Raw genomic sequence first — 57,671 nt, 5'->3', positions numbered from 1 at the left:
GCTGGCCTCGGCCGCACCGCGCTGAGCCGACCGCGGCATCCCCAGAACGTAAGGGAGACGATCGATGAGCCACACCCTGCACCCGACGCGCCGGCCTCGCCTGCAGCGCAGCGAGCTCGCCGTGCCCGGCTCGAACATGCACTTCATCGACAAGGCCGTGCACAGCGGCGCCGACTACATCTTCCTCGACCTCGAGGACGCCGTCGCGCCGCCGGAGAAGGAGCAGGCCCGCAAGAACGTCATCGTCGCGCTCAACGAGATCGACTGGGCCGCCGCGGGTAAGACGGTGTCGGTGCGGATCAACGGCCTCGACACGCAGTACATGTACCGCGACGTCGTCGACGTGATGGAGCAGGCCGGCGACCGGCTGCACACCATCCTGGTGCCCAAGGTCGGTGTGCCCGCCGACCTGTACCTCGTCGAGGCGCTGATCACCCAGATCGAGACCGCCCGCGGCTACTCGACCCGGGTCGGTACCGAGGCCTTGATCGAGACGGCACTGGGGATGGCCAACGTCGAGGCGATCGCCGCGAGTGGCGGCCGGCTGGAGGCGCTGCACTTCGGCGTGGCCGACTACGCCGCCAGCATCCGGGCCCGCACGGTCAGCATCGGCGGCCTCAACCCGCACTACCCCGGCGACCAGTGGCATTTCGCGCTGTCCCGGATGACCGTGGCCTGCCGGGCCTACGGGCTGCGCCCGATCGACGGTCCCTTCGGTGACTTCTCCGACCCCGATGGCTACCTCGACGGCGCCCGGCGGGCCGCGGCGCTCGGCTGCGCGGGCAAGTGGGCGATCCACCCGAGCCAGGTCGAGCTCGCCAACCGGGTGTTCACCCCGCCCGCCGAGGAGGTGGCCAGGGCGCGCCGCATCGTCGAGGCGTTGCGGGAGGCCGAGGCACAGGGCAAGGGCGCGGCCTCGGTCGACGGCAAGATGATCGATGCGGCGTCGGAACGCATGGCGCGCAACGTGATCGCGATGGACGAGGCGATCACCGCGGGTTCCGCGCGCGGCTGAGGGAAACCCATGGACATCCACGAGTACCAGGCCAAGGAGCTCCTGGCGCGGTTCGGGGTGCCCGTGCCGCGCGGCGGTCTCGCCTACAGCCCCGAACAGGCCGCCTACCGCTGCACCGAGCTGGGTGGGACGTCCTGGGTGGTCAAGGCGCAGGTCCACTCCGGCGGACGCGGCGAGGCGGGCGGGGTGAGCGTGTGCCACGGCGACCGCGACGTGCAGGAGGCCGCCAACCACCTGTTCGGCAGGCGGCTGGTGACCCGGCAGTCCGCGCCCCGCGGCAAGCCCGTGTACCGCGTGTACGTGGAGGAGACGATCGCCATCGCGCGCGAGCTCTACGTCGGAATCGTCCTCGACCGGGCGACCGAGAAGATCATCATCATCACCGCATCCGAGGGCGGGATGGAGATCGAGGAGCTCGCGGCGAGCGCCCCGGAGGCGGTGGCGCGCACCGTGATCGAGCCCGCCGTGGGTTTCCTGGCCTTCCAGGCCCGCGAGATCGCCTTCTCACTCGGCCTGCCCGCCGAGCTGATCGCCCCGGCGGCCCGGCTCTTCCACGCGGCCTACCGGGCCTTCCGCGACCTCGATGCGACGATGCTCGAGATCAACCCGCTCGCGCTGACCAAGGACGGCGAGCTGGTGGCGTTGGACGCCAAGATGTCCTTCGACGACAACGCGTTGTTCCGCCACCAGGAGATCTCCGAGCTGCGCGACCGCAGCCAGGAGGATCCCCGGGAGAGCCACGCGGCCGACCGCGGGCTGGCCTATGTCGGGCTCGACGGCGACATCGGATGCATGATCAACGGGGCCGGGCTGGCCATGGCCACCATGGACATGATCAAACTCTCCGGCGGCGAGCCCGCCAACTTCCTCGACATCGGCGGTGGCGCCTCGCCGGAGCGGGTGCTCAAGGCGTTCCGCGCGGTGCTGAACGACGATCAGGTGAAGGTGATGCTGGTGAACATCTTCGCCGGCATCAACCGCTGCGACTGGGTCGCCGAGGGCATCGTCGCGGCATACGCCGAACTCGACGTCTCGATCCCGGTCGTCGTGCGGCTCGCCGGAACGAATGTCGAGGAGGGCCGGCGCATCCTGCGCGAGTCCGGCCTGCCGATCATCACCGCGGACACCCTGGCCGACGCCGCCGTGAAATCGGTCGGCGCGCTCGGCATGACCCTTTCCGCCTGACCAGACGAAGGACGCAGCATGGCGATCCTGATCAACGAGACGACGCGGGTGATCGTGCAGGGCATCACCGGGCGGATCGGTCAGTTCCACACCACGGAGATGATCGACTACGGGACGCGGGTGGTCGGTGGCGTCACCCCGGGCAAGGGCGGCGAGACCCGGCTGGGACTGCCGGTGTTCGACACCGTCAAGGACGCGATGAGCGCCACCGGCGCGCAGGCGTCGATCGTGTTCGTGCCACCGCCGTTCGCGGCCGACTCCATCATGGAGGCCGCCGACGCCGGCATCCGCTACTGCGTCTGCATCACCGACGGCATCCCCAGCCAGGACATGATGCGCGTGAAACGCTATATGCGCCGGTACAAGGCGGCGGAGCGGATGGTCCTCACCGGCCCCAACTGCGCCGGCACCATCTCCCCCGGCAGGTCCCTGCTCGGGATCATGCCGGGCCATATCTACCTCCCCGGCCGGGTCGGGATCATCGGACGCTCCGGGACGCTGGGCTACGAGGCCGCGGCACAGCTGAGCGCGCTCGGGATCGGGGTGTCCACATCAGTGGGAATCGGCGGCGACCCGGTGAACGGCTCGTCGTTCCGCGACCATCTCGCCCGCTTCGAGGACGACCCGGACACCGACATCGTGGTCATGATCGGCGAGATCGGCGGCCCGCAGGAGGCCGAGGCGGCCACGTTCGTCCGCCAGCAGATGACCAAGCCGGTGGTCGGCTACATCGCGGGCCTCTCGGCGCCGAAGGGGCGCACGATGGGCCACGCGGGCGCCATCGTCTCGGCCTCGGGCGAGTCGGCCCAGGAGAAGGTCGAGATCCTCGCCGCGGCGGGCATCACGATCGCCCCGAACCCGTCGAGCATCGGACAGACCGTGGCCGACGTGCTGGCCCGGCGTGGCCTGCCGGCCACCGCATGAGTGAGGAGGAAACGGTGGACGAGCCCGTCATCGTCGTCACCCGCCGTTGGCCGGAACCCGTCGAACGGGAGTTGCTGCGCCGCTATCCCGAGGTGCGCCTCAACGTCGAGGACGCCCCGCTGGGGTTCGACGGGCTGCGGGCGGCGCTGCTGGAGGCCGACGTGGTGCTGCCGACCGTGACCGACCGGCTGCCCGCCGAGATGTTCGACGGCGAGCTGCGCACCCGCTTCCTCGGCAACTTCGGCGTCGGCTTCAACCACATCGACACCGTCGCGGCCGCCAAGGCGGGCATCGTGGTCACCAACACCCCCGGGGTGCTGACCGCCGCGACCGCCGATGCCGCCATGACGCTGCTGCTCATGGCCGCGCGACGGGCGGGCGAGGGGGAGCGGGAGGTTCGGGCCGGCGCGTGGACCGGCTGGCGCCCGACCCATCTGCTCGGCACCGACGTCACCGGCAAGACCATCGGGATCATCGGGATGGGCCGGATCGGCACCGCGGTGGCCCGCCGGGCGCACTTCGGCTTCGACATGCCGGTCGTCTACTACGACGTCTCCGAGCACGCCGAGGGGCACGGCATCCCCGGCGCCCGGCGCGCCGCGTCCATCGAGGAGGTCCTCGAAGCGGCCGACGTGGTGTCCCTGCACATGCCCGGCAGCGACGAGAACACCCACCTGATCGACGCCGCCCGGCTGGCCCGGATGAAACCGACCGCGTTTCTGATCAACACCGCGCGCGGCGACATCGTGGACCACGCGGCGCTGGTCGAGGCGCTGCGGGCCGGCACGATCGCGGGCTGCGGTCTCGACGTCTTCGAGGGCGAGCCCACGATTCCGGACGGGCTGCTCGAACTCGACAACGTCGTGGCGCTTCCTCATCTGGGCAGCGCCACGATCGAGACCCGCACCGCCATGGGGATGCTCGTACTGGACAATCTCGAGGCGTTCCTGGCCGGCCGCGAACCGTCGTGCCGGGTGGTCTGACGCAGGTGTCGCCCGTGGAGGCGTTCTAGCTGATCAGGTGGGGGAGTGGTCGTCGCCGGGGTGTCTGGTCGGGGTCGATCCATGTCGGTGGGATGAACTCGGGCAGCCCGTCGCGCAGGCGCACCAGCCAGCCGGGGTGGTGCATCAGCCGGTGGTGGGTGCGGCAGAGCATGACCAGGTTGTCCCGTGCGGTGGGGCCGCCGTGTTCCCAGGCCTGGATGTGGTGGATCTGGCACCAGGACGGGGTGCGTCCGCAGCCGGGGAACGCGCAGCCGCCGTCGCGGGCGGCGATGGCGCGGCGCAGCCCGTCGGGGATGGTGCGGGTCGAGCGGCCCACGTCCAGCGGCTGCCCGGCCCCGTTCAGCACGATGGGGATGACGGCGGCGTCGCAGGCCAGCCGGCGCAGCTCGGGTGGGGTGAGGGTCCCGCCGAGGTCCAGCACCGCCGCGCGGGCCCGGGATTCCAGGTTCTCCAGCCGGATCAGGACGTTCAGGTGCGGACGGTGCCCGCCGCCCTCGGGCAGCACGCGGTCGGCGTGGTCGAGCACGTAGCCGCACACCTCGGCCAGCGCCGCGGCCTGGCGTTGCGCGGTGGTGCGGTCGTCCTCGGCGGTCAGCGGCGCGGATGTGGCGTCGAGGACGGTGGCGATGGCATCGAACAGCGCCGCGTCCTCGAAGCGGCCCTTGAGGGTGCCGCCGCTGCCGTCGCGGTGGCGGGTCGGGTGCAGCTCGTTGACCGGGGCGGGCGGCTCGTCGTCGGGTTCGGGACCGTCCTGATCCAGCAGCTCGACCAGCCGGGCGCCGTAGGCGTGCAGCTCGCCGGGGGTGTAGAGGGTCGCCTTGTCCGCCAGGTCGTGCTCCGCCCCGGCCCACACCGGCGGCGACAGACGACCGGCCGCCGGGCTGGCCAGGATCGTCGCGATCACCTCGACGTGGCGCAGCGTGGCGCGGCCGGCGGTGAAGACCGCGGCGGTGGCCGGCAGCCGGGCGGGCAGCTGCGCGCCGTCCAGCCCGACCCGGGGGCAGACCTGCTCGGCCGCGCGCACCCGGCGGCGGGCCTCGGCCCGCTCCCAGCCCAGCAGATCCCCCAGCGCGGCCACCGGGCAGCGGTAGCCGCGTTCGGCGAACACCCCGCGCCGGGACAGCGCCGCCACCGCGCTCACGACCAGCCGGTCCAGCCGCCGGACCAGGCCCTCGCACACCGTCAGCACCGAGACCAGCTCCTCGTCCCCGGAACCGGGGCCGGCGGCGGCGTCCAGCGCATCCAGCGCCTGCACCGCGAGGCGGTGCGCGGCGGGCAGCGGCTGCTCGGACACACCCTCAGCCTATCCGAACCGATGTTCGATCGAAGGTTGGTCACCGCAGGTCAGCGGCCATCCAGCGCCGCTCAACGACCGCTCACACTGCGCCGAGCGGCACCAGCTGAGCCTCGGGGGTCAGCGGCAGCAGCCGCACCGGATCCGCGCGGGACGGCTCGGTGCCCGGGGCGACGACGGCGAACGCGTCAGCGACAGCGGCGCCCCGCAGCATCGCCGACCCGGCGTGGCCCACGGCGCGCGCGAGGCCGTCGCGGACCGACACCGGAACCAGCCGGGTGCAGTCCGGATGGACCGCCAGGTCCGATGCCCGCGCCCATCCCAGCCGGGGCATCGACTCCCCGCGCAGGCCGGCCAGCACCGGCACGGCGAGGGTGAGGAACGCGGCGAGCGCGGCCAGCGGGTTGCCCGGTAACCCGATGACCAGACCGCCGCCGGGCAGCCGGGCGAGTGCCTGCGGATGGCCCGGCCGGCAGGCCACGCCGTCGACGACGAACTCGGCGCCCAGCGCGGACAGCGCCGCACGCAGATGGTCCGCGGGCCCGGCCGCCGACGATCCGGAGACGAGCACCACCTCGGCCTCGGCGGTGCGCAGGGCGTGGACGAGCAGCGGACGCGAGTCCCGCAACCGCACGACTCCGGTGCAGCGCCCACCGGCCGCGGCGACCAGCCCGGGCAGCATCGGCCCGATCGCGTCCCGGACCCGTTCGGCGCGGGGCGGTCCGTGGTCGGTGAGTTCGTCGCCGGTCACGATGGCCGCGACGCGCGGCGCGGGCCGGACGCACAACTCGTCGCAGCCCAGCGCCGCGGCCAACCCCAGGACGGCGGGTACGACCGCGGCGCCCGCGGGCACGACCGGCTCGCCGGGGCCACACTCCTCCCCGGCCCGGCGGATGTGCCGGCCCGCGGTCACCGTTCCGGTCAGCCGGTCCCCGGCCAGCGTCGCGTCCTCGTCGCGCAGCACCGCCGTCGTCCGCTCGGGCAACGCGGCCCCGGTCACGACGGCGTACGCCTGCCCGGCCGAGAGCGGGCCAGGAGTGGGCAGGCCCGCAGCGACCCGGCCGACGACGGTCCAGGGTGGATCGCCGCAGACTGCGTACCCATCCATCGCCGAACGATCCACCGCAGGCACCGCGACGGCCGCGACCAGCGGCATCGCAAGGACCGCGCCGAGGGCGTCGCCGAGCGGGACCGGTCGCGGCGATACCGGCGCAGCCGCCGCATGGGCCCGCTCGCGAGCGGCGTCCCAGGAGACCGGCGCCTTCGGCGCGGACTCCAGCCTGGTCAGTTCGGCATGCACAGCAGCCCAGCCGCGGCGACCGCGATCGGGTCCAGTCCCTCGGCACCGTCGGCGACGGACGTGAGCAGCGCCCGGCGCATCCGCGGTTCCCAGAACAGCCGCAGGTGCGCGGCCACCTCGGACGCGGCCTCCTCGGCAGCCCGGTGGCGGAACTGCGCCGCGATGTCGTTCACCCGTCGGACGTGCGGTGGGACGCCCTGCGATGTCGTCTCCACGATCAGCTCCCCGCGACCGAGATCGGCCGGCGCACCTCGTCGGCCGCCGAACGCTGGGGTGTTATGGACAACGACACCTGCACGGCGGTGACCTTGTACTCCGGACAACCGGTCGCCCAGTCGGTGTTCTCGGTGGTGACGACGTTCGCCCCGGTGACGGGGTGGTGGAACGTCGTGTAGCAGACCCCGACCGGCATCCGGTCGGAGACCAGTGCGCGCAGCGTGGTGTTGCCGACCCGGCTGGCGAGGTTGACCATGTCGCCGTCGCGGATGCCGCGCACCTCGGCGTCGTGCGGGTGCAGTTCCAGCAGGTCCTCGGGATGCCAGGCGACGTTGGCGGTGCGCCGGGTCTGGGCGCCGACGTTGTACTGGGACAGGATCCGGCCGGTGGTGAGCACGAGCGGGAAACGCCGGGTGGTCCGCTCGGTGGTCGGGACGTAGGGGGTCTCGATGAACCGGCCCCTGCCCCGCACGAAACCGTCGGCGTGCATGATCGGCGTGCCGTTCGGGGCGGCCTCGGTGCACGGCCACTGCACGCTGCCGACCTCGTCGAGATGCGCGAAGGACACCCCGGCGAACGTCGGCGTGGTGAGCGCGATCTCGTCCATGATCTGCGCGGCGTCGTCGTAGCGCATGGGGTACCCCATGGCCTGCGCGAGCTCGCAGACGATCTCCCATTCCTGCTTGCCGGTCGGGGACGGCCGCACCGGGCGCACCCGGTTGATCCGTCGCTCGGCATTGGTGAACGTGCCGTCCTTCTCCAGGAACGAGGTTCCGGGCAGGAACACGTGAGCGAACTTCGCGGTCTCGTTGACGAACAGGTCCTGCACCACGACCAGGTCCATCGCCGCCAGCGCCGCGTGCACGTGCTGGATGTTCGGGTCGGACTGGGCGATGTCCTCGCCCTGCACGAACAGCGCGCGAAACGATCCCTCGAGGGCGGCGTCGAACATGTTGGGCAGCCGCAGCCCCGGCTCGTCGAGCAGTTCGGTGGCCCATAGCTTCTCGTAGACCTCGCGCACGCCGTCGTCGGAGACGTGCCGGTAGCCGGGCAGCTCGTGTGGGAACGAGCCCATGTCGCAGGAGCCCTGCACATTGTTCTGGCCGCGCAACGGGTTGATCCCGACGCCCTCGCGGCCGATGTTGCCGGTGGCCATGGCGAGGTTCGCCATGCCCATGACCATGGTCGAGCCCTGGCTGTGCTCGGTGACGCCGAGCCCGTAGTAGATCGCGGCGTTGCCCGCGGTCGCGTAGAGGCGGGCCGCGGCGCGCAACTGGTCGGCGGGCACCCCGGTGATCTCCTCGACGGCCTCCGGGCTGTGCTGGGGCTGGGCGATGAAGGCCTCCCATTCGGCGAACCCCTCGCAGCGCCGCTCGATGAACTCCCGATCCACCAACCCCTCGGTGACCGCCACATGCGCCATCGCATTGACCACCGCGACGTTGGTGCCCGGCCGCAGCGACAGATGGTGGGCGGCCTCGATATGCGGCGCGCGGACAAGGTCGATCCGGCGCGGATCGACGACGATGAGCTTGGCGCCCTGGCGCAGCCGCCGCTTCATCCGGGACGCGAACACCGGGTGGCCGTCGGTGGGGTTCGCCCCGATCACCATGATCACGTCGGCCTTGGCGATGGAGCGGAAGTCCTGGGTACCGGCCGAGGTGCCGAAGGTCTGTTTGAGCCCGTACCCGGTCGGCGAGTGGCAGACCCGGGCGCAGGTGTCCACATTGTTGTTGCCGAACGCGGCCCGCACCATCTTCTGGACCACGTAGACCTCCTCGTTGGTGCAGCGCGAGGAGGTGATCGCACCGATCGAGCCGGTGCCGTACTCGATCTGGATGTCGGTCAGCCGGCGCGCGGTGAACGCGATCGCCTCGTCCCACGACACCTGGCGCCAGGCGTCGGCGATCGAGTCGCGCACCATCGGGCTGAGCATCCGGTCGGGGTGGGTCGCGTAGCCGAACGCGAACCGGCCCTTGACGCAGGAGTGGCCCTCGTTCGCGCCCCCGCCGGAGTGGGGCACCATCCGCACCAGCTCGTCACCGCGCAGCTCGGCCTTGAACGAGCAGCCGACCCCGCAGTAGGCGCACGTGGTCAGCACGGTGCGGGTGGGCATGCCCAGCTCGATGACGCTCTTTTCCTGCAGTGTCGCCGTCGGGCAGGCCTGCACGCACGCCCCGCAGGACACGCAGTCGGACTCCATGAACGGAACCCCGGCGCCCGCGGCGACCTTCGAGTCGAAGCCCCGGCCGTCGATCGTCAGCGCGAGCGTCCCCTGCACCTCGTCGCAGGCCCGCACGCAGCGCGAACAGACGATGCATTTGGCCGGGTCGAAGGCGAAGTACGGGTTGGACAGGTCGAGCGGTGCGTCCATGTGGTTCGCGCCCGCGTCGACGCCGGAGCCGTACCGCACCTCGCGCAGCCCGGTCACGCCGGCCATGTCCTGCAGCTCGCAGTCGCCGTTGGCCGAACAGGTCAGGCAGTCCAGCGGATGGTCGGAGATGTAGAGCTCCATGACGCCGCGGCGCAGCCTGGCCACCCGCTCGGTCTGGGTGCGCACGACCATCCCGGGCGCGACCGGCGTGGTGCACGAGGCCGGGGTGCCCTTCGCCCCGTCGATCTCGACGATGCAGAGCCGGCAGGAGCCGAATGCCTCGAGGCTGTCGGTGGCGCACAGCTTGGGGATGTCGATCCCGGCGTGCTTGGCCGCCCGCAGCACCGACGTCCCCGGCGGCACCGCGACGGCCAGCCCATCGATCGTCACCTCGACCGTCGCCTCGCCGGGGCGGGCCGGGGTGCCGAAGTCGGGTTCCTTGAGCAGACTCATCCGGCCGCCTCCACTCCGAAGTCCTTCGCGAAATGCCGCAGCGCGCTGCGCACCGGCATCGGGGTGAGCCCGCCCATCGCGCAGAGCGAGCCCTCGGTCATGACCTCACACAGGTCCTCGAGCAACTCGAGATTGGCGGCGCGGTCCTCACCGCGGCGGATCCGGTCGATGGTCTCCACCCCTCGGACCGCCCCGACCCGGCACGGCGTGCACTTTCCGCAGGACTCCTCGGCGCAGAACTCCATCGCGAACCGCGCCATCGCGGTCATGTCCACGGTGTCGTCGAAGACGACGACGCCGCCGTGCCCGAGCATGGCCCCGGCCTCGGCGAACGCCTCGTAGTCCATCGGCAGGTCGAACCGCTCGACCGGCAGGTACGCCCCCAGCGGACCGCCGACCTGTACCGCCCGCACCGGCCGCCCCGACGCCGTGCCGTCGCCGAAGGACTCCACCAGCTCACCGAGGGTGATCCCGAATGCCGTCTCGACGATGCCGCCCCGGCGCACGTTGCCCCCGAGCTGGAACACGCTCGTGCCGCGGGAGCGCCCCGTGCCGAGCGCGGCGTAGGCGCCCGCCCCGCCGGAGAGAATGGTCGGCACCGTGGCCAGCGACAGGACATTGTTGACGATCGTCGGTTTGCCGAAGAGCCCCGCGAGCGCCGGGATCGGCGGTTTGGGTCGCACCGTGCCCCGTTTACCCTCGAGGCTCTCCAGCATCGAGGTCTCCTCGCCGCAGATGTAGGCGCCCGCTCCGACCCGCACGTGCAGGTCGAATGCCAGCGGCGAGCCGAGGATTCGCTCACCCAGCCAGCCCCGCCGGCGGGCGGCCTCGATCGCGGCGGCCATGGTCGCGACGGCGTCGGGGTACTCCGAGCGAATGTAGACATAGCCCTCGGTGGCACCCACGGCGTGCGCGGCGATCGTCATACCCTCGATCAGGAGGAACGGGTCCCCCTCCATCAGCATCCGGTCGGCGAACGTCCCCGAGTCGCCCTCGTCGGCGTTGCAGCAGACGAACTTCTGGTCGGCCTGCGCGCCGAGCACCGTGCGCCACTTGATGCCGGTGGGAAAGCCGGCGCCGCCCCGGCCGCGCAGCCCGGACTCGACGACCTGTTCGACGACCTCGGCCGGGCTCATCGCCAGCGCGGCCCGGAGGCCGGCGGTGCCACCGTGCGCGAGGTGGTCGTCGGCCGACCGGGGATCGACGATCCCGACCCTGGCGAAGGTGAGCCGCTGCTGACGACGCATCCACGGCAGGTCCTCGACGAGACCGATACCGAGGTCGTGCGGCGCACCGTCGGGCAGGCCCGCCGCCACCAGTCCGTCGACGTCCTCGGGCGCGGCCGGGCCGTAGCCGACCCGGCCGTGGGGTGTCTCCACCTCGATCAGCGGCTCCAGCCACAGCATTCCGCGCGACCCGGTGCGCACCACCTGCACCGGCCGACCGGCCGCGGCCGTCACCACGGCGATCCGCTCGGCCACCAGGTCGGCGCCGACCGAGCGGGCCGCCGAGTCACCGGGGACGTACACCCGCGGCGGCGCGTGCCGCGCTGAGGACCCGCTCGCCCGCTCGCTCACTGGTGCACCTCCGCGAGGAGCGCGTCGAACCGTGCCGGGCTCACCCGTCCGTGCAGCCGCTCGCCGACCTGCACCGCGGGACCGAGCGCGCAGTTGCCGAGACAGAAGACCTGGTCGAGGGTCACGGCGCCGTCGGCGGTGGTCTCCCCGAAGCCGACGCCCAGCCGCTCCCGGACATGGTCGGCGAGCGCCTCGGCGCCGACCGCCTGGCAGGCCTCGGCCCGGCAGACCCGCAGGTGCACCCGACCGGGGCTGGTATGACGAAAGTCGCTGTAGAAGGTGACCACCCCGTGCACCTCTGCCACCGAAAGGTTGAGGACATCGGCGAGGACGGGGAGATCCGCCTGATCGATATGGCCAAACTCGGCCTGAACCGCGTGCAGGATGGGCAGTAGCGCACCACGCTGATCACAAAGGCCCCTCGCGACGGTGCGCACGCGCTCAGCGCGCGAAACAGCCCGCTCGCCAGCCTCGATTGTCATGGCCATAAGGGTGCCGATCCCGGCACCGGGCGGTCAAAGTGTAATTCATTATCCCCCCATTAACGCCGCTTATCACCGGGCCACTTCCCCAATTTCCGGTGGCCCGGAGTATGGTGGGAAGCCCTGGCGACGACGCGGTCCGACGCGCATTTCGCGCATCGGCGGCCGCGGTATGAGCACGAATGACTGGCCACCCGAGCGGACGCTCCCACCGCGGAGCCGCAGAACCGGCACCGTCCGCAGCGAGGCGACAGAGGAGCGAAGCGATGGGTCGCTTGACCAGCCGTCGACCGGTGCTGCGCCTCGGCCCGGAGGGTGAGCACCGCAGGTCCGACAGCCTTGCCGCCGAAGAACCTCTGGAGATCCGCGTCGGCGGGCGGCCGCTGTCGGTCACGATGCGGACACCGGGTCACGACGTCGAACTGGCGCACGGCTTTCTGCTCACCGAGGGGGTCCTCGGGGAGGCCGGGGACATCGCCGTCGCGCGGTACTGCGACTCCGTGGACGCCGACGGGCGCAACACCTACAACGTGCTCGACCTGACCCTCGCCCCCGGGGTGGAGCCGCCCGACGCCTCGCTGGAGCGCAACTTCTACACGACGTCCTCGTGCGGGGTGTGCGGGAAGGCCTCCCTGGCCGCCGTCCGGCTCAAGAGCCGGTTCTCCCCCGCGGCCGATCCGGTCGAGGTCACCCCCTCGACCCTGGCCGGCCTGCCCCCGACGCTGCGCGCGGCCCAGCGGGTGTTCGACACCACCGGCGGGCTGCATGCCGCGGGGCTGTTCACCGGCGCGGGCGAGTTGCTCGTCGCCCGTGAGGACGTGGGCCGGCACAACGCCGTGGACAAGGTGCTGGGCTGGGCGCTGTTGCACGACCGCGTGCCCGCCGGGCAGACCGTGCTCATGGTGTCCGGGCGGGCGTCGTTCGAGCTGACCCAGAAAGCGGTGATGGCCGGGGTTCCGGTGCTGGCCGCCGTGTCCGCGCCCTCGTCGCTGGCCGTGGAGCTGGCCGACGAGTCCGGCGTGACGCTGATCGGTTTTCTGCGCGGCGGCACGATGAACGTCTACACCCACGCCGCGCGGATCAACCGATCCGGCTGATCAGCTCGGCCTGTTCGGTGCGGTGGTCGAGGATCGCCGCCTTGGCGAGCAGCTCGGCGTGTTCGGCGGCGGGCTCGGAGCTCCAGGTGATGCCGCCACCGGTGCCGTAGACGGCGGCGCCGCTGGCACGGTCGGCGACGACGGTCCGGATGGCCACGTTGAACCGTGCCCGCACCGCGGCATCCGGCGGGCCGACCAGACCAATCGCTCCACAGTAGACGCCCCGGGGCTCGGGCTCCAGCTCGCTGATCAGCTGCATCGTCCGGCGCTTGGGGGCGCCGGTGATCGATCCGCAGGGAAACAGCGCCCGCAGGACGTCGACCAGACCGGTCTCGGGTCGCAACCGCGCGGTGACATCGGAGGTCAGCTGGAGCACGGTCGGGTACCGCTCGAGCCGGCACAGCGCGCGCACCGAGACACTGCCGGTCTCGGCGATGCGAGCGGCGTCGTTGCGCATCAGGTCCACGATCATGACGTTCTCGGCCCGCTCCTTCGGGCTCATCCGCAGCGCCTCGCCGAGCGCGCGGTCCTGCGCGGGCGATCGTCCACGCCGCGAGGTGCCCTTCATCGGCCGCATCAGCAGCCGGTTCCCGGCGATCTCGAAGAACAGCTCGGGGCTGGCGCTGGCGATCACCCACCGGCCGAGGTCGAGATAGACGTTGTGGGCGCCGCCCTGGGCCAACGCCAGATCGGCATAGAGCCCGGTGAGGTCGCCGTCGATCCGTGAGTGCAGGCGGACCGTCAGGTTGCACTGGTAGGTCTCGCCCGCGGCGATCTGCGCCCGGACCGCGTCCACGGCCCGGGCGTGCTCCTGCGGGGTCCATCCGGGCCGCCACGGCTGCGCTCGGTAGCGACCCGCGGCCCGCGGCTCGATGGGCGTCACCGGCTCCGGCTCGGCGCACAGGCCGAACCAGGCCAGCGGCAGCCCCTCGGGTCCCGCCCGGGCCGGCAGCGTCGGGTCCAGCGCGCTCGCCGCCTCGTAGGCGAGGTAGCCGTACGCCCACGACCCCGCCCGGGTGGCCCGATCCACCTCGGCGAGCACGTCGAGGACCTCGGTGGGACGCTCGGCGACCAGGACTCGCGACGGTCCCGCGCAGCGCAGCGCGGTGCCCGCGCGCAGGTCATCGAACCGCGCCCACGGCGCGGTTCGCACGATCTGCAGCCGACCCCCGGTCACGGCGCGCTCCGGCGGCTCAGGGCTGGCCGAGACCGTGCCGGGCCCGGGCCGCGGCCAGCGTGTTGACCAGCAGCATCGCGATCGTCATCGGCCCGACCCCGCCGGGGACCGGGGTGATCAGGCCCGCCACCTCCACGGCCTTGTCGTAGTCGACGTCGCCGCGCAGACCGTGCTCGCCGCGGTGGATGCCCACGTCGATGACCGTCGCCCCCGGACGGATGGCGTCGCCGCCGATGATCCCCGCCACCCCGGCCGCGACCACGAGGACGTCGGCGTTGCGGCAGGTCTCGGCGAGATCCCTGGTCCGGGAGTGGCAGACCGTCACGGTCGCGTTGCGCTCCAGCAGCAGCTGTGCCATCGGCTTGCCCACCAGTACCGACCGCCCGACGACGACGGCCTGCGCACCCTCCAGCGCAACCGAATGCTCATCGAGCAGCCGGATGACCCCGGACGGGGTGCACGGCCGCAGGCCGGGGCGGCCCTGGGCGAGCAGCCCGGCATTGGTCGTGGTCAGACCGTCGACGTCCTTGGTGGCGGGAATCCGGGCGACGATCTCCTCGGCGTCCAGGTGGGCCGGCGCGGGCAGCTGGACCAGGATCCCGGAGACCTCGTCGGCCTCGGCGAGCTCGTCGATCAGATCGGCGACCTGCGCCTGGCTCGCCTCGGCGGGCAGCTGCCGGTGCAGGTCACGCATGCCCGCCGCGACGCAAGCCCGGCGCTTGTTGCGCACGTAGACCTCCGAGGCGGGGTCGGCGCCGATCAGGACCGTCGCCAGCCCCGGCGTCGCCCCGACGGTCTCGGTGAGCGCGGCCACCCCGGCGGCGACCTCCTCCCGAATCCGGCGGGCCAGCGACGTCCCGTCCATCACGCGTGCAGTCATCAGCGGCCCCTAGGAGTGCTGGAGTAGTCGATCATGACGTTGCCGTCGAGACCAGTTCGCCGCCCGGCGCGGGGACTCGCGGGCCGACCCGGTCGATACCCACGACGTCGTCGAACGAACCGTCCTGCGACGGGGTCGCCGCGAGCCAGGCGGCCCGCAGCGTGTTGGCGAGCAGCCAGACATCGGTGATCGGCCCGACCCCGCCCGGCACCGGGGAGACCGCCTCGGCCCTGGCTGCGACGCTCGCGAGGTCGAGGTCGCCGACCAGCCGGACCGTGCCGTCCACCGGGTCGGTGACGGCGTTGATGCCGACGTCGATCGCGATCACACCTTCCTTGACATGCTCACCGCGGACCAGCCCGGGAACCCCGGCGGCCACGATGAGGATGTCAGCTCGCGCGGTGTAGTCGTAGAGCAGCCCCGCCCGGTGGCTGTGCTCGTCGCAGCTGAGGACGGTGGCGTTGCGCTCGAGGCCGAGCAGGAGCGCGGGGGTGCCGACGTTCGCCGACCGCCCGATCACGACGAGCGTGCTCTCGGCGTAGGTTCGCGCGGGGTCGCGGCCGGACTCGGTGAGGTAGCGGTCGAGCATGTGGAACACCGCGGCCGGGGTGGAGGGCACGAAGCGCGGCCTGCGCAGCGCGAGCAGTCCGGAGTTGACCGGATGGACGGCCTCGATGTCCTTGCCGGGGTCCAGCACCCGATACAGCGCCGCCTCGGACATGTGGGGTGGCAGTGGGCGCAGGATCAGGATGCCCGAGATCCGCGGGTCGGCCGCGAGCTTCCCGACCGCGGCCACCGCGTCCGCCTCCGCGACGTCGGCTGCCAGGTGCTCCCGCACGTAATGGCACCCCAGCCGGGTGGCCAGCCTGCGCACCCGGCGTTCGTAGGCATGGGCCGGGTAGCTGTCGCCGACGATCACGGTCGCGAGGCCCGGCCGGACACCGTCCGCCCCGAGCCGCCGCACAGCGTCGCTCACCTGCTGGTACAGGTCCTCGGCATACGATCGGCCGTCGATCACGTACGCGTTGATGGCCCTCGACCTCCTCGGGGTGGGCGTCCGGCGCGGCCGGGGTCAGAACAGGCCGACGGTCTGCCCGTGCTCGTCGATGTCGATATGGGCGGCGGCGGGGTCCGAGCCGAGTCCCGGCATGGTCCGCATGTCACCACAGATCGGGTAGATGAAGCCCGCACCGACGGAAGCCCGCACCTCGCGAACCGGCAGGGTCCAGCCGGTGGGTGCGCCCTTGAGGCTCGGGTCCGACGAGAGCGACAGGTGGGTCTTGGCCATACAGATGGGCAGGTGACCGAAGCCCGCCTTGTGATAGGTCTGCAGCGCCGCCGTCGCCTGCGGTGAGTACGACACCCCGGCCGCGCCGTACACCTTGGTGGCGATGGTCTCGATCTTTTCGGGGAGGGTGGCCTCGTCCGGGTAGAGCAGGCGGAACTGCGACGGCTCCGCGGCCGCCTCGGCGACGGCCTCGGCCAACTCGGCCGCGCCCGCGCCGCCCTCGGCGAAGTGCGTGGACACCGCACAGCGCGCGCCCATCTCCGCCGCGATCTCCTCGATCACCCGGTACTCCGAGCGGTGGTCGGTGGGGAAGGCGTTGATCGCCACCACCGGCGAGACGCCGTGCAGCCGCATGTTGTCGATCTGCTTACGGAGGTTCGCCGCACCCGTGGCGACGTCGTCGGGGTTCTCGTCGAACAGCTCGGGGGGCAGGGGGCGACCCGGCACGATGCGGTACGTGCCGGAGTGTGCCTTGAGCGCGCGGACGGTCGCGACCACCACACCGGCGTCCGGGGCCTGGCCCGAGGTGCGGCATTTGATGTTGAAGAACCGCTCCGCACCCATGTCGGCCCCGAAGCCGGCCTCGGTGACGACGAACTCACCCGCGTGCAACGCGATCAGGTCGGCCACGACCGACGAGTTCCCGGTGGCGATGTTGCCGAACGGTCCACAGTGCACCAGCGCAGGGGTGTTCTCCAGGGTCTGCAGCAGGTTCGGCTTGATCGCCTCCTTGAGCAGGACGGTCATCACACCCGCGGCCTTGAGCGCCTCGGCGGTCACCGGCTCACCCTCGCGGGTGTAGCCGACGACGATGCGACCGAGTCTGGCCCGCAGGTCGTCGAGACCGGTGGTCAGCGCCAGCGTGGCCATGACCTCCGACGCGGCGGTGATGTCGAAGCCGGTCTGCCGGGTGACCCCGTCGGCCCGGGCCCCCAGCCCGATGACGATGTTGCGCAGCGCGCGGTCGTTGACGTCCAGCACCCGGCGCCAGGTGATGTCGTCCGAGTCGAGGCCGAGCTCGTTGCCGTGGAACAGGTGGCTGTCCACCATCGCGGCGAGCTGGTTGTGGGCGGCGGTCACCGCGTGCATGTCACCGGTCAGATGCAGGTTCAGCCGCTCCATCGGCACGACCTGGCTGTAGCCGCCGCCGGCCGCGCCGCCCTTGATCCCCAGCGCGGGCCCCATCGAGGCCTGCCGGATCGCGACGACCGCGGGCCTGCCGATGCGGGTGAGGCCCTGGCCCAGCCCCACCGTCGTGGTGGTCTTGCCCTCCCCCAGCGGGGTCGGGGTGATCGCACTGACCACGACGTAGCGGGCTCGGGGCCGATCCGCAAGCTCCTCGATCGCGTCCAGGCTGATCTTCATGACGTTCCGGCCGTGGGGCTCGAGGAGGTGACTGCCCAGGCCCATGGCTCCGGCCACGTCCTCGATCGGCTTCAGCGAGGCGCTCTGAGCGATGTCGAGGTTGCTCGGTATTGCCATTCTGCAGACTCCTCAACTGTGGGACCACGATTCTTCGGGTCGCGTCGGGCCACCCGGAATGGCTGTCGTCCCCAATGAAGCACCCGGGTCCTGTTTTCTGAGAATTTTCCGGAAGTGGGCAGCGTGACGCGCACGAAGAATGACATCCCATCGGACGGTCAGCTAGCCCGGAAGTGGTAATGCCGTCATTCGTGACCGTTATCACCCCCGCAATGGTCGCCGTGACGCTATCCTCCGTCGTGCGACTTCGCGTGACTTGCGCACCCCTTACCGGTGAGGCAAGGTGATGGTGTTGTTGAGCCAGGGCCGGAGGTGAGGGTGACGCGCGGCGACCGACGCCTCACCGCCGACGGCGCACCGATGACCCCGCCGATCGAGCTCGCCACGGTACGGGACGTGCGGGTGGGCAGACCCCGCGACCTGACGGACGAGCAGGGCCGGACCTGGCACAGCGCTTTCCTCAAGGACCCCGTCGCCGGGCCCGTCACGCTCGGATTCGGCGGGCTCGACGGCGACGAGCAGGCCGACCCGCGGGTGCACGGCGGGCCGGACAAGGCGGTCTGCGTCTATCCCCTGCGGTGGCTTCCCGGCTGGGAGCGCGAGCTGGGCATCGGACCGCTGCGCTGCGGCGCGTTCGGGGAGAACCTCTCCGTCGAGGGCATCACCGAGGCCGAGGTCTGCATCGGTGACATCTGGGAGTTCGGCAGTGCTGTCGTCCAGGTGTCCCAGCCGCGCGGCCCGTGCTGGAAGCTGGCCCGCCGGTGGGGCGTCAAGGACCTGGCCGTCCGGTTGCAGCGGACCGGCCGTACGGGCTGGTACCTGCGGGTGCTGCAGCCGGGCACCGTTCGGGGCGGCCGGCCCGTTCGGTTGCTCGATCGACCCAACCCCAGCTGGACCGTGCTGCGCGCGAATCGCGCGAAGTACGGTTCCGACCTCGGGGAGAAGACGGCGCTGGCCGCCTGCCGGGAACTCGGCCACAGCTGGCGCACCCAGCTGACCGATAGCGCCGCAGAGCCCGCCGCCGCGATCTCGAACTCCGCTCACCGCCTGTTCGGTCCCCCCGGCGCCGGAGACGTCTGATCCACCGGCCCGGCGCGGTCCGGGCGATTTTCGTGGGTTATGACCTCATTCAGCACCCGCGAGTAGCGGATCCGTCACAGTCGCTGGCACAGTATCGCCGCGGCAGCTGACCCCTTCCGGCCACCGGCCACCCGCAGTATTCGAATGCCATCGCGATCTCGGTAATCCACCGTGTGCCCGCCACCCGAGTGGTGACCCGGGGTGCCTGGACACCATCACCGCCACCGACCTGCCGCCCAGGCATGCGGTCCCTCGCTCCTCGGGCTCCACGGTGTCCGAGCGAGGGGGACGAAGGCTGCTCCGACCGAAACATCTCCAACCGATGCGAGGGCATTTCAGAAGCATTCGGTGCGAATAGACGGGTTCACCGCATGACGACCGAAAGAACGCAAATAGCCTCGACCACCACCGGAACCACCTCGCCCAGGGTGCCGCTGAAGCAGTCCATCCTGGTCGCGCTGGCGGCAGGGCTCGGGTACGGGTTCGACTCCTACGCGGTCAACATCTACGGCCTGGTCCTACCGGGGATCCAGGAGTCACTCGGGGTCAGCCTCACCGTGATGGGGATCATCGGATCGATCTTCCTCGTCGGCTACACCGTCGGAACCATCGGCTTCGGCATCGCGGCGGACCGCTACGGCCGCAAGGACACCCTCGGCATCTCGATCCTGGTGTACGGCGTGTCGACGTCGCTGGCCGGGCTGACCTCGAATCTGTACCTGTTCACCGGGCTCCGGTTCCTCACCGGCGTCGGCGGGGCCGGCGAGCTCGCCGTCGGCGCCCCGTACACCTCGGAGATGTTCCCGGCGAAGGCCCGCTGTATCGGGACCGGCGGCATCATGTTCTCGTTGTACTCGGCCGGCTACATCCTGGCCGCCGGGACGGCGCTCGTCATCGTCCCGCGGTGGGGGTGGCAGCTGACGTTCATCGTCGCCGTCGTGCCCGCGCTGCTGCTCTTCGCCTTCCGCAAGTCCCTTCAGGAGTCCGCGCGGTTCACCGTCGCGCAGGCCCAGGCGCGGCGGAAGGCCGGGGACGCCGCGGCACCGCAGAAGAGGAAGATCTGGTCGATCCCACAGGCCCGCAGGCGTATCTACATCGGCTGGCTGATCTACAGCGCGAACGCCTTCGGCTACTGGGGGATGACCGTCTTCCTGACCACCTACATGGTGCAGAAGTTCGGCGCCACCCCCACCGAGGCGATCATGTGGGCGATGGTCTTCTACATCGTCCAGTTCGTCCTGTGCTATGTCGGTGCCGGCCTCGCCGACCTGGTCGGACGCCGTCCCATGGCGATTCTCGGCGCGCTCATGATGATGATTTGTACGGTGCTGGGCGCCACGACGGACGACTTCACGATGTACCTGGTCTACGGGTCGCTGACCATCGGCCTACTCGGGTGGCTCTGGTCGATCGGGGACACCTACATCACCGAGCTGTTCCCGACCGAGATCCGCGGGACCGGCTTTGCGATCTCCGTCGGTGGGGGGCGAATCGTGTCGATCGCCGCACCGTTCGTCGTCGGATGGGCGATCTCCTCGTTCGGCCCTTCGATCCCGTACCTCGCGATGGCGGGGCTGTGGATCCTGACGATCGTGGGGTACGTGCTCGGTCCGGAGACCGCGAAGAAGGAGTTGGAGGAGACCGGTGCGCTGACCTGAGTCGCGAGACGCGATGCTGGGTGCGCTGGGGCGTCGGCCGGCCGCGACGGCCCCAGCGCGAACCGCCGGGAAGTGGAGACAGGGAGAGACCCGATGGACGTGCTGAACCTGCTGTTCGGTTCCGCCCCCGGGATCGGGCTGGCCACCGTGGCCGTGACCGTCGCCGCGGGTTTCGTCCAGGGCGTCACCGGGCTGGGTTTCGCGGCCGTCTTCACACCGCTGGTCGTCCTGATCGCCCCGTATCCGCACCAGGTGGTGGTGCTCTCGCTGTTCCTCGGTGCGGTGCTGAGCCTCGGCGTTCTCGTGCAGTGCCGGCGCGACCTGCAGTTGCCGCGCTGCTGGCCGTTGCTGGCCGGTGGGCTGATCGGTACCCCGGCGGGCATCGCGGTGCTCATCGTCCTGCCGGCCCGGCTGCTGATGCAGGCCATCGCGGTGCTGGCGCTCCTGGTCGCGGCGACCGGCCTGATCGGACTGCCCCGGCCGTTCCGGCACGAACAGGCCGCGGTCGGGTCCGCCGGCCTGTTCGGTGGGTTCCTCAACGGGAGCACGAGCCTGGGTGGCCTGCCTCCCGCGCTGCTCGTCTCCATTCAGCGGTGGCCGGCGGCGCACGGTCGCGCCGCGCTCGTGGCCTTCAACCTGGCCAGCTACCTGCTGGCACTGGCGTCGGTGGCGCTCACCGGGACGGTGGCGGCCGACATCGTGCTCGGCGGGCTGTGGCTGCTCCCCGCAGCCGCGCTCGGGGCGCTGCTCGGAACCGTCGCCGCCCGGCGGCTGCCCGACCCGGTGTTCCGGATGGCGCTGCTCGGCGTCATCGGGGCGTCCGGTGTCGCCGCCCTGCTCACCTCGCTGCGGCCTTGACCGGCGCGGCGAACCCGGCAGGAGATCGTCGCCCTGGTCGTATGCGGAGCCCACGCCGTCGTCAACGCGGTAATCGGCGAGGGCGAGACCACACTGCCCCTGGGTCTGGCCCGCGCCGCCGGACCCGCCTCGCTGGCCCCAGGTCCGGATCGACATCCACACGGCCTCGACGCACGCCACGAGGGGAAGGTCTTGGGTTCCATCGGTGGTTACGAACGTTCCGAATACAGAACGTTCCGATGCACCGATAGCTCCGAACAGGGCGCCCACCGCGTCAAGACCGGAGAGTCTGATTTTCAGGTCGTGCACCTGCTGCGGAACGCAGGTGTGATCGCTCTGCTCACATCGGCCGATGCCATCGCGCGAGCCGGGACGGCGATGCGGATCGCGGATCTGCTCAGAGTGCCTCCAGCCGCTGCAGCCCTCGCTCGGCGATCGCGGAGACCTCGTCGGTGAGATCGCCGAACTCCTGACCGGCCATCGTCCCAGCCCTCACCCGCGCAGCGACTCCCTGCGTGATGACGGCGCACTTGAAGTGAGCCAGCGCCTCGTGGAACGACAAGTCGGTCAGATCAACGCCGAGACGCTGCGCGTATCGGGCGGCGAGCTGCTGCCGATTCGGAAAGCCGGAAAGTGCGGTGACCGTGGGGGTCAGTCGAAGTCCTGGTTCTCCAGGCTCCTGCCAGTAAAACAGCAGTAGCGCCAGATCGGTCAACGGATCGCCGACCGTAGACAATTCCCAGTCGAGTACGGCCCGCACCCTGCTCGGATCGCGCATGTCCATCATGCAGTTGTCCAAACGGAAATCTCCATGCACTATCGACGCCTGCGGAGAGGCCGGGACGCGCTCGGCAAGCCGTCGCCCCAGATCCTCAAGAGGCCCCACGGAGACCGTGCGCGAACGCTGCCACTGGTCGTTCCAGCGACGGACCTGGCGGGCCAGGAATCCAATTGGCCGACCGTAGTCTTCCAAGCCGACCTCGCGCGGATCAACGCGATGCAGGTCGGCCAGCACGTCGACGAGCGCGAAGGCCAGAGCGGTGCGCTGCTCCGAGGTGTCCGCATACCCGTCCGGGATCCGGTCACGGATGATGTGGCCCGGGACGCGTTCCATTACGTAGCACGGCGATCCCACGATCGCCCCGTCGTCACTCAGGACGACACGGGCCACCGGCACGGACGATGAGGCGAGCGCCCGCTGAACCCGGACCTCGCGCCCCATGTCGTGCGCACTGGGCAGCAACTCGCCCGACGGCGGCCGACGCATCACCAATTCGCCCGCGGGACTGGTCAGCAGAAAGGTCAGGTTCGACTTTCCGCCGGACAGCAAAGTCGCGGTCAGATGGCACCAGCGTGGGTCACCGGTGGCCTCCGCGACAGCCGGCCCCAGCATCGCAGGCCGGACCAGTTCGTCCCACTGCCCCGCCCGTCCCGACTCACTCACCTTCATCCGATCCTGCCTCTTCTCGCCTCTGTATCGCCGTCATCGGCCATTCGCCTCGGCCCCGTACCCGAAGTCCCAGCCGCTCCCCCTCTGGAACCCACGCAGCAGCCGCCGCGCCACGTTGACCACATGCACCTCGTCCGGTCCGTCGTAGATGCGGCCGAACCGAGCGGCGCGATACATCCGGCTCAGCGGGGTGTCATCGGTCAGACCTGCTGCTCCGTGCACCTGGAGGGCCCGATCGATGACGTCATGCAGCATCCGCGCACCGACAACCTTGATCGCCCCGATCTCGACCCGGGCGTCGCCACCACGATCGATCTTGCTGGCCGCGTCCAGGGTGAGCAAGCGGCAGGCCTGGATCTGTGACCAGCTTTCGAACACGTGCTGCTGCATGAGCTGCTTCTCGCCCAGCGGCGCACCCGACAGCACTCGGCTGTTCAGGCGTTCGCACATCAGATCGAATGCCCGTTGCGCCTGCCCCAACCAGCGCATGCAATGGAAAATACGCCCGGGGCCGAGGCGCTCCTGTGCGATTGCGAAGCCCGCTCCTCGCTCGCCGATCAGATATCCGACGGGGACTCGCACGTCGGTCAGAGAGATCTCGTAGTGCCCTCCAGCAATCCCGAGAACTGGTGTCTCGCGGACGATCCGGTAACCAGAGTTGTCGGTAGGGACCAGGATCAGTGAGAACGCGCGATGTGGCGGAGCCTCCGGCTCGGTGCGGCACAGCACAGTGGTGAACGCTGCTTCTCCGGCATTCGTGGTGAACCACTTCCGGCCGTTGACCACCCACTCCCCATTCACCAACCGGGCCGAGGTGGCGAGCTGGGTCGGATCCGAGGACGCGACCTCGGGCTCGGTCATCGCAAAGCTCGGCCACGCCGTTCCCTGGACCAGTGGGTCGAGGAAGCGTTCTCGACACTCCCCCTTCGCATGACGGCTGAGCATGATCGAATCCTGAAGCGTCCAGGTTCCCAGGGCGAACTGCCCGAACTCGGAACGCCCTTGGATTTCGTTGACGTAGAGGTAATCAAGGAATGGCATCCCGCCACCGCCGATATCGGCGGCGTGACCGAGCGCCCACAACCCCTCGCTCTTTGCTCTCTCCTGGAGCTGAGCGAGCAGCCCAGCAGCCTTGCTACTTCGTGATGCCAACTCCTGCTCGACAGGCTCGACATGCTCGGTGACGAACCGATACACGGCGGCGCGCAGCGGCGCTACGTGCGAAGGAATCGAGAAGGCGGTGGACGAATCCATCACCTGCCTCCCGCCGGCAGCATCGACCTGTGCTCGCTGCGGCCAGCAGCCACATCAGTGTGTACGAGCGGAAGCCCTGGTGGTTCTTCGTAGCAGCGCGGGGTTTCCGGCGACTCAAGGTAGGCGTACGCGACGCGGTGCATACCAGACGCGGGCACAGAAAAATGCCTCCGGGTCCTGACCATACTTGATGAAACTGATGTCGGATTTGGTTTCAGGGCAGGAACGACCAGTCGCTCGAACATCGAACGGCTCAGCCTCCGACGAAACGCGGGTCGCGGCGATCTGTGAATGCTCGGATGCCCTCACGGAAGTCCGCCGTGCCGTGCAGTAGCGCCTGCTCGCCCGCCTCTCTCCGGAGCAACGCCTCGAGCCCTTGTGGACCGTCGGCCAGCATCGCCTTGGTGAGGCCGACTGCCATCGGCGGCTGTTCAGCCAACCGGCTGGCGAGTTTCATCGCAGTCTCCAGTGCCGCACCCGGCGCCACCACGTAGTCGGCCAGACCGACTGCGGCCGCCTCGGTGCCCGATACCGGTTCATCCAGCAGCAGCATCCGGCGGGCCCTGCCGAGTCCCACCCGTTGCGGCAACGACCAGAGCAAGCCAAGATCGGCCATCAAACCGAGTCGGGGGAACGCACACCGAAAGGTCGCGTCCTCGGCGGCCACCACGAGATCGCTCGCCAGCGCTAGGGACAGGCCGGCACCCACTGCGTGTCCCTCGACCGCGGCAACCACCGGCTTGGCCCCCGCCACCAACGTCCGAACCGTCCGGTGGAGTACGACCAGGTTGGCGTGGGTCGACGCCACCGTCGCGCCTTCCAGGACGGAGATGTCGACACCGGCGCAGAACGTCCCAGCCGACCCGGTGAGGACGAAGGCACGGATTCCTGGATCGGCCAGACCGTCTTCGAGCGCCCCTTGGAGAAACGACATGGATTCGAGGGTGAATGCATTTCGCTTTGCCGTCCTGTTGAGCCAAAGCGTGCGAACTCCCGCACCGTCCTTGCGGATCACCGGAGCCGTGGATGTTACTGACATTGACACCTTCCTAGCCTTCAGACTATCCGCCTACCGCACCACTTCGATCTCGGCGGCCCGACACAGAGGTAATGTTGACGTTGTTCGCCAGCATGCATAGCGGCTCGGTCCATGCTGCCACGCAGACAACGAAGTCACGAATGTCGGCCACCACCGTCAAGCCATCGGTGACCGGCAGAACTCTCGATTCACGTGATTCGCGTGCCGGTTCCTTGCGTTTTCTGGTCGATCACGTAGGCGCCCACGTCGCGGGCTCACCGCTTGGCATAGGACCGGACAAACCGCATCCGCGAACCCACAAGACACCAGTGATGAGGACCTCGCGGCGGCGACTTCGAGCAGATCACGCTGCCGCTCTTCATCATCGAGCTCTCAAATGCTGGTCCAACCACCGTCCACAGCCAGTATCTGGCCGGTTACATACGACGATGCATCGCTCGCCAGGAACATCAATGCGCCGTCCAACTCGTGCGAAGCTCCGCAACGTGCCATCGGTACCGTACGCTCGATGTATTTTTCACTGCGCGGATCCTCGAACATCTCGGATGTCAGTTCGGTGAGAAAAAATCCAGGGGCGATCGCGTTGACCCGTACCCCTTTGCGTGCCCACTGCGCAGCCATTTCGCGAGTAAGCTGGACTACGCCGCCCTTACTGGCACAGTAGGATCCCTGCGGGATCCGACCCGACGCGACCAAGCCGAGTGCTGAGGCGATGTTCACGATGCTACCGCCTCCACATCTCAGCATGATGCGACCGGCCTCGCGGCTGCAGGTGAAAAGGCCGACCAAATTGACGTCGAGGATGCGTCGCAGGTCCTCCGTCGACTCGGTCTCAGCCGCCTTCGCATGGGTCACGCCAGCATTGTTGACAAGTACATCGAGTCGCCCAGTCCAAACTGTTGCTTCATGCACAAACGCACGAACCGACGATTCATCCGTAACGTCGAGCTGCACAGGAAGAACCCAATCTTGGCCTAATTCGTCTGCCAAGATCTGCAGTCGATCAAATCGTCGCGCCCCTGCAACGACGCGCGCTCCGGTCCTTACCAGCGCGCGGACGAATTGCACACCGAGGCCCGAGGAGGCTCCGGTCACCAGAGCCGTCCGTCCGCTCAAGGAAAACAACGACACCTTCCTGTTCCTTCTCGACTAATAATCGAAACCCGCCATACCTTCGCATTTCTCACCTAACCGACCGGCCAAGCCGGTAACACGGTCGAAGTATGAGAGATAACTGAAGAAGTGCCATCATCTACTACTTCGCCCGGGTTCTGCCGTGCAGACAACTCCCACACGCGGACGCACGTTCCGATCCTACCCTTAAGCACTCACAAGTTGGCCGTCATGATTCTGAGGTCATGTCTCGTCGGCGGGTTTCAGGAGTGAGAAGCGCTCCGCCGATGGAGAGGAAACGTGCAGCAGCGAGGAAGGCAGCGACGCCGAACCCGTGCGGAGGGCCGCCAGCGGCGGCAAGTAGCGCCGATGCAATGAACGGAAGCCAAGAAGCCTGCCGCAGGACTGATGTCCGGAAAGAAGAGGACGTTGAATACTGCTGCCGAGGCGAGCCCAAAAAGGAAGAAGTCATAGAACTCAATGACTGACCCCCGATAGCTGGAAACTATCACGCGGTGTCTCATTCGACTGTCGCTGGCGATATCTTCGTGCGACTGGGCGCCTGTCAATGTTTGGGTTCGCGCCGTTTGTTCGGCTATCGGTTCTCCCGACCCCTTGCTGCAATCGTGGGCCAACCTGGTGACGTCGGATTCCAGGAGCGATGTTGGGGCGCATGACTGAATTCTGGGCCCACGTAGCGCCTAGAGCCTAGATTTCCCGGCTTCCTGATTGCGTGGTCATGACGGATGCCCCCGTTTTGCCAGACGCCGACATGTGTGTAGCTGTCGGGCCTGGCTCCGAGGAGACCTGCCCCGGTGACGGGGTGCCAGTGTCACGTCGCGACTGGTGCGGCCATCTACGGCTTCAGGCAGCCAGCAGCGGCAGGCCCCGGTCGAGTTCGAGACCCACTATCGCATCGGCGATTGGTCGGTCTGCTCGCCGATTCCAGATGGGGATTGTTGCCCAGCCCGGGGCGGGCTGGAGTCGACTCGTGGAGCGGGCCGGGCCAGGCTGAACCGGTCACGCAACACGCCCTTGGTGACCTTGCCCGAGGCGTTCCGCGGCAGCCTGTCCACGATTTCGAGGGCGGTCGGCAGCTTGTAGCCGGCCAGCTCGTCACTTGCCCACGCGCGCAGGTCCTCGATGCTGAGCGCGCGGCGCCGGTCCTTCAGCACGACGACCGCCACGGGAGTCTCACCCCAGCGCTCGTCCACACGACCGATGATGGACACCTCGGCCACGTTCGGATGGCCAGCCAGGACGTTCTCCACCTCCGCGCAGTAGATGTTCTCGCCTCCAGAGATGATCATGTCCTTGACCCTGTCGACGACATACCAGAAACCCTCGTCGTCCACGCGCACCAGGTCGCCGGAGTGGAACCATCCCCCCGAGAACGCCTCCGCGGTCGCGGTGGGGTTGTTCCAGTAGCCCAGCGTCGTGCTGGGCCCGCGGTACACGATCTCGCCGACCTCACCCGGGGCGACGTCCACCATGTCCGGGTCGACGACCCGCGCCCAGACGCCGGGTGCAGGCCGCCCGACCGACCCCAGCTTGCGCAGCGCGTCCTTTCCCTCGAGAACACAGGTCACCCCCGACATCTCGGTCTGCCCGAACAGCGCCACGTTCCAGGAACTCGGGAAGACCTTGCTCATCCTGCGCAGCAACACGTCACTCGCCGGTGCTGCACCCCAGGAGGTCACGCGCAGCCCGGACAGATCACGTGGTGCGCGCTCCTGTTCCTCGCAGACGGCCTGCCACTGCGTTGGCACCAGGAAGACCGTCGTGACGCGTTCGCGCTCGAGGATCTCGAGCACCTCCCCGGCGTCGAACGCACCCGTCGGCAGGATCACGATGGTGGCCCCCACCATGAGCGCCGGTGCGGTCGAGCCAATGGCGCCGATATGGAACAACGGCGAGGCACACAGGTTTACCTCGTCGTTCATCCGGAAGCCGAACGCTGTCAGCAAGGTGGCGCACTGCGCGGCGAGGTTGCGATGGGTCAATACGGCGCCCTTCGGGCTGCCAGTCGTTCCGGAGGTGTACATGATGAGCGCCGGGGAGTCCTCGCTCACATCGGCCGCGGTGGCCGCCACCCCATCCTCGGCCAGCACGTCCTCGTACGCCGCTGCGGTGCCGACCGTCGTCGCTGCGTGCTCGGTGACCTCGACAACCGGCACCGGGTGGCCGATCGCCCCGGCCGCCGCGCTGCCGACCTGCCCGGTGGCCGAGTCCACGAACAACAGCGAAGCTCCGCTGTCGTCGAGGATGAATGCCACCTCGGCGGCACTGAGGCGCGAGTTGACGGGCACGGCGATGGCGCCCAACCGGTTCACGGCGACCAAGGTCTCGATGTACTCGGGGCGGTTTCCCATGAGCAGCGCGACCCGGTCACCGGGTCCGATGCCACGCCGGGCCAATGCGCCGGCGAGAGCCACCACACGTCGCTGCAGTTCCGCCCAGGTCACGGCGCGGTCGCGGCATTTCAGGGCGACCAGGTTGCCGCGCTCGAAGGCGTGCCTGGCCACATGATTGACCCAGTGCTGCCTACGGGTGAGCGCGAGTTCGTCCACGGACGTGGCCACGACTACTCCCCCGCCCGCGGGAAGCGCGAGATGACCCACTCGGCGATGACGTCCGCGACTTGGTCACGGGCGCCCGCCGGCTCAAGGAAGTAGTGGTCACCCGGGAGATCGACTCGTTTCTTGTCGTCACCCGCAATCGCCTCGTACAGCCGGTCGGCATCACTGGGGAACACACCGGCATCGCCATCGGGATTGATCACGATGGCCGGGATCGTGAGCTTGGCCAGATGTGGCTCGGCGCGACATTGCGACTCCTCAAGGCTCCACATGTTCAGCCAGTTGCGCAGCGTGGTCTCGCCCGCGATGCCACGGTCCCCGCGGTTCGCCGCCTCCGTGGGTCCTCGGTAGCACCAGCCCCCCGGGCGGTTGGAGGGTTCCTGCGTCGGGTCGACCATGCGGGGATCCGCCCAGGTGCGCGGAACGTTGAAATGCCGGTCGTAATAGCCCAATGCGTTGACCCGGGCCAGCTCAGCCTTCGCCCACCTGGTGATCCTGTGGTTCCGCGCAACCTGGGCCGCCCGGTAGCGCTCGACGAACTCCCGCGAGAAGGGCGGGCCGTTCTCCGGATTGAACAGGTCCAGCTCCGGATCGGTCAGCGTCGGGTCGCATTCGTCGACCACGGCGGCGTCCATCCAGTCGGTGAGCACGTCGGGACGACCCAGATGGGCCGCGAGCGAGACGTAGGCGTCCCCGGGGATCAGCTCGTCCACACCCGGAGCCAGCTGCAGGTCCCGGGCGGGGCGGACACACGCCTCGACGGCCTGGGAGTGATAGGCGGCCATGAGTGAGCCCCCGCCGGAGTTGCCCAGGAGGACGACGTGCTCGACGCCGGCCTGCTCCTTCAGCCAGCGCACGCCTACTCCGATGTCGACCAGGGCCTGGTCGAGCACGAACAGCCATTCGTACCCACGGAACCGGGTGTTCCATCCGAGGAACCCGATGCCACGTGCCGCGATGAGCTCCGCCAGGTAGTGCTCGGAGAAGTCGATCTGGTAGTGGGTGGCGATCATCGCGACACGTGGGCGTATGCCCTCGCGCGTGTAGTAGATGCCCTGACAGGGGTGCCCGCCGGCACCCGCGCGAGGCGCACCGGGCGACTCGCTGCTGACGAAGACCTTGCTGACCGGGTACGTCATGGGAGGAGGACCACCTCTTGCTTGTTCAGTCGGGCGTACTGCCTCAGACCGTCGAACAGCAGGCCGATCCGATCGATGGCCAACTGGTCGGTCAGGCGTCCGGCCGCATCGAAGTGCTGGTCGGCGTGGCTCACGAGGACTTCGGGCCCCGGAAGCACCGGGGATCGGGAAAAGACGAAGGTGTTGCGAAGCTCGAACTGGCTCCGAGCCGTACCGAGCCTCCCGGGCGAGGCCCCCATGATCGCGACGGGCTTGCCCTCGAGCACCGATCTGCCCAAGGGGAGCGACAGCCAGTCGAGAACATTCTTGAGAACCCCGGGTACGCCGCCGTTGTACTCCGGAGTGGCGATCATGAGGGCATCCGCCTCGGCGACCTCGGCGCGGAGCGCACCGACCGCCGGTGGCTCGTCGACGAGCAGGTCCTCGTTGAACAGCGGAATGTCCGGCAGCTGCTTGCTCAGCCGCACCTCGATGTCGTCGGGCGCAAGCAGCGCGGCGGCTCGCAGCAACATCCAGTTCCAAGACTGTTTGCGCAGGCTGCCGGCGATGCCGCAGACGACGAGGCGGTCTTCGTTCATAGCGCTCCTCCCAGGTAGGCGGTGATGACGGCGCTGTCTCGGACGACTTCTGGCGGCGTACCGAGGGCGATGCGCTGACCGAAGTCGAGGGCGCAGACACGGTCCGAGATGGCCATGACCATGGTCATGTCGTGCTCGACGAGCAGGATGGCGACCCCGAGCTCCCGGTTGACCTGTCTGATCGTCTCGGTCATCTCGCTCGACTCGTCGTGGTTCATTCCCGCGACGGGTTCGTCGAGCATGATCAGCTTGGGTTCCATCGCGAGTACGCGTGCCAACTCGACGCGCTTCTGAGTGCCGTGTGGCAGCGAACCGACGAGCCTGTCGAGCAGATGATCGATGCGCAGCAGCTCGGCGAACTCGCGCGCCCTCGCCCGGGCCTGCCGCTCTTCCCCGGCCGACCGGCCCAGGCGGAGCATGCTGGCGACCGCACCGGAGCACATGAAGTTGTGCCGCGAGAGCAAAAGGTTCTCCAGCACCGTCATCGAGGGAAAGACCTCGACGTTCTGAAAGGTCCGGGCGATGCCCTTCCTCGCGATCCGGTGCGGTTTCAGGCCGAGCAGCTCCTCGCCGGCGAAGCCGACCGAGCCCGCCTGCGGCCGGTAGACCCCGCAGATGCAGTTGAACAGCGAGGACTTCCCCGCGCCGTTGGGACCGATCACCGAGAACAGCTCGCCCTCACGCACCGAGAAGCTCACATCGTCGAGCGCCTTGACCCCGGCGAAGCTCAGCGACAGTCCCTTCACGTCGAGCAGATCCCTGCTGCTACGCACCGTGGGTCAGTCCTTTCCCGGCGGCGTCGGCCGCGACCATGCCCAGGTACAGCGCGGCGATGTCCTCGTCGCAGCGCAGTGCATCGGCGGGGCCCTCCTTGACCACCCGGCCGCCTTCGAGGACGTAGCCGTACGCCGCGATGGACAGCGCCATCGCGGCGTTCTGCTCGACCAGGAGAATCGACGTCCCCTCGCGGTTGATGTCGACGATGACGTCGCGGACCGTCTCCACGATTTTGGGAGCAAGGCCGAGGCTGGGCTCGTCCAGCAGCAGCACCGACGGCCGCGACATCAGCGCCCGGCCGATGGCGAGCATCTGCTGCTCACCGCCCGACAGATAGCCGGCCTTGCGGTCCATGAGGTCGGCCAGGCGAGGGAAGTGATGAAGCACCCGCTCGCGCACCTCCTGCTCCTGGGCCCTCCGATAGCGTCGGACATAGGCGCCGCTCGCGAGGTTCTCGGCGACCGTCAGGTCCGGGAATACCTGGCGACCCTCCAGCGCCTGGGCCAGGCCGCGCTTGACCCGGACCGAGGACCGCGCCCGGGTGACATCGGCGCCGAGCAGTTCGACGCGACCGGAGATGACCGAACCACCGTGCACGCCAAGCAGACCCGAGACGGCGCGCATCACTGTGGACTTCCCGGCCCCGTTGGGACCGAGCAGGCTGACAATCCGGCCCTTCGGGACCGACAGGCTCACGTGTTCGAGCGCCACCGATGTGGCGCCGTACCGCACGCTGAGATCGTCGACGACCAGCGCGAGGTCACCGGGGTCGAGCGCTATGTTCACCGCGCCCCTCCCTCAGCACGTCCCCGGAGGGCGGCGATGGCCCTGCGGCACAAGGCGTTGAGCCCGTCCGGCTCGAAGACGAGCACCAGGACGATCACCAGGCCGTAGAGAAACTGTGCGAGCAGCGGCGCGGTGAATCCGCCCTCGACACCGGACTCCTGGGCGATGAAGGGCAGGTATGACGCCACCACCATGACCAGCTGAGGCATCGCCGTGACGAAGAACGCGCCAAGGACCGCCCCGGCGATGGTCCCCATCCCTCCGATGATCACCATTGCGATGAAGTCCACCGACAGCATCAGGGTCCACTGGGTCGGCGCGAAGTAGCCCATGTATGCCGTGAGAAGCGCCCCCGACAGGCCGGCAAACGCCGAGGAGATGACGAAGGCGGTCACCTTTGTCCGAGTCACCGGGATTCCGGCCACACCCGCCGCTAAGTCGCGGTCACGCACCGCCATGAACGCCCGCCCGAGGCGGGAACGGCGCAGGTTCCAGGTGAGCAGCATGACGACGAACAGCACGGCGAGCGCGAAGTACCACCACGCCTGGAAGACAGTCAGTACCTCGGTGTCGCCCGACCAGAATCCGTCCAGGAGGTTCTGTCCCCCGACCACCACCGGCGCGGCCTGACGGCCGTTGACGCCCCCGCTCACATCGGTCCAGATCTCCCAGACGTAACCGGCGATGAACACCAAGGCCAGGGAGGCGACGGCCAGGTAGAGCCCTCGGATCCGCACCGCGGCCGGTGCGACGACGGCACCGGCCAGCCCGGCGACGACCGCAGCCGCCGGCAGCCAGACCCAGAACGGCTGGGCGTGGTCGACCCCGAGCCAGGCCGCGATGTAGGCGCCGATCGCCATGAACACCGCGTGGCCCAGGGAGATCTGGCCGGCCAGACCGGTGATCACCTGCATGCCGAGGGCCCCGACCGAGGCGATGAGGGCGAAGATCCCGATCCCCATCCAGAGATCGGAGCGCACGATCCACGGTACCGCGACCGTCGCGGCAACGAAGGTGACGACGCCGAGCCGAGCCGGGCTCGGGAGGCGGCCGCGCGCCCGGGCGGGGCGAACGGGGGCGGCGTTCTGCTCCACGGTCCGACGCATGACGGTGCTGGACATCGATCAGACCCTTTCGATGCTGCGGCTGCCGAACAGGCCGTAAGGGCGGACCAAGAGGACCACGAACATCAGGACGTAGGGCAGCACCTCGTGCAGCTTGCCCCCGCCGTAGTCGGCCAGGTAGCTGGCGCCCAGCACCTGGATCAGGCCGATCATGAGCCCGCCGATGACCGCGCCGACCAGGGAGTCCATTCCACCGATGACGATCGCCGGGATCGCGACGAGCGCGACCATGCCCATCGACGGCGAGACCACACGTGGAAACGACGCGAGGAAGATGCCGGCGACGACGGCGAGGAACGCGGCCAGGGCCCATGCAAGCGCGAACATGCGGCGCACGTCGATGCCCTGCGCCAGTGCGGCCTCCTGGTGGCTGGCGGTCGCCCGCATCGCGAGGCCGTACGACGTTCGCCGGAAGAAAAAGGTCAGCGCGCCAAGGACGACCACGGACGTCGCGATGGTCGCGATGGCGTTCGTGGGCAGCACCACGGAGCCGACATGCACGGTGCCTGCGCCGATGGGGCCGGCCGAGCCGTGCGAGCCGACACCCCAGATCATCACCAGCACCTGGTGGACCATGATCGAAAGACCGAGGGTCGCCAGCACCACGATGTTCACGGACTTGCCGACCATCCGGCGGAGCAGGACGGCCTCGACGAGCAGCGCGACCGTCACCGTGATGGCCACCGCTGCCAGGAAGGCCATCAGGTAGGGCACCTGTGCCATCAGCGCCAGCACGACGTACGCGCCCAGGGCGACGAACTCTCCGTGCGCGAAGTTGAACGTGTGCGAGCCCTTGAACATGATCACGAAGCCAAGCGCGATCAGTCCGTAGACCATCCCGAGGGCGATCCCTTGGAACCCGAGTTGCAGCAAGAGTGTCATCGTCGTTTCCAACCGTCGTCCGGCATCGTCGCCATTGCGGGCGTCCGCATCCCCGGCGGCGGGGACACGCCCCGTCCCGAGGGTCAGAGTCCCTGTGCCTGGCCCCACGCCTTCGCGGCGTCGGTCGCCATGAAGTCGGTGACTGGTGTGAGGACGCCGCCGGGGCCGACAGTGTTGATGCGCGAGAAGTAGCTCACGATCGTTCCTCCGTTGCCGAGATTCACCGGCGGCGTGATGCCCTGGTAGTCGACCTCGAGGTCCCGCATGGCCTCGGACACGCCCTCGCGGGTGAGGTCCTTGTTCTCGCAGGCCTTCGTCAGCGCGGCGACCGTCGCCGTACCAGTGAGCCAGCCGCCGACGTTGAAGTTGTGCAGGGTCGCCTCGGGGGCATAGGTCGCCATCGCGTCCTTGAGCTCCCGGATGCCGTGGACGTCGTCGTCCAACGTCCCATAGCCGCCGGAGACGTAGAACGTGTCGAGCAGGCCGGCCAGCGGCTCGGCCAGAGCGGAGTTCCACGAACCCGAGGTGCTGATCCACGTGGGTGTGTAGCCCAGCTGGGCCGACTGGCCGACGAGACCGGCGACCTGGGCCGGGGTGACGCCGAGCATGACCACGTCGGCGCCGGACTTCTTCAGCGCAGCGACCTGGGCGGTGAAGTCGGTGTCGGTCGCGGTGAAGGTGGGGTTCGCGACGACCTCGACCCCCGGGGTCTGCGTGGCGGCCGAGACGGTGGCGTCGGCGTAGACCTCGCCGTAGGCGTCCGCCGAGGTGACCAGCGCGAGCTTCAACGGATGATCGGCGCTGGCCCCGGCCTGCTGCGCGGCCCACACGACGCCATTGGCGAGCTCAATTTCGAACACCGGGAGCGGGACGTAGATGTCCTTTTCGCGCAGCGTGGTCGTGTTGAGCGACGCCGTGATCGTCGGCATGCTGTCCCGGGCAATGCTGTCCTTGACCGCCACGATGCTCGCCGTGCCGATGATCTGGGTCAGCATCACGACCTTGCGCGAGACGGCGCGGTAGACCTGGGTCGTGACCTGCGGGTCGTACTTGGTGTCCTGCTTGTCGACCACGATCTTGCGACCGCAGATGCCCCCTTCGTCGTTGATCTTACTGAAAAGGACCTCCGAGCCGAGTGAGCCGGAGGTGGCGGCCTCAGCGATCGGGCCCGAGTAGTCGGTCAGCAGGCCGACCCTGATCTCCTCGGCCGTGACCCCTAGGCCCATCTTGACCCCGTCCTCGGCCGTCGTCGTACCACCTGTCGGGCCACCGCATGCGGCCAGCGTGAAGAGCGCACCGGCCGCGAGGGCCGCAACCGATTTCCGAAACATCTCCAGCGTACCCCTTCGATTACCCGACCTAGCTCACCGATTTGCAGTCGCGAGTGCGATTGAACAGTCGCCGAGCAGCCAAGTCAAGAATCTTATCGATCGATAGATATTCGATTTTTTTCAGCGCAGAACCCCGGAATCGACAGCGTCGTACTCGTTAGCGGGGAACTCCCCCGGACACGCGATCCAGTACTATTTCGCGCGCTACAGAATTAGCCGTCGGCTCAGGTCAACCATCCCTGTGTCGCCGGGAAGCCTAGGATTCCTGGAATTGCCGGATCTCCAGATCACCCTTGGCGAACATCGCGCGCATCCGCCGCTTGTCGAACTTGCCGACGCTGGTCATGGGCAGAGCGTTTAGCACCACCCATCGCTCCGGCACCCACCACCTGGGAAGGTCCTCCTCGCGTAGCCGCTGCCACAGGTCGTCCACGCTGGTCGTCGAATCCTCCCGCAGCACCACCAGAGCGCACGGTCGTTCGTCCCAGCGGCTGTCCGGCACACCGATCACCGCGGCCTGGAGCACGTCGGGATGTTTGGCGATCTCCAGCTCCAACCGGACCGACGAGATCCATTCACCCCCGGACTTGATGACGTCCTTTGCGCGATCGGTGAGGTTGACATAGCCCAGGGCGTCCAGGGTTCCCACATCCCCGGTCCGCAGCCAGCCGTCGCGGAACTTGTCGCTCGCCTCAGTACGGAAGTAGGAGTCGGCAATCCACGGGCCGCGTAACTCCAGTTCGCCGACCGTCTCACCGTCGGCCGGAAGGACCGTTCCAGTGTCCGGCTGGACGAGCCGGATCTCCACGCCGGCCAGCACTCGCCCCTGCCCGCCCGCCCGCCGATCGGGATCGGGGTTCTCCGCCGCCCAGGGCTGCCGGTTGAGGGTGACCAGCGGCGAGGTCTCCGTCATCCCCCAGCCCTGCAACGCATTGACGCCGTATCGTTCCTTGAGGCCGGTCCTGAGCTTCTGCGGGATGGGCGCGCCCCCGAGCACGATTCGGTCCAACGAGCCGAGATCCCGCGACGGATCGGCGTCGAGGTAGCTCAGGATCTCGTTCCACACCGTCGGCACGCCGTTGGAGTACGTCGGCCGGTGGTTCCGGATGGCCTCGACCACCGTGGGCGGATCAAGGTGCCGGTTGCACAGCAGCAGGTCGCCGCCCGCCCAGAAGTTCGCGAACGGGTAGCCCCAGGCATTGGCGTGGAACATCGGGACGATGATGTAGCCGCGGTCCCGCGAGCTCACCGCCACGGCGTTCGCCGTGCACAGCGACAGCGCATGGATCCAGATCGAGCGGTGGCTGTAGGCCACGCCCTTGGGATCGCCCGTCGTTCCCGTGGTGTAACACAGGGTGGCGGCCGAGCGCTCGTCCAGGGTCGGCCACAGGAATTCCGTGGGCCGGCCGGACACCAGTTCGTCGTACCCGAGAACCTCGCCAGGCCAGCCCGCCAGTGCCTCCCCGTCGTACGGCCCGACCACGACGATCGTTCGCACACTGGGAACCCGATCACGCAGCTGCGCGAGGTGTCCCAGGAGCGAGGCGTCGACGAGGAGCACCTCGTCGGCGGCATGGTTGATGGTGTACGCGATCTGGTCGGGGGACAGGCGGGGGTTGATGGTGTGCAGCAGGCCCCCCATCGACGGCACCGCGAAGTACGCCTCGAGGTGTGTCCGGGTGTTCCACAGCAGGGACCCGACGCAGAATCCTGCACGCACCCCCAGCGACCGCAGGCCGTGGGCGAGCGCGGCCACCCGGCAGGCGAACTCGCCGAAGGTGACATGCGCGGCCTCGTCGCCGACCGTCGTGATCGACCGTCCCGAATGCCAGGTGGCTCCGTGCCGCAAGATGTTCGTGACCGTCAGATCGCCGTCTCCGATGTTGCCCCGAACCCCCGTGCCGAGGGATGTGTTCATACAGATGCCTTCCCGTCGAACCTGAGGTGTTTGTGCTCCCCGCGCCACCCGTTGCAGAACGCACCCGACGAGGGTCGCCAGTAGGTCCGGTGCCACGGCACCGGTATGGACGAACGTCCGTGCCGCCGATCAGTCCCTTCCGGCCCTCGTAGGTGCGCCGAGCGCCGACAGGCACAGGCCGACGTACCGATCGGCCACCTCGGCGGGCGTGAGCGGACCTGACTCGTCGTACCAGCGGGAGATGGCCTGGAGCATTCCCAGCAGCGCCCGGGTCGCCTCGGCCGGGTCCGTGACGACGAACACCCCCTGCTCGGTACCCCGCTCGATCACCGACCGCATCAACTCTTCGTTCCGCTTGCGCAGCTCGGCATACCCTCGCCGCACACCGGGACTCAGATAGCGGTACTCGGAGTCGAGTGCCGCAAGCCGTGCCCGCACCGTCACGTGCAGGGCGATACTCTCGACGAGGTTCGCCATCTGCCGGACGGGATCATCGCCGGCCTCCGCGACGGCCGCCTCTCCCCGCGGAAGCAGATCGGCGATCGCGGCTTCGAGCACCGCGACCAGGATCCCTTCCTTGTTCTCGTGGTGGTAGTACAGCGCCGGGACGGTGACCCCGACCCGGCGGGCAATGTCACGCACAGTCGTGCCGTGGAACCCGTGCTCATAGAACGCCCTGCTGGCGTGGTTCAGGATGTCGCTCATCTCGACGGGTCTACAGACGCGCCAGTCGACCGTCGGGCGATCGCTACCGCCCGCCTGCGCGACGTCCTCGCTCGTTGCTATTACCACCGGGTGACTGTTCCACTCTGCCCGTCCGGGCGGTCGAAGAAGGTGCTGTCGCAGCGGGCTCTGCGCATCAGAGCACGATTCTAGTGATCGTACGCTAAGTGCCATCGAATGAGAATCACCCCGCCAGAACCGCTTCAGCCCAGTCGCGCGAGCTCGTGTCGCCACGCGGTGCTCAGGTTCAGGGCGCTGCCGAGATCCGGGAGTTCCGCCAGATCCTCCGGAGCGATCGGCTGCAGCGTCCCACCGGCGGAGACGATCGCCAGGGACAGCGACGCCAACGTGTCGACCGAGAGTGCGCGCAGTACCGCCTCGGCCACCGACGTCCCCGTGGAGCTAAGACCATGCCCGCGCATGACCACCACGGGGCGATCCCCTAGCGCGTCCGCGACAGCCTCACCCAACCGTTCGGTATGGACAAGAGCGGAGCGCGGGAAGACCGGCACGCCACCCGCGGCCAGCGCAGCCCCCGGGATGTCGAAGGCACCCACGATCGGCAGGATCGGCAGCCCCGCCAGATCAGCCACCACGACATCGCGCGGATGCGCGTGCACCACGCACGACACGTCCGGACTCCGGCGCAGGATCGCAGTGTGAAGCGGCAACTCGAAGGGCACGGTGTAGCCGTGGTCGAGCTCGCCGGGCGCACCCGGATCGCCGTCCAGGTCGACAAGCCGGATGTCCTCGGCGGTGCTGTGCGCCAGCCCTCTCTCCCGCGGACCCCGGCAGCGGACCAGCAACCGAGAGCTGTCGACACGGAGGCTGATGTGCCCGAGGATGCCGGGGGCCAGGCCCCGGCCGGCGAGCACGCGACATCCGTCGGCGACCTGCGCGCGAAGGTCCGCGAGCGAGTCGGCCGTCATGCCAGGACCGCCACCGCGCCGAGCTGATCACGAACCGAGGAGGCGTGGCTGCCGCGCTTGACCGCCGTGCGCAGCCACACCGAGGCCTTGGGCCAGTTCACCGTTGCTCCCCCCGTCACCCGGCCGTCCGTGCCCTGCCAGATCGCCGCGAGCCGGAACGGTTCGTCCTGCTCGAAGATTTCCGGCCGCCGGTCGGGATCACGGGTGCCGATCAGCTGGATCTTCCAGTCGTACTGGTCGCTCCACACGTACCCCACTGGATCGTGTGCGATGGGAGCGCCCGGATGGAGGATGTTGTGTGCAACGCTGTTGGCCTGCTCCACAGCGTTGGTCCAGTGCTCGACCCGAGCGCTCGTACCCGACCGGGGTCGATGCCATCGAGCGACATCGCCCACCGCATGCACGTTGGGGAAACCGACGACCCGGCCGTATTCGTCACAGATGATGCCGTCGTCGACGGGAAGTCCGGAGGCCTCCAGCCAATCGAGGTCGAGATCAGACCCGATGGCCACCACCACCGTGTCGGGGAGCACCACCGACCCGTCCGCGAGCTCCGCACGGAAACCGCCACCGGAGGGCTCCAGCATGGTGACGAGGGTCCCGAACCTCGTGTCGACTCCGTGCCTTCGGTGCAGGGCGGAGAACCGCTCCCCCAGCACGCTCCCGACCGCTCGGCTCATGGGGACCGCAGCCGGGTCGACCATGGTGACCTCGATCCCGTGTCGCCGCGCCAGCGCGGCGAGCTCGGCACCGAGGAACCCGGCTCCGACGACCAGGAGGTGCCGGGACGTCGCGAGTCGGGCCCGAAGGCCCGCGGCGTCCGCCCAGGTACGGAGGACGTGGACGCCCTCATGGCGCCAGGGTGCCGGACGAGGCCGCACACCCGTTGCGACCACCAGGTCGTCGAAGCCCATCACCGTGCCGTCGCCGAAGACGAGGTGAGCGCTCGGGGTGAGCAGTCCCGTGGCGCGGCGGCCCAGCGAGAGCTCGATGTCGAGTTCCCGGGCCTCCTCGAGCGTCATCAGGGGGACGCGGGCGTTCCCGTCGAGAGCGGCCTTCGACAAGGGGGGCTTGTCATAGGGCGGCTCGGCCTCGGCCTCGATCACCCGGATGACCCCGGGATAGCCCTGCTCGCGCAGCGCTCGCGCCGTGCGGACGCCGGCCACGGAACCGCCGACGATTACCACCCCGCGGCTCATTCGTCCTCCAGCCACAACGCCGAGACCGGGCAGCTACGGGCCGCGGCCTCGACCCTGGCCCGGTCCGCGTCGTCGATCGTGGTCCTGAGGAGTACGACGGTGCCGTCGTCGCCGATGTCGTAGACGTCATCGGCGCCGACCACGCAGTTCGCGTAGCCCTGGCAAGCGTCCAGGTCAGCCTTGAGGACAGCCATCCGAAATCTCTCCATGTCGTACGTCGCGGGGACGCCGCACCAGCGCGCCCCTCAGACCTTGATTCCCATACCGCCGTCGGAGTGGACAACGCGACCCGAAATGCCCCGGGCTCGATCGGAAGCCAGGAACACGAAGCTGGAGGCATGGTCGGCGCTGGTGAGCGCGACGCCCAGCGGGTTGCGGGCGGCGAGTTCCGCCTCACGGTTCGGCCCGTCGAGGCGGCGGTCGGCGAGCCCCAGGGACGACAGGCCGCGCAGGTCGGTGCTCAGCGTGCCCCCGGGTGCGACGCCGTTGACGCGGATCTCGGGCGCCAGTTCATGACCGAGCGTTACGACCAGGCCACGGACGGCGAACTTTGACGCGACGTAGAGCGTCCCACCGCGCCCCGGGTAGTACGCGGACGTCGACTCGGTGAGAACGATGTTGCCCCGGGACTCGCGCAACGCGGGGATCGCAGCCTTCACGCTGTGGAGCTGGGACTTCACGTTCACCGCGAACATCTCGTCGAACGCAGCATCCAACGCGTCGGCGTCGATCTCCTCGAGGGTCCGGTAGAAGTCGAACACCCCGACACAGTTGACGAGGATGTCGAGGCCGCCGTACCGGTCGACCGCCGCAGCCACGGCCTCCAGGGGGGCGGCAGCCGTGGTCGCGTCACCCTGGACGACGACGTCCACGCGTGCGGCCGCCAGCGCGTCGCACTTGCCGGCATCGAGCTCGAGAGCCGCTACCCTCGCGCCCTCGGCACAGAACGCGTCGACGACTGCCCTGCCGATGCCGGAGCCGGCGCCGACCACGAGTGCCCGCTTGCCGGTGAGCCATCCGCTCATGCGCCGTCCTCGAGGAACAACGAGGCGAACGGATGACCCACCATCGCCGAGAACGTCGCGGTGTCCTGCCAGGTCAATGCCTCGAGCTCTAGTGGATCCAAGGTGATCCACCGGCCGGACCTCGGCGATTCGACGAGCAGCCGCGCACCGTTGCGGGTGAGCACCTTGGAAATCCGGATCTCGGAGAACTCGTTGCCGATCGCGAGGGGCTCGCCTTCCCGCTGCGGTGTGTCGAGCTTGGTGCCGGCACGGGCGGTGGCGACGGCGTGTTCGGCGGCGTCCTCCCAGCTGAGCCTCACAGGAAGACCGCCAGGTTCTGGGTGCGTAGCACCGACTCGTCGACCGCGATGTGCCGTCGAGTGAGCAGCCACCGATCATCGGTACGCCGCAGCAGGTCGGTGCGTCCCGCAGAGATCAACGACGGCTCGTGGACGTCCCCCCGACTGCGGAACAGGAGAACCGCCGACTCCACCACGAGCGCGTCGTCGGTGGCCGTCGCGAAGGTTCGGACGTTCGATAGATGGTGGCGGATGCGCGAAGGCGGATCTTCGGTCCACGCATGCTCGGTCCGGAACCGGGCCACCCGGCGGTTGAGGGAGTACTTGTCCTCGTCGAAGTGAGCCATCCGCTTGGCCGTGTCATAGCCGGCCCCGAGCGCCGTCGTGAGCCGAATCGGCATGAAGTAGTGGATGTCCTCGGCGAGCAGGTCGAGCCAGGCGTCGTAGTCCTGACGGTCGAGCAGGTAGGCCTCCTCCACCAGCCAGTGGTGCGCCGTCAGGTGACGGGGGTCCTCGAAGGGGAGCGACGCGCCCACCGGTTCGGTCGTCGGCGCGTCCTGCCCCAGCGGGGACTCGTCGGAGCGGATCGGAATGTAGGTCGTCACGAGCACGCCTCCGACGTCTCGACGCTGCCCACCCCGTCGGCTTGGGGCGCACCGACCGTGATCGGCCCGGGCACCAAGGGCGGCATCTCCAGATGGTCGGCCCACTCGGCGAGGAGCCTGCGCTGGTTATCCTCGCTGTATCCGACACGTGCGATTCCAGGACCGGCGAACTGCTCCGGGGTCAGCGACGGCACGACCGCACTGTCGTCATGCAGCATGCCCATTCGGCCGTTGAGCAACAGCCTGCGGGCCAGGCCGCCGCCGGCCGTGGTCGTCAGCGAGACCCAGTTCTCCACGTCGTCCTGCTCGAACATCCCGCTGCTGCCGAAGCACATGAGGTACGCCTTGTAGGAGAGCTTCTTGAACTCCTCCGGCGCCTCCTTGTCGACCACGAACCAGGACAACACCTCGGTCTCGTCCGCGGTGATCGGCTGCCACTGGCGCAGGGAGATGAAGGGCAGCACGTCATCGGTGTCGGCGACCTTCGGCCAGTTGTGCACCAGGCTCAGGTTGGGGAAGACCGAGGCCGCCGAGACCATGAACCCGTCGCGGCCGATGACGTCCAGCTGTCGCTGCGACCACTGGCTCCTCATCCGGCTGATCATCTCGTCGGGGTAACCGACGTAGCGCAACCGCTCCTCCAGCGTGCCAGGGGGCAGCTTGTACGTCGTGCCACCACCACCACCTGCCCAGTAGGTACTCCCGTTCTTGCGCTTCTCGGCCTTGGGCTCGCGGAAGAGTCCGATCTCGACGACGCTCGTGTGGGTCTGGGGGGTGTGGTACATGTCGCCGGCGAAGTTCTCCGCACCGATCTTCCAGTTCGCCTTGATCCGCCATCGCTGTGGTCCGAGCATCTCCGCGCCGCTCGCGCTCTGCTTGGTGTAGTAGTCGAGGTAGAACGCGAAGTCACCGAGGAACTCCAGCAGCGGCGGAGCATCGGGATCCATGGAGATGAAGATCAGCCCGTTGTAGGTGTCCAGGCTCGGCGCAGGCAGCAGCCGCTGACCCTTGCGAGCGAAGCCAGCCTCGCCGCCGTACGCCTCCTGGTGGAAGGGCAGTCCGACGATTCGGCCGTCGTTGCGGTAGGACCAGCCGTGGTACGGACAGCGGAAGTGCGAGGCATTGCCCTGCTCCGCACGACATACCTGCATCCCACGGTGCAGACACATGTTGAACATCGCGTGGATCCGGCCCGACCGGTCCCGGCTCACGATGAAGGAGTCGTCGAGCACGCGGCGGACCACGTAGTCACCGACGTGCGGGATCTCGGACTCGTGTGCGACGAACATCCACGCCCGGCTGAACAACCTCTCCCGCTCCGCCTGGAAGACCTCGGCGTCGTTGTAGATGTGCGCCGGGAGCATGCCGCGCCGGACGTTCGCGAGGACATCGCGCATGGAACCCCATTCCTTCACTCTGTAAGTCAGAGCAAGATTCTGCATACAGGAAGTTCGACTGTCAACCGGCGACGTTCGGTCGGTTGAGCTGCGCGCCTCGCCGTGGCCTGCCGGATCGCGTGAACCCGGACGCCGGGCGATACCGTGTCCGCCGTGGCAGGGGTTGCACGGAGGACCGACAAGGAACTGGGCGCCCGGATGCGGCCGGCGAGGGCCTCCCGTCACCTGGCCCGCGCGAGCTCGCTCGACAGATCGACCTGAAGCCCGTCCTCACTCAGCGAGTTCGAGCACGGGAACAGCCTTCCCGGCCGGGCCCGGCTGGAGGCGCTGTCCACGGCTCTCGAGGTGCCACTGTCTCCGCAGGTGGAGCCTCCCGCGCCAGCCGAGGCCCGGTTTCTGAACTGGAGGGACTTCGACCCCGTCGACCTCGATCCGGTCTCCCAAGCGGCCCTCGATCTCTTCGTCGAGCGCGGTTACCACGGCTCCACGGTTCGGATGATCGCCGAGCGCTGCGGACTCTCGGTGGCCGGTGCCGGAGGAAGCGGCGACGCGAGCGATCGTCACGATGTGTGGCAGTTGCCGACTGGTACGAGGCCGGCACGAGCTCGAAGCCGCAGGAGATCGCCCGTCAGCACGTCGCGCTCGCGCCGGCGATCGTGGCGGCCAGACCGGTACCCCACGTGCTGCTGCACGGGTGAACTCCCGAACCGCGCCGGTTGCCGATACGCACCGGCTTTGCTCACCGGGAGATCGATCCGCGCGGCCGCTGCTTTAATACGATCTCATCACTGGTACGAACAAAAGGTTTTCATGCGCATCCTTCAAATTCGTGAGCAGCCGGTGCGGCTACGGGGCGATGTCGAGAACGCAGTGGTGAACTTCGCCGAGCACACCGTGTCGATCGTGGCCGTCGTCTCCGACGTCCGCCGGGGGGGCGAGCCGGTGGCCGGTGTCGCGTTCAACTCGATCGGGCGGCACGCGCAGAGCAGCATCATCCGGGATCGCATGGCTCCCCGGATACTCGGCGCGGACCCGGAAGCCCTGCTTCACGATGGTGACGGCGCACCGTCCGCGGCCCGGCTCGATCCGGCCAGAGTGCTCGCCTGCGTCCTGCGGGACGAGAAGCCCGGAGGGCACGGCGACCGGGCGTCCGCGGCGGCCGCGATCGAGCTCGCCTGCTGGGATCTCAACGCCAAGCTCTCCGACGAACCCGCCTACGAGACGATCGCCCGGCACTTCGGTCGGCCAATCATCTCGAACCGGATACCGGTGTACGCGGCGGGCGGCTACTACCGCCCCGGCAACAGCCTCGCCGAGCTGCGTGCGGAGATCCGCTCCTACCTCGATCAGGGATACGACTCCGTCAAGATCAAGATTGGCGGGGTGCCGCTTGCCGAGGATCTGGCCCGGATCGACGCCGCACGCGGGATTCTCGACGGCGGGCAGCACCTCGCGGTGGACGCCAACGGCCGATTCGACCGCCAGACCGCGCTGGACTACGCAAAGGCGCTGGGCCCCTATGGCCTGCGCTGGTACGAGGAACCCGGTGACCCGCTCGACTACGCCCTGATCAGGGATGTGATCGACACCTACGGCGGTGCCGTGGCCACCGGCGAGAACCTGTTCTCGATCGCGGACGTGCGCAACCTGGTCCGGTACGCTGGCCTGCGCCCGGAGCGGGACCTCGTGCAGATGGACGCCGGGCTCAGCTATGGCCTCACCGAGTACGGCGGCATGCTCGAGGTGCTGGCGGAGCACGGGATCGACCGCAGTTCCGCCTTCCCGCACGGCGGGCATCTGATCAACCTGCACATCGCGGTCGGCCTGGGGTTGGGCGGCTGCGAGTCGTATCCGGGGGTGTTCGGCCCGTTCGGCGGCTACAGCCCCGGCTGCACAATCTCGGACGGCCGGATCGCACCAGCCGACGATCCCGGCTTCGGGCTCGAGGCCAAGCCCGACCTGGCCGGCGTGATCGCGGACCTGCTGGCCTGAGCGACCCCGGAGGCGGGGAGAGACGGAGAGGCGATGGAGATCGCGGTGATCGGTTGCGGCGCGATGGGTTCGGTGTATGCCGGGCGGCTCGCCGCCGCGGGCAATCCGGTACTTGCCATCGACCGGTGGGAGGAGCACGTCGCTCGGATCGCCGAGCACGGTCTGCGGATCACCGGACCGGACATGGACCGCAGGATCGGTCTGCGGGCCGCCACGACGATCCCGGACGAGCCGATGGATCTGGTCATCCTGGCAGTGAAGGCCGCCGACGTCGGTGCGGCCGCCCGCCAGGCGCTGCGCCTGCTCGGCAACCACACGGTCGTGTTGACCATCCAGAACGGACTCGGCGCGGCCGACGTCGTGGCCAATGTGGTCGGCGCCGAACGCCTCGCCGTGGGGATCGCCAGCGGGTTCGGCGCCTCCCTGCGCGGCCCCGGGCACGCGCACCACAACGCCATGCGGGCATTGCGCATCGGCGCCTACGGCTCCCTGGCGGCACCGGCGGTGGAGCAGGTCGCCCGGACCTGGCGCGGCGCCGGGTTTGACGCCGAGGCCGTGGCTGACATCGCCGCCATGCAGTGGGAAAAACTGATCTGCAATGTGGCCTACAGCGCCCCCTGCGCGCTCACCGGGCTCACCGTCGGCGAGGTGATGGACGATCCCGATATCGGGCCGATCAGCCGGGCCGCAGCCACCGAGGCCTGGCGGATCGCCCAGGCCTGCGGCATCGCGGTCCCCGTCACCGATCCGGTCCGGCACGTGCGCGACTTCGGCGCCTGCATGCCGAACGCGAAGCCGTCCGCGCTGCTCGACCACGAGGCCCGCCGTGTCAGCGAGATCGACGTGATCAACGGCGCCGTACCCCACCAGGCCGCCCGTATCGGCCAGGAAGCGCCGGTGAACGCGACGCTCACCGCGCTCGTCCGCGCTCGGGAACGCGCCTGGCGCTGACCTCACCGCACGGGCGCGAACGACTGCGGGCGGCGTCGTCCGCGAGACACCGCAGCCTTCGCCACCTTCGTCAGCGGCAGGCTCGTCGACATCCCACCGACACTTAGCGGTCGCTCGCTATTGACCTGCCGAACACGTGTGTCTACGGTCATCCGCGCGGGGCCAAACAAGGAGCTGGGAACAATGACGAACACCGAATTCGAGCTGGGCGGCCTGTGTCACGTTGCGCTGGTGTGCGAGGACATGGAACGCACCGTCGACTTCTACACCAATGTGCTGGGGATGAAGCTGGTCAAGACCGTCGCGATCCCCAACGGGGGCCAGCACTTCTTCTTCGACATGGGATGTGAGCAATACCTTGCGTTCTTCTGGTTCCGCGACGCGCCGAAGAAGGCGCCAGGAGTCGCGTCAGCCGCCGGCCTGCCGGGCGTGGGTGACATCTCGACGGCACACGCGTCGATGAACCACTTGTCCTTCAAGATTCCGCTCGAGAAGTTCGACGAGTACAAGGCCAAGCTGGAGGCGAAGGGGGTCCGGACCGGTCCGGTCCTCAACCACGACGACAGCGAGCGCGGGGTCGCCGCCGAGTACCACGACGGCGTCTACGTCCGGTCGATGTACTTCTTCGATCCCGACGGCGTCCTGCTGGAGTTCGCCGCCTGGACGCGCGAGCTCCGCGAGGACGACGTCGCCCACCTCCCCGTCAACAAGGAGGGCATCGTCTCTACAGTCGCGGCCGGAGCCGCAGGACACGAGTGACATGCTGGAACTCTCCGGCCGGTTCTTCGACGCGGTCGCGCGCGGTGACCTGGAGGCGGTCGGCGGCTTCTACCGCGACGACGTGCATCGCACCGAGGTCGAGAACGGCTTCCTGCGACAACATGTCATCAGGGCTCTCGCAACGGCTAGACCGCCAGGTTGAGCTCATCGCCGCACTGAGCCGACCCCGGCGAATCAGGACGCCGACCCGGCGACCAACGCGATCGGCTGCTGCGGCACCGGAAGTGCATGCACCTCGCCACCGCAGGACCCAGGACCGCGATAGCGACCCAGCCCCGGCCTGGACGTGGCCCGCTGCTCGCGGGCGGCGAGCTCGAGCAGTGCCCTGGCGGGCGCTGCGAGCTCAGAACGCTTGTCCCACACAGCCCACAGCCTGCGGGTCAACTGGATTCCGGTGACCGGGACCCGAACCAGCCTGCCCTCCTCGATCTCCCGGGCGGTGGCCAGCCTGCTGAGCACCCCGGCTCCCGCCCCCTCGGCGACCGCCTCCTTGATCGCGGTGGTCGAGGGGAACTCGACGTAGGCGTTGTCCCGCCACAGATCCCCGAGGGCCTGGCGCAGGACCTGGCGGGTGCCCGAACCCTTCTCGCGCAGCACCAGCCTGCCGGCCGCGAGCTCAGCCGCGCTCAACGGCACCCGGCGGCGCGCCCATGGATGGCGCGGGGAGACCACCACAACCAGCTCATCGTCGCCCACGACCCGCTGGTGCAGGTCGGGATGCCGGCCGCGGACCCCCACGAAGCCCAGATCGACCTTGCCGGACCGGGCGTTGTCCAGGACGGTCTGGGCATCGTGGGCCTGCACGCAGACCGAGACGTCCGACAGCTGTGCCCGCAGCCCCGTCACCCAGCGTGGGACGAGGTACTCGGCCGTCGTCAGACACGCGGCGATGCGCAGCGAACCGGGTCCCACGGTCGTCAGCACGGCGCTGCACTCCATGAACTGGGAAACGGCCTCGATCGCCGACTGCGCCCACTTGGCCAGTGCGATGCCGGCCGGGGTGAACTGGGATCCGGACGGCGATCGTTCGAGCAGCCGCAGGCCGAGCCTGCGCTCCATGGCCCGGATCCGCACGCTCGCGGCGGGCTGGGAAACACCGTGCTCCTTGGCGGCCTTCCCCAGGCTGCCCAGGCGGTCCACCGACAGCAGGAGGTCAAGGTCTGCGAGTTGAGGTGCGGCGGGGTGCAGGACCATGGCGTACCCTCCCAGCGGGCTCACGACATCTGCGTCGGTCACCCGGACGTGGTCGCCGGCCGCGGTCGCTGTCCCGCGACTGTGACGATGCCAACACCGTCCGGATGCCGCGTCCAGGCAAACACCACCCGTCGATGCAGGGAAGAGAAACCGAACCGCCAATTCGGCACGTTTCGCGTGCAGAACCGCACATGCCCCTGTCGGACGCGTGGTGCACGCACGACCAACAGTGGCCCCGGCCATATTTGACTAGCCTCACCAATCGTCTGATCGGGTTACCTCAATGGTGGCCGGCTGTGCGTCGAGCGCACGAGCCCGGGGACTACACTCTGCTGCTCATCGGCGGACGAGGCGCCGTGGCCCCTGACTCAATGATGCGTACGGAGATCGAGGACCATGAGCCGTGTACGCGCCGACGACCTGCTCTACCTGCTCGCGCTGGCGCGGACCGGACACATGGGGGACGCGGCCCAGCGACTCGGCGTCGAGCACACCACCGTCTCCCGGCGCGTGGCCGCGCTGGAGAAGGCGATCGGCCGCCGGTTGGTGGACCGGACCACCCGAGGATGGCTCCTGACCGACGACGGCGAGCAGTTGATCCCCCATGCCGAGCGGATCGAGTCGGCGCTACACGGTGTGGATCAACTCGCGGTGAGCCCACGCAGCCTGAGCCTCGGCGGAACCGTGCGGATCGCGTCCACCGACGGCATCGGGAGCACCGTGGTGGCCGAGGCGCTCGTCGAGCTTCGGCGGGCCCATCCCCGGCTGGAGATCGAGCTGACAACGGCGATGCGCCGGTTCGACATCACGTCGAAGGACTATGACGTGGCGATCACCGTGCAACGGCTGCCCAGCCAGCGCCTGGAAGTCAGGCCGCTGACCGACTACTCCCTCGGGCTGTATGCGACGCGCGGCTACCTCGAGACGCACCCACCGGTCCGCAACCGCGAGGACCTCGAGAACCACGCCCTTGCCTGGTACATCGACTCCCTGCTCGACATACCCGAGCTCGATGTGTTCGACGCCAGCGTCATCTCCCGGCGGCGCGCGCTGCGCAGCTCGAACATCTTCGGCCAGCTCAGCTTCGTCACGGCGGGCGGCGGCATCGGCCTGCTACCCAAGTACCTGGCGATCCAGCGACCTGAGCTCCAGCGGGTTCTCGCCGACGAGGTCTCGGTCCGGTTGACGTTCTGGCTGGTGACCCGCAAGCAGTCGCTCGCCCTGGCTCGGGTGCAAGCCGCGGTGCAGTGTCTGACCACCTACGTCGCCTCGACCCAGGATCGCTTCCTGTACTGACTGTGAGGATGGTCGAACCGGCCCGGTGATGGTGACCGGTTATGACGCCATTGGACCTTCCCCACTACCGGATCCGACCACCCACTGGCACCGTAACCGGATAAGGGACACGGTCATGATTTTCGCGACGAGGCCGGTCTCGCACATGGAACGACGACGCCCGGGCGCAGCTCCCGATCTCGACTGAGCCGGAGCAGAGCGCCGAATCGTGTGCAGAACTGTCCGCACGGGATTCAGGCATGGCTGGGTGACGACGGAATCGAGGAGCATAAGAGATGGCGACGGTTGTCCGGGCTCGTCCTGTGGCCGCACAAGCACAGTCGACCGCATTGAGCATCATTGACACCGATGTGCACGAGCGGGCCGAGCTGCAGTCGTTGTTGCCGTATCTGGCCCCGGAGTGGCGCAAGTACATCACCGATTTCGGGTGGCAGCCCGAGCGTTTGTTGCCGTTCTCGCAGTTCGCCACCGGCGGACTGGACCGGCAGGATGCGAAGCTGCCGGACGGACGGCCGGGCGGATCGGACCTGCCCCTGCTGCAGCGCCAGCTGCTGGACGAGTACGACATCGACTACGCGGTGCTGACCGGGTGGCTGGACGCCTCGGCGCTGCACCCGGGCTGGCCGGAGTTCAAGACCGCGTTGATGTCGGCCTACAACGACTGGCAGCTGGAGACCTGGATCGAGCGCGACCCACGGTTGCTGGGATCGGTGCACGTCAACGCGCACGACCCGATCGGCGCCGCGCGCGAGATCGACCGGGTCGGGGCGCACCCGAAGATGATGCAGGTGGTGCTCTACATCGGGGACAAGGCCTTCGGCGACCCGTTCTACCATCCGATCTACGAGGCGGCGGTGCGCAACAACCTGCCGGTCGGGATGCACCACAGCGAGAACTCCCCGACCGCCCTGGGCTTTCATCGCTACTTCGTGGAATGGCACACCCTGGTGCCGCAGGTGTTCATGTCCGAGATGGTCAGTCTGATCTTCAACGGGGTGTTCGACAAGTTCCCCGAGCTGAAGGTCATCATGATCGAGGGCGGCACCACCTATGTACCACACCTCATGTCGCGCGCCGACCAGCAGTACAAGGAGCTGCGCTCGGAGGTGCCGTGGGTCAAGCGGATGCCCAGCGATATCATCCGCGACCATTTCCGGTTCGCCACGCAGCCCACCGAGGAGATGACCACACAGCAGTTCCTGGCCATGATCGACGCGGTCGGTTCCGAGGAGCTGTTCTGTTTCTCCACCGACTACCCGCACTGGGATTTCGACTCCCCGTGGGAGGCCCTGCCGGGCGGCCTACCCGAATCGCTCCAGCGCAAGATCTTTTACCAGAACGCCCAGAGTCTTTACCCCAAGATGCCCGTCCTCAAGCCACGGTAGAACTCGGACTCCGCCCACACATCGCCACCGAAGTAGGGATACGACGTGAAACAAGTTGTGTGTCACAAGGACGAGCTCGCCCCCGGCCAGATGACCGGTGCCCAGCTCGGTCCCATCCGGGTCGTCGTCATCCGGGCCAAGGACGGTTCGTTGCACGCCGTCGCCGCGAAGTGCCTGCACCAGGGCGGACCGCTCGACCAGGGCCGGATCTACGAGCACACGCTCAGCACCGAGGATGTCGGCCAGTACGTGATGGACGCCGAGCGCGAGATCATCAAGTGCCCGTGGCACGGCTACGAGTACGACATCCGCACCGGCGCGACCGTGTTCGACACGACCCGATGCCTCCAGACGTTCGCCACCCGCGAGGAGGGCGACCAGATCACCGTGGAGCTCGAGTTGCCCGGTACCGCCGCCGCGTCGGCGTAGCCGCAGGACGAGCGCACGACCTGTCGACGGCAGGCCGCCTCGCCTCGGCCCGGCCCCCCGGGTCGGGGCGAGATGACGGTCTGCCGGTCCACCGTCACCGAAGACCTCGAACGGGAGCACCACGAGATGGCCACCGAAGAGACCAAGCAGAAGCTCAAGAAGATCACGATCCCGATGCTCGACGAGAAGCGGCGGGCCGGCGACCCGATCGTGCAGATGGCGATCTACGACTACCGCTCGGCCGTCATCGCCGACCGGATCGGCGGGGTCGACATCCTGTGTGTCTCGGACACCGGCGGCATGGTCCTGTTCGGTCACCCCACCACCACCTCGGTCACGTTCGACGAGGTGATGAGCATGACCAAGGCGGTGACCCGGGGCTCGAGGTACGGGCTACGCATGGTCGACATGCCGTTCTGGAGCTTCCACGTCTCCCCCGAGCAGGCCGTCGACAACGCCGGCCGGTTCGTGTCCGAGGGCGGCGCCGAGGTGATGAAGTGCGAGGGCAACCAGCATCACGCGGCCAATATCGAGGCCATCGTCAAGGCCGGTATCCCGGTGCAGGGTCACATCGGCGTGACGCCGATGCGCATCCCGCAGATCGGCGGGTTCCGGGCGCAGGGTAAGACCGCCGACCGGGCCAAGGAGCTCGTCGATGACGCGTGGGCCATGGTCGACGCCGGCTGCTTCTCCATCCTCTGCGAGGTCGTGACCGACGAGGTCGCCGCCTACCTGGCCGAGACCCTCCCGGTTCCGGTCATCTCGCTGGGCGCCGGCAACCGGACCGACGGCGTGCACATCATCACCAGCGACCTGTTCCACATGTACGAAGAGCACACCCCGCGGCACTCGAAGATCTACTTCGACATCATCCCGGTCTTCGAGAAGGTCTTCCGCGACTACCGCGACGAGGTCAAGAGCCGGGTGTACCCCGGACCGGAGCACACGGTGTTCATGAAGGAGGAGGAGCGCAACAAGTTCTACGACCTCGTGGAAGCCGACGGACGGGCGCCGGTGACGCGCGGCTGACGGCTGGGCCGCAGGCACGACCGGAGAGGAAGGCACTGCGATGGCGGCACCGGAACTGACGGGTGAGGCGGGTGGCGAGACCATCGAGTTCGTCGAGGTCTGCGCCGAGGACGAACTGGCCGACGGCGAGAAGCTGGTCGTCGAGATCGACGACCAGCGCGTGATGCTGGCCCGCGTCGCGGGCACCTACTACGCGATCAGCAGTATCTGCACCCACGAACACGCCTTCCTCGACAACGGGGCGATCGTGGAGAACGTCGTGTACTGCCCGTTGCACTACAGCGCCTTCGACCTCCGCACCGGCTGCGTGCTCGGTCCCCCGGCCGACAAGCCGACCCCCACCTTCGGGGTACGGGTCGAGAACGGCACGGTGCTGGTGTCGGTGAAGCCGGTGGCGGTGACCGAGCCCGAACCGGACCCCGACATCCGGGTCGAGCCCGTCGAGGTGCCGTCGACGCTGCAGTCCCGGATCCTCGATCGGTTCGACTCGATGTCCTGGCTGCAGCGGGCGGCCGCCTGGACGATCAAGATCGGGACACCGATCCGGGCCACGCTGGCCCCGCGGGGCGTGCTCGACCTGCTGCACGGCAGGTGGCTGGGCCACGCGCTGCACCCCGCGCTGTCCGACGTGCCGATCGGCCTGTGGGGCGCCTCGGTGCTGCTCTACGTCTTCGGGCAGACCTGGCCCGCGGTCCTGCTCAGCCTGGCCGGTATCGCGTCGGCGGTCCCGACGATCGCGACCGGGGTCGCCGATCTCCTGGTGACGGATGGGCACGACCGGCGGATGGGCACGCTGCACGGGATCCTCATGTCCCTGGCGACGCTCGTCCAGATCGCCTCGCCGGTCGCGTACTTCCTCGGCTCGCCGCTGGTCGCGGGGATCCTCGCCGCGGTCAGCTTCGTGATCACCATCGGGGGCGCGTTCTTCGGCGGTCATCTCGTCCTCGGCCGCGGTCACATGGTCGACCACACCGTGTGGCCGGTGGTCACGCCGCAGTGGCAGCGGGCGGTGCAGGAGTCCGAGCTCATCCCGGGCGGCACGGCGGTCGCCGAGGTGGATGGGCGGAAGGTCCTGCTCTACCGCTCGCCCGAGGACGACCGGATCTCCGCGATCGAGGACGCGTGCAGCCATGGCAGCGGGCCGCTCTCCCTCGGCAAGGTCTGTGACGGCATCGTCACCTGCCCGTGGCATGACTCGAAGTTCCGGCTTCGCGACGGCGCTGTGGTCCGAGGACCGGCCACGTTCCCTCAACCCGTGCTCGAGGTGCGGATAACCGGCGGCTGGATCGAGGTCCGCCCGCCAGCCAGTCGGCCGGAAGGCCGATGACCCACCCATAATGGGATTCGCATCCGCCGCGACGAGGCGGCACGGCCAGAGAGACGAGGGAGTCGCGAATCATGCCTCAACAGGTCCGCGCGGTTGTGGCCCATGCCAAGGGCGAGCCGGTGTCGGTCGAGACGATCGTGGTTCCGGACCCCGGTCCGGGTGAGGCCGTGGTGGCGGTCCAGGCCTGCGGGGTCTGCCACACCGACCTGCACTACCGGGAGGGCGGGATCAACGACGAGTTCCCGTTCCTGCTCGGGCACGAGGCGGCCGGCGTCGTGGAGGCGGTCGGCGACGGGGTGAGCGAGGTCGCCCCCGGGGACTACGTCGTGCTGAACTGGCGGGCGGTCTGCGGGAAGTGCCGGGCCTGCGCCAAGGGCAAGCCGTGGTACTGCTTCGCCACCCACAACGCCACCCAGAAGATGACCCTGCCGTCGGGGCAGGAGCTGTCCCCGGCGCTGGGTATCGGCGCGTTCGCCGAGAAGACCCTGGTGCACGCCGGACAGTGCACCAAGGTCAACCCGGCGGCCCGGCCGCAGGCGGCGGGCCTGCTCGGCTGCGGAGTCATGGCCGGGCTGGGCGCGGCGATCAACACCGGCCAGATCGGCCGCGGCGAGTCGATCGCGGTCATCGGTTGCGGCGGGGTGGGCGACGCCGCGATCGCCGGAGCGGCGCTGGCCGGCGCCAGCACGATCATCGCCGTGGACGTCGACCCGACGAAACTGGAGTGGGCCAAGGGCTTCGGCGCCACCCACACCGTCAACGCCCGCGACACCGACCCGGTCGAGGCGATCAAGGATCTGACCGGTGGGAACGGCGCCGACGTCGTGGTCGACGCGGTCGGGCGGCCGGAGACCTTCACGCAGGCCTTCTACGCCCGGGACCTGGCCGGGACCGCGGTCCTGGTCGGGGTGCCCACCCCGGAGATGACCGTCGAGCTGCCGCTGATCGAGATCTTCGGCCGCGGCGGGGCGACCAAGTCCTCCTGGTACGGCGACTGCCTGCCCTCGCGCGACTTCCCGGCCCTGATCGAGCTGTACCTGCAGGGCAGGCTGCCGCTGGACAAGTTCGTCTCCGAGGAGATCGGGCTGGACGCGGTGGAGGAGGCCTTCCACCGGATGGAACGCGGCGAGGTGCTGCGCTCGGTGGTGGTCCTGTGACGCCGATCGAGCACGTGCTGACCTCCGGCACGTTCTCCCTCGACGGTGGCACCTGGGAGGTCGACAACAACGTCTGGATCGTCGGCGACGAGCGCGAGGTGCTCATCATCGACGCCGCCCACGACACCGAGGCCATCGCCGCGGCGGTGGCCGACCGGCGGGTGGTGGCCGTGGTGTGCACGCACGCGCACGACGACCACATCAACCAGGCCACCTCGCTGGCCGACCGGTACTCGGCGCCGATCCTGCTCGACCCGGCCGAGGCTCCGCTGTGGGAGATGGTGTACCCCGACCGCCGCCCGGACGCCGACCTCGCCGACGGCGACGTGCTGCGGGCCGGGGGGATCGACCTGCGGGTGCTGACCACACCCGGCCACTCCCCCGGCTCCTCGTGTCTCTACGCGCCCGAGCTCGGCGTCGTGTTCACCGGGGACACCCTGTTCAACGGCGGCCCCGGCGCCACCGGCCGGTCGTACTCGTCGTTCGACACGATCATCGACTCGATCCGGGAGAAGCTGCTCACGCTGCCCGGCGAGACCGAGGTGCGTACCGGCCACGGCGATTCCACCCGGATCGGCGCGGAGTCACCGCACCTGCAGGAGTGGATCGCCCGGGGACACTAGGCGACCCGTTCGCACCGGCCGTCACCTGCGTCGCGGCGGCCGGTGCGGCGCCGGTGGACCGGGTCAGGTCCGGACATAGTCGCCGGGCCCGTCGCCGAGCACCGGGTAGGTCTGGCTGCCCATCGGGGGCGGCGTCCGCAACGGACCCGCGTTCTGCTCCGACCAGCGCGCCCAGTCCTGCCACCAGGAGCCCACACGGCGTTCGCCGACGCCGCGCCACGCCTGCCCGGTGGACGGCGGCACGTCGAGCTCGGCGACCATGTGCCAGGCCTTCGGTCCCGGCGGGCTGACGACACCGGCGATATGCCCGCCGCTGCCGAGCACGAACCGCGCGGGGCCGCCCACCAGGCCGACGGTCTTGTACGCCGACTCCCACGGCACGATGTGATCATTGATCGCGCTGACGACATAGGTCGGCGACTTGATCGCCCTCAGGTCGATGGTCCGGCCCGCGACCTCGAGGCTGCCCTGCGCGAGCCGGTTCTCGACGTAGAAGCGGCGCAGGTAGAACGTGTGCATCGCGGCCGGCATCCGGGTGCTGTCGGCGTTCCACGCCAGGATGTCGAAGGCGGGCGGGTCCTCGCCCATCAACCAGTTCGCCACGACGTAGTTGAAGATCAGGTCGTTGGCCCGGATCACGTCGAATGTCGCCGACATCGACCCCGCCGCCAGCCCGCCCTCGCGCCGCATCCGGCGTTCGAGCCGGTCGATCGTGTCCTGGTCGGTGAACGCGGCGAGCACCCCGGGGTCGGTGTAGTCGAGCATCGTGTTGAGCAGCGTCAGGTTGCCCACCCGACCGTCTCCGGCCTGGCTCAGATACGCGGCGGTGATCGCGGTGAGCGCGCCGCCGAGACACAGGCCGACGATGTCGACCGTCTCGGCCCCGGTGATCTCCGTGATCACCTCGAGGGCCCGCTGCGGTCCGTGCACGAGATAGTCGTCCATCGTCGTCGCGGACATCTCTGGCGTCGGGTTCCGGTAGCTGATCGCGAACACCGTCCGGCCGTGCCGGACCGCCCATTCGATGAAGCTGCGGCCCGGGGCGAGGTCCATGATGTAGTACTTGTTGATCCACGGCGGGCTGCACAGCAGCGGCGCGGCGTGCACCTGCTCGGTCTGCGGTGCGTACTGCAGCAGCTCCATCAGCTCGTTGCGGTACACGACCGTCGACGGCGTGGCGGCCAGGTTGCGACCGATCTCGAACGCGCTGGTGTCGACCTGCCGGGGCCTGCCTTGGTTGTGGAGCAGGTCGTCGAGGAAGTTCCGGGCACCCCGCAGCAGGCTCATCCCACCGGTGTCGAAGGCGCGTTTGAGCGCGGCCGGATTGGTGGGGAGAAAGTTGGTGGGCGCAAGCGCGTCCACCACGAGGTCGAGGGCCAGACCCGCCTTGAGTCCGCCATCGGCCGACCGCGCCGATCCGACGACCTCACGGGCGGCCCGGGCGGTCGAGAGGTAGGCCAGCCGCAGCGCAGAGAAGGCCGGGTTCACGGTCCAGGCCGGGTCGGCGAAGCGGCGGTCCGTGGGATCGACCGGGACCGGTGGTTCGACGGGTCGGCCGAGCCAGCCGGCCGTCGCGGCCAGCGGTATCCGGGCGAGATCGGTCGCGAACCGGACCCCGACCCGGGCGGATGTCCCGGGCCGGGCGAAACCCGATCGCAGAGCAGCGGCCAGAGCGGCGCCGAGACCGGCGGCATCCAGCCTCGCGAGAAGATCGGACTCCGGCCCAAGCATGCTCGCCGCCTGCTCGGCGAGACTCGTCGGTGGGTCGGGCAACTCGTGGGCCATGCCGCTCATCCTCCCCTTTCCCGCAGCCATCGGCAGGACCGGCGACAACCCACCGGGACGCTTCAGCCGAGGGTTCGCTCACGGTTTCGGTCCGGAGGAGCTCGGGCCGCGCCCGGAGTGCGCCTCCGCGCGAAGCCGTTCGACCAGGTGCGGGTAGTGCAGCTCGAACGCGGGGCGTTCGGAGCGGATGCGGGGCAGCTCGGTGAAGTTGTGCCGCGGCGGCGGGCAGGAGGTGGCCCATTCCAGGGAGTTG

The 57,671-nt window shown here is 69.0% G+C and carries 54 protein-coding genes and 1 pseudogene (1 of these 55 running past the window's edge); 22 read left to right on the top strand and 33 right to left on the bottom strand.

Annotated elements, in window-relative coordinates; genetic code table 11:
* The 5 genes in view from ACFQE5_RS22815 to ACFQE5_RS22795 are tightly spaced (at most 39 nt apart) and all read left to right on the top strand, a layout consistent with a single transcriptional unit that may run on beyond the window.
* Positions 1–25, top strand: partial view of a pyridoxal-phosphate-dependent aminotransferase family protein gene (locus ACFQE5_RS22815; RefSeq protein ID WP_379587948.1) — the final stretch only. It extends 1,193 nt beyond the left edge of the window; the window shows 25 of its 1,218 coding nt (coding positions 1,194–1,218); its start codon lies beyond the left edge, outside the window; the stop codon is at positions 23–25.
* A gap of 39 nt (positions 26–64) precedes the next feature.
* The gene (locus ACFQE5_RS22810) at positions 65–1,015 is read left to right on the top strand and encodes an HpcH/HpaI aldolase/citrate lyase family protein (RefSeq protein ID WP_379587946.1); all 951 of its coding nucleotides are present in this window, start codon (positions 65–67) and stop codon (positions 1,013–1,015) included.
* A 9-nt stretch (positions 1,016–1,024) separates the two neighbouring features.
* Positions 1,025–2,200 carry a malate--CoA ligase subunit beta gene (locus ACFQE5_RS22805; RefSeq protein WP_379587945.1) on the top strand — a complete coding sequence of 392 codons (1,176 nt, stop codon included), beginning with the start codon at positions 1,025–1,027 and terminating at the stop codon, positions 2,198–2,200.
* Between the two features lie 18 nt (positions 2,201–2,218).
* Positions 2,219–3,124 (top strand): succinate--CoA ligase subunit alpha, encoded by a 906-nt coding sequence (gene sucD / locus ACFQE5_RS22800; protein ID WP_379587944.1) that lies wholly within the window; start codon positions 2,219–2,221, stop codon positions 3,122–3,124.
* 14 nt (positions 3,125–3,138) lie between these two features.
* Positions 3,139–4,107 carry a 2-hydroxyacid dehydrogenase gene (locus ACFQE5_RS22795; protein WP_379587942.1) on the top strand — a complete coding sequence of 323 codons (969 nt, stop codon included), beginning with the start codon at positions 3,139–3,141 and terminating at the stop codon, positions 4,105–4,107.
* Between the two features lie 25 nt (positions 4,108–4,132).
* On the opposite strand, the gene ACFQE5_RS22790 is transcribed toward ACFQE5_RS22795, so the two are convergent.
* From ACFQE5_RS22790 to ACFQE5_RS22765, 6 genes are all read right to left on the bottom strand, one after another.
* Entirely contained in the window at positions 4,133–5,422 is a 1,290-nt protein-coding gene (locus tag ACFQE5_RS22790; protein WP_379587940.1) for an HNH endonuclease signature motif containing protein, read from the bottom strand.
* Between the two features lie 82 nt (positions 5,423–5,504).
* The gene (locus tag ACFQE5_RS22785) at positions 5,505–6,722 is read right to left on the bottom strand and encodes a molybdopterin molybdotransferase MoeA (protein ID WP_379587939.1); all 1,218 of its coding nucleotides are present in this window, start codon (positions 6,720–6,722) and stop codon (positions 5,505–5,507) included.
* Positions 6,707–6,937 carry a formate dehydrogenase subunit delta gene (locus ACFQE5_RS22780; RefSeq protein WP_379587938.1) on the bottom strand — a complete coding sequence of 77 codons (231 nt, stop codon included), beginning with the start codon at positions 6,935–6,937 and terminating at the stop codon, positions 6,707–6,709. Before ACFQE5_RS22780 ends, ACFQE5_RS22785 begins: the two co-directional genes overlap by 16 nt.
* A gap of 2 nt (positions 6,938–6,939) precedes the next feature.
* Positions 6,940–9,765: a formate dehydrogenase subunit alpha gene (gene fdhF, locus ACFQE5_RS22775; protein WP_379587936.1), complete on the bottom strand. Its 2,826-nt coding sequence runs from the start codon at positions 9,763–9,765 to the stop codon at positions 6,940–6,942.
* Positions 9,762–11,342, bottom strand: a complete 1,581-nt coding sequence (locus ACFQE5_RS22770; RefSeq protein WP_379587934.1) for a formate dehydrogenase beta subunit — start codon at positions 11,340–11,342, stop codon at positions 9,762–9,764. Before ACFQE5_RS22770 ends, fdhF begins: the two co-directional genes overlap by 4 nt.
* Positions 11,339–11,824 carry a formate dehydrogenase subunit gamma gene (locus ACFQE5_RS22765; RefSeq protein WP_379587933.1) on the bottom strand — a complete coding sequence of 162 codons (486 nt, stop codon included), beginning with the start codon at positions 11,822–11,824 and terminating at the stop codon, positions 11,339–11,341. The genes ACFQE5_RS22770 and ACFQE5_RS22765 overlap by 4 nt, the downstream gene beginning before the upstream one ends.
* Before the next feature lie 266 nt (positions 11,825–12,090).
* Between ACFQE5_RS22765 and fdhD the strand changes: the two genes are divergently transcribed.
* Entirely contained in the window at positions 12,091–12,921 is an 831-nt protein-coding gene (gene fdhD / locus ACFQE5_RS22760) for a formate dehydrogenase accessory sulfurtransferase FdhD (RefSeq protein ID WP_379587932.1), read from the top strand.
* Here the strand turns inward: fdhD and pabB are convergent.
* From pabB to ACFQE5_RS22740, 4 genes are read right to left on the bottom strand one after another with little or no spacing between them, the layout of a single operon-like run.
* Positions 12,905–14,098, bottom strand: a complete 1,194-nt coding sequence (gene pabB, locus ACFQE5_RS22755; protein WP_379587931.1) for an aminodeoxychorismate synthase component I — start codon at positions 14,096–14,098, stop codon at positions 12,905–12,907. The two genes, fdhD and pabB, sit on opposite strands and share 17 nt — an antisense overlap.
* 16 nt (positions 14,099–14,114) lie before the next feature.
* Entirely contained in the window at positions 14,115–14,978 is an 864-nt protein-coding gene (folD, locus tag ACFQE5_RS22750; protein ID WP_379587930.1) for a bifunctional methylenetetrahydrofolate dehydrogenase/methenyltetrahydrofolate cyclohydrolase FolD, read from the bottom strand.
* A 31-nt stretch (positions 14,979–15,009) separates the two neighbouring features.
* On the bottom strand, positions 15,010–15,996 hold the full coding sequence (locus ACFQE5_RS22745) for a bifunctional 5,10-methylenetetrahydrofolate dehydrogenase/5,10-methenyltetrahydrofolate cyclohydrolase (protein ID WP_379587928.1): 987 nt from the start codon (positions 15,994–15,996) through the stop codon (positions 15,010–15,012).
* A gap of 54 nt (positions 15,997–16,050) precedes the next feature.
* Positions 16,051–17,748: a formate--tetrahydrofolate ligase gene (locus ACFQE5_RS22740; RefSeq protein ID WP_379587927.1), complete on the bottom strand. Its 1,698-nt coding sequence runs from the start codon at positions 17,746–17,748 to the stop codon at positions 16,051–16,053.
* 318 nt (positions 17,749–18,066) lie between these two features.
* On the opposite strand from ACFQE5_RS22740, the gene ACFQE5_RS22735 reads away from it, so the two are divergent.
* The 3 genes from ACFQE5_RS22735 (at position 18,067) to ACFQE5_RS22725 (ending at position 21,344) form a co-directional block, all read left to right on the top strand.
* Entirely contained in the window at positions 18,067–18,828 is a 762-nt protein-coding gene (locus tag ACFQE5_RS22735; protein ID WP_379587925.1) for an MOSC domain-containing protein, read from the top strand.
* Positions 18,829–19,199: 371 nt separating this feature from the next.
* Positions 19,200–20,486, top strand: a complete 1,287-nt coding sequence (locus ACFQE5_RS22730; protein ID WP_379587924.1) for an MFS transporter — start codon at positions 19,200–19,202, stop codon at positions 20,484–20,486.
* 93 nt (positions 20,487–20,579) lie between these two features.
* The gene (locus tag ACFQE5_RS22725) at positions 20,580–21,344 is read left to right on the top strand and encodes a sulfite exporter TauE/SafE family protein (protein WP_379587923.1); all 765 of its coding nucleotides are present in this window, start codon (positions 20,580–20,582) and stop codon (positions 21,342–21,344) included.
* A gap of 397 nt (positions 21,345–21,741) precedes the next feature.
* Here ACFQE5_RS22725 and ACFQE5_RS22720 read toward each other — a convergent pair whose 3' ends face one another.
* The 21 genes from ACFQE5_RS22720 to ACFQE5_RS22620 form a co-directional block, all read right to left on the bottom strand.
* A complete protein-coding gene (locus tag ACFQE5_RS22720; RefSeq protein ID WP_379587922.1) occupies positions 21,742–22,794 on the bottom strand; it encodes a phosphotransferase family protein in 1,053 nt (350 codons plus the stop codon).
* A gap of 33 nt (positions 22,795–22,827) precedes the next feature.
* Entirely contained in the window at positions 22,828–24,048 is a 1,221-nt protein-coding gene (locus tag ACFQE5_RS22715) for an acyl-CoA dehydrogenase family protein (protein ID WP_379587921.1), read from the bottom strand.
* Positions 24,049–24,301: 253 nt separating this feature from the next.
* Positions 24,302–25,063, bottom strand: coding sequence for an enoyl-CoA hydratase/isomerase family protein (locus ACFQE5_RS22710; RefSeq protein ID WP_379587920.1), 762 nt, complete (start codon positions 25,061–25,063; stop codon positions 24,302–24,304).
* A 396-nt stretch (positions 25,064–25,459) separates the two neighbouring features.
* Entirely contained in the window at positions 25,460–26,218 is a 759-nt protein-coding gene (locus ACFQE5_RS22705; protein WP_379587919.1) for an SDR family NAD(P)-dependent oxidoreductase, read from the bottom strand.
* An 890-nt stretch (positions 26,219–27,108) separates the two neighbouring features.
* Positions 27,109–28,782 (bottom strand): long-chain-fatty-acid--CoA ligase, encoded by a 1,674-nt coding sequence (locus ACFQE5_RS22700; protein ID WP_379587918.1) that lies wholly within the window; start codon positions 28,780–28,782, stop codon positions 27,109–27,111.
* Positions 28,783–28,784: 2 nt separating this feature from the next.
* Positions 28,785–29,918 carry a hypothetical protein gene (locus ACFQE5_RS22695; RefSeq protein WP_379587917.1) on the bottom strand — a complete coding sequence of 378 codons (1,134 nt, stop codon included), beginning with the start codon at positions 29,916–29,918 and terminating at the stop codon, positions 28,785–28,787.
* The gene (locus tag ACFQE5_RS22690) at positions 29,915–30,496 is read right to left on the bottom strand and encodes an NADPH-dependent FMN reductase (RefSeq protein ID WP_379587916.1); all 582 of its coding nucleotides are present in this window, start codon (positions 30,494–30,496) and stop codon (positions 29,915–29,917) included. Before ACFQE5_RS22690 ends, ACFQE5_RS22695 begins: the two co-directional genes overlap by 4 nt.
* Positions 30,493–31,269, bottom strand: coding sequence for an ABC transporter ATP-binding protein (locus ACFQE5_RS22685; protein WP_379587915.1), 777 nt, complete (start codon positions 31,267–31,269; stop codon positions 30,493–30,495). Before ACFQE5_RS22685 ends, ACFQE5_RS22690 begins: the two co-directional genes overlap by 4 nt.
* Positions 31,262–32,059, bottom strand: a complete 798-nt coding sequence (locus ACFQE5_RS22680; protein ID WP_379587914.1) for an ABC transporter ATP-binding protein — start codon at positions 32,057–32,059, stop codon at positions 31,262–31,264. Before ACFQE5_RS22680 ends, ACFQE5_RS22685 begins: the two co-directional genes overlap by 8 nt.
* Complete coding sequence (locus ACFQE5_RS22675; protein ID WP_379587913.1) at positions 32,056–33,180, bottom strand: branched-chain amino acid ABC transporter permease; 1,125 nt, start codon at positions 33,178–33,180, stop codon at positions 32,056–32,058. Before ACFQE5_RS22675 ends, ACFQE5_RS22680 begins: the two co-directional genes overlap by 4 nt.
* A gap of 3 nt (positions 33,181–33,183) precedes the next feature.
* Entirely contained in the window at positions 33,184–34,065 is an 882-nt protein-coding gene (locus tag ACFQE5_RS22670) for a branched-chain amino acid ABC transporter permease (protein WP_379587912.1), read from the bottom strand.
* 83 nt (positions 34,066–34,148) lie between these two features.
* Complete coding sequence (locus ACFQE5_RS22665) at positions 34,149–35,396, bottom strand: ABC transporter substrate-binding protein (RefSeq protein WP_379587911.1); 1,248 nt, start codon at positions 35,394–35,396, stop codon at positions 34,149–34,151.
* A 256-nt stretch (positions 35,397–35,652) separates the two neighbouring features.
* Positions 35,653–37,314: a long-chain-fatty-acid--CoA ligase gene (locus ACFQE5_RS22660; RefSeq protein ID WP_379587910.1), complete on the bottom strand. Its 1,662-nt coding sequence runs from the start codon at positions 37,312–37,314 to the stop codon at positions 35,653–35,655.
* Positions 37,315–37,443: 129 nt separating this feature from the next.
* The gene (locus tag ACFQE5_RS22655; protein WP_379587909.1) at positions 37,444–38,019 is read right to left on the bottom strand and encodes a TetR/AcrR family transcriptional regulator; all 576 of its coding nucleotides are present in this window, start codon (positions 38,017–38,019) and stop codon (positions 37,444–37,446) included.
* Positions 38,020–38,240: 221 nt separating this feature from the next.
* The gene (locus ACFQE5_RS22650; protein ID WP_379587908.1) at positions 38,241–38,966 is read right to left on the bottom strand and encodes a class II aldolase/adducin family protein; all 726 of its coding nucleotides are present in this window, start codon (positions 38,964–38,966) and stop codon (positions 38,241–38,243) included.
* Positions 38,963–40,153, bottom strand: a complete 1,191-nt coding sequence (locus ACFQE5_RS22645; protein ID WP_379587907.1) for an NAD(P)/FAD-dependent oxidoreductase — start codon at positions 40,151–40,153, stop codon at positions 38,963–38,965. Before ACFQE5_RS22645 ends, ACFQE5_RS22650 begins: the two co-directional genes overlap by 4 nt.
* A gap of 8 nt (positions 40,154–40,161) precedes the next feature.
* Positions 40,162–40,359 carry a ferredoxin gene (locus ACFQE5_RS22640; RefSeq protein ID WP_379587906.1) on the bottom strand — a complete coding sequence of 66 codons (198 nt, stop codon included), beginning with the start codon at positions 40,357–40,359 and terminating at the stop codon, positions 40,162–40,164.
* Positions 40,360–40,410: 51 nt separating this feature from the next.
* Positions 40,411–41,190, bottom strand: a complete 780-nt coding sequence (gene hcaB / locus ACFQE5_RS22635) for a 3-(cis-5,6-dihydroxycyclohexa-1,3-dien-1-yl)propanoate dehydrogenase (RefSeq protein ID WP_379587905.1) — start codon at positions 41,188–41,190, stop codon at positions 40,411–40,413.
* Positions 41,187–41,489: a hypothetical protein gene (locus tag ACFQE5_RS22630; protein WP_379587904.1), complete on the bottom strand. Its 303-nt coding sequence runs from the start codon at positions 41,487–41,489 to the stop codon at positions 41,187–41,189. The genes hcaB and ACFQE5_RS22630 overlap by 4 nt, the downstream gene beginning before the upstream one ends.
* Positions 41,486–42,073: a 3-phenylpropionate/cinnamic acid dioxygenase subunit beta gene (locus ACFQE5_RS22625; RefSeq protein WP_379587903.1), complete on the bottom strand. Its 588-nt coding sequence runs from the start codon at positions 42,071–42,073 to the stop codon at positions 41,486–41,488. The genes ACFQE5_RS22630 and ACFQE5_RS22625 overlap by 4 nt, the downstream gene beginning before the upstream one ends.
* The gene (locus ACFQE5_RS22620) at positions 42,070–43,470 is read right to left on the bottom strand and encodes a Rieske 2Fe-2S domain-containing protein (protein ID WP_379587902.1); all 1,401 of its coding nucleotides are present in this window, start codon (positions 43,468–43,470) and stop codon (positions 42,070–42,072) included. Before ACFQE5_RS22620 ends, ACFQE5_RS22625 begins: the two co-directional genes overlap by 4 nt.
* A 345-nt stretch (positions 43,471–43,815) precedes the next feature.
* On the opposite strand from ACFQE5_RS22620, the pseudogene ACFQE5_RS22615 reads away from it, so the two are divergent.
* From ACFQE5_RS22615 to ACFQE5_RS22590, 6 genes and pseudogenes are all read left to right on the top strand, one after another.
* Positions 43,816–43,986: pseudogene (locus ACFQE5_RS22615) on the top strand (helix-turn-helix domain-containing protein); the annotation flags it as partial.
* Positions 43,987–44,039: 53 nt separating this feature from the next.
* Positions 44,040–44,168: a hypothetical protein gene (locus tag ACFQE5_RS22610; RefSeq protein ID WP_379588085.1), complete on the top strand. Its 129-nt coding sequence runs from the start codon at positions 44,040–44,042 to the stop codon at positions 44,166–44,168.
* A gap of 112 nt (positions 44,169–44,280) precedes the next feature.
* Positions 44,281–45,462 carry an enolase C-terminal domain-like protein gene (locus ACFQE5_RS22605; protein WP_379588082.1) on the top strand — a complete coding sequence of 394 codons (1,182 nt, stop codon included), beginning with the start codon at positions 44,281–44,283 and terminating at the stop codon, positions 45,460–45,462.
* A 33-nt stretch (positions 45,463–45,495) separates the two neighbouring features.
* Positions 45,496–46,413, top strand: a complete 918-nt coding sequence (locus tag ACFQE5_RS22600; protein WP_379587901.1) for a ketopantoate reductase family protein — start codon at positions 45,496–45,498, stop codon at positions 46,411–46,413.
* Between the two features lie 183 nt (positions 46,414–46,596).
* Positions 46,597–47,172, top strand: coding sequence for a VOC family protein (locus ACFQE5_RS22595; protein ID WP_379587900.1), 576 nt, complete (start codon positions 46,597–46,599; stop codon positions 47,170–47,172).
* Position 47,173: 1 nt separating this feature from the next.
* Positions 47,174–47,335, top strand: a complete 162-nt coding sequence (locus ACFQE5_RS22590; protein ID WP_379587898.1) for a hypothetical protein — start codon at positions 47,174–47,176, stop codon at positions 47,333–47,335.
* 32 nt (positions 47,336–47,367) lie between these two features.
* Here the strand turns inward: ACFQE5_RS22590 and ACFQE5_RS22585 are convergent, their stop codons facing one another.
* Complete coding sequence (locus ACFQE5_RS22585) at positions 47,368–48,429, bottom strand: LysR family transcriptional regulator (RefSeq protein ID WP_379587897.1); 1,062 nt, start codon at positions 48,427–48,429, stop codon at positions 47,368–47,370.
* A gap of 354 nt (positions 48,430–48,783) precedes the next feature.
* Between ACFQE5_RS22585 and ACFQE5_RS22580 the strand changes: the two genes are divergently transcribed.
* The 7 genes from ACFQE5_RS22580 to ACFQE5_RS22550 all read left to right on the top strand — a co-directional run bounded on the left by ACFQE5_RS22580 (position 48,784) and on the right by ACFQE5_RS22550 (position 55,633).
* Complete coding sequence (locus tag ACFQE5_RS22580) at positions 48,784–49,683, top strand: LysR family transcriptional regulator (protein ID WP_379587896.1); 900 nt, start codon at positions 48,784–48,786, stop codon at positions 49,681–49,683.
* Positions 49,684–50,012: 329 nt separating this feature from the next.
* Positions 50,013–51,068 carry an amidohydrolase family protein gene (locus tag ACFQE5_RS22575; RefSeq protein ID WP_379587894.1) on the top strand — a complete coding sequence of 352 codons (1,056 nt, stop codon included), beginning with the start codon at positions 50,013–50,015 and terminating at the stop codon, positions 51,066–51,068.
* A gap of 45 nt (positions 51,069–51,113) precedes the next feature.
* Positions 51,114–51,497, top strand: coding sequence for a Rieske (2Fe-2S) protein (locus ACFQE5_RS22570; protein ID WP_379587893.1), 384 nt, complete (start codon positions 51,114–51,116; stop codon positions 51,495–51,497).
* 72 nt (positions 51,498–51,569) lie between these two features.
* Positions 51,570–52,526: a 3-methyl-2-oxobutanoate hydroxymethyltransferase gene (gene panB, locus ACFQE5_RS22565; RefSeq protein ID WP_379587892.1), complete on the top strand. Its 957-nt coding sequence runs from the start codon at positions 51,570–51,572 to the stop codon at positions 52,524–52,526.
* A gap of 40 nt (positions 52,527–52,566) precedes the next feature.
* Positions 52,567–53,853 (top strand): Rieske 2Fe-2S domain-containing protein, encoded by a 1,287-nt coding sequence (locus ACFQE5_RS22560; protein WP_379587891.1) that lies wholly within the window; start codon positions 52,567–52,569, stop codon positions 53,851–53,853.
* Positions 53,854–53,924: 71 nt separating this feature from the next.
* Positions 53,925–55,010 (top strand): S-(hydroxymethyl)mycothiol dehydrogenase, encoded by a 1,086-nt coding sequence (locus tag ACFQE5_RS22555; RefSeq protein ID WP_379587890.1) that lies wholly within the window; start codon positions 53,925–53,927, stop codon positions 55,008–55,010.
* On the top strand, positions 55,007–55,633 hold the full coding sequence (locus tag ACFQE5_RS22550; RefSeq protein ID WP_379587888.1) for an MBL fold metallo-hydrolase: 627 nt from the start codon (positions 55,007–55,009) through the stop codon (positions 55,631–55,633). Before ACFQE5_RS22555 ends, ACFQE5_RS22550 begins: the two co-directional genes overlap by 4 nt.
* A gap of 63 nt (positions 55,634–55,696) precedes the next feature.
* Here ACFQE5_RS22550 and ACFQE5_RS22545 read toward each other — a convergent pair whose 3' ends face one another.
* Positions 55,697–57,418: a PHA/PHB synthase family protein gene (locus ACFQE5_RS22545; RefSeq protein WP_379587887.1), complete on the bottom strand. Its 1,722-nt coding sequence runs from the start codon at positions 57,416–57,418 to the stop codon at positions 55,697–55,699.
* Positions 57,419–57,671: the final 253 nt, after the last annotated feature.

The sequence above is a fragment of the Pseudonocardia hispaniensis genome, from assembly GCF_042658695.1.
Classification (GTDB): Bacteria; Actinomycetota; Actinomycetes; order Mycobacteriales; family Pseudonocardiaceae; genus Pseudonocardia; species Pseudonocardia hispaniensis.
This window is presented reverse-complemented; position numbering and strand designations above follow the sequence as displayed.

Coding starts and splice junctions, on each gene's coding strand:
- ACFQE5_RS22715 (WP_379587921.1), bottom strand. CDS start 24,048: ATGGATTCGTCCACCGCCTTCTCGATTCCTTCGCACGTAGCGCCGCTG.
- ACFQE5_RS22690 (WP_379587916.1), bottom strand. CDS start 30,496: ATGAACGAAGACCGCCTCGTCGTCTGCGGCATCGCCGGCAGCCTGCGC.
- ACFQE5_RS22560 (WP_379587891.1), top strand. CDS start 52,567: ATGGCGGCACCGGAACTGACGGGTGAGGCGGGTGGCGAGACCATCGAG.
- ACFQE5_RS22695 (WP_379587917.1), bottom strand. CDS start 29,918: ATGACGTACCCGGTCAGCAAGGTCTTCGTCAGCAGCGAGTCGCCCGGT.
- ACFQE5_RS22810 (WP_379587946.1), top strand. CDS start 65: ATGAGCCACACCCTGCACCCGACGCGCCGGCCTCGCCTGCAGCGCAGC.
- panB (WP_379587892.1), top strand. CDS start 51,570: ATGACGGTCTGCCGGTCCACCGTCACCGAAGACCTCGAACGGGAGCAC.
- fdhF (WP_379587936.1), bottom strand. CDS start 9,765: ATGAGTCTGCTCAAGGAACCCGACTTCGGCACCCCGGCCCGCCCCGGC.
- hcaB (WP_379587905.1), bottom strand. CDS start 41,190: ATGAGCGGATGGCTCACCGGCAAGCGGGCACTCGTGGTCGGCGCCGGC.
- ACFQE5_RS22620 (WP_379587902.1), bottom strand. CDS start 43,470: ATGCGCGATGTCCTCGCGAACGTCCGGCGCGGCATGCTCCCGGCGCAC.
- ACFQE5_RS22665 (WP_379587911.1), bottom strand. CDS start 35,396: ATGTTTCGGAAATCGGTTGCGGCCCTCGCGGCCGGTGCGCTCTTCACG.
- ACFQE5_RS22640 (WP_379587906.1), bottom strand. CDS start 40,359: ATGGCTGTCCTCAAGGCTGACCTGGACGCTTGCCAGGGCTACGCGAAC.
- ACFQE5_RS22670 (WP_379587912.1), bottom strand. CDS start 34,065: ATGACACTCTTGCTGCAACTCGGGTTCCAAGGGATCGCCCTCGGGATG.
- ACFQE5_RS22675 (WP_379587913.1), bottom strand. CDS start 33,180: ATGTCCAGCACCGTCATGCGTCGGACCGTGGAGCAGAACGCCGCCCCC.
- ACFQE5_RS22650 (WP_379587908.1), bottom strand. CDS start 38,966: ATGACGGCCGACTCGCTCGCGGACCTTCGCGCGCAGGTCGCCGACGGA.
- ACFQE5_RS22600 (WP_379587901.1), top strand. CDS start 45,496: ATGGAGATCGCGGTGATCGGTTGCGGCGCGATGGGTTCGGTGTATGCC.
- fdhD (WP_379587932.1), top strand. CDS start 12,091: ATGGGTCGCTTGACCAGCCGTCGACCGGTGCTGCGCCTCGGCCCGGAG.
- ACFQE5_RS22580 (WP_379587896.1), top strand. CDS start 48,784: ATGAGCCGTGTACGCGCCGACGACCTGCTCTACCTGCTCGCGCTGGCG.
- ACFQE5_RS22765 (WP_379587933.1), bottom strand. CDS start 11,824: ATGACAATCGAGGCTGGCGAGCGGGCTGTTTCGCGCGCTGAGCGCGTG.
- ACFQE5_RS22660 (WP_379587910.1), bottom strand. CDS start 37,314: ATGAACACATCCCTCGGCACGGGGGTTCGGGGCAACATCGGAGACGGC.
- ACFQE5_RS22740 (WP_379587927.1), bottom strand. CDS start 17,748: ATGGCAATACCGAGCAACCTCGACATCGCTCAGAGCGCCTCGCTGAAG.
- ACFQE5_RS22555 (WP_379587890.1), top strand. CDS start 53,925: ATGCCTCAACAGGTCCGCGCGGTTGTGGCCCATGCCAAGGGCGAGCCG.
- ACFQE5_RS22655 (WP_379587909.1), bottom strand. CDS start 38,019: ATGAGCGACATCCTGAACCACGCCAGCAGGGCGTTCTATGAGCACGGG.
- ACFQE5_RS22725 (WP_379587923.1), top strand. CDS start 20,580: ATGGACGTGCTGAACCTGCTGTTCGGTTCCGCCCCCGGGATCGGGCTG.
- ACFQE5_RS22805 (WP_379587945.1), top strand. CDS start 1,025: ATGGACATCCACGAGTACCAGGCCAAGGAGCTCCTGGCGCGGTTCGGG.
- ACFQE5_RS22595 (WP_379587900.1), top strand. CDS start 46,597: ATGACGAACACCGAATTCGAGCTGGGCGGCCTGTGTCACGTTGCGCTG.
- ACFQE5_RS22590 (WP_379587898.1), top strand. CDS start 47,174: ATGCTGGAACTCTCCGGCCGGTTCTTCGACGCGGTCGCGCGCGGTGAC.
- sucD (WP_379587944.1), top strand. CDS start 2,219: ATGGCGATCCTGATCAACGAGACGACGCGGGTGATCGTGCAGGGCATC.
- ACFQE5_RS22545 (WP_379587887.1), bottom strand. CDS start 57,418: ATGGCCCACGAGTTGCCCGACCCACCGACGAGTCTCGCCGAGCAGGCG.
- folD (WP_379587930.1), bottom strand. CDS start 14,978: ATGACTGCACGCGTGATGGACGGGACGTCGCTGGCCCGCCGGATTCGG.
- ACFQE5_RS22720 (WP_379587922.1), bottom strand. CDS start 22,794: ATGAAGGTGAGTGAGTCGGGACGGGCGGGGCAGTGGGACGAACTGGTC.
- ACFQE5_RS22730 (WP_379587924.1), top strand. CDS start 19,200: ATGACGACCGAAAGAACGCAAATAGCCTCGACCACCACCGGAACCACC.
- ACFQE5_RS22605 (WP_379588082.1), top strand. CDS start 44,281: ATGCGCATCCTTCAAATTCGTGAGCAGCCGGTGCGGCTACGGGGCGAT.